The 57,254-nt window shown below is 71.2% G+C and carries 48 protein-coding genes, 1 tRNA gene and 1 pseudogene (2 of these 50 cut by a window edge); 24 read left to right on the top strand and 26 right to left on the bottom strand.

The features are described 5' to 3' along the window. The 4 genes from BRM1_RS10305 to BRM1_RS10290 form a co-directional block, all read right to left on the bottom strand. Positions 1–1,126, bottom strand: partial view of a CoA transferase gene (locus tag BRM1_RS10305; RefSeq protein ID WP_160952039.1) — the 5' portion only. The gene continues 77 nt to the left of window position 1, outside the view; the window shows 1,126 of its 1,203 coding nt (coding positions 1–1,126); it begins with the start codon at positions 1,124–1,126; the stop codon falls past the left edge of the window. 1 nt (position 1,127) lies between these two features. After that, positions 1,128–1,685, bottom strand: coding sequence for a ribonuclease E activity regulator RraA (gene rraA, locus BRM1_RS10300; RefSeq protein ID WP_160952038.1), 558 nt, complete (start codon positions 1,683–1,685; stop codon positions 1,128–1,130). Positions 1,686–1,778: 93 nt separating this feature from the next. Further along, positions 1,779–2,522: a hypothetical protein gene (locus tag BRM1_RS10295; RefSeq protein ID WP_160952037.1), complete on the bottom strand. Its 744-nt coding sequence runs from the start codon at positions 2,520–2,522 to the stop codon at positions 1,779–1,781. A 163-nt stretch (positions 2,523–2,685) separates the two neighbouring features. Then, a complete protein-coding gene (locus BRM1_RS10290; protein ID WP_160952036.1) occupies positions 2,686–3,729 on the bottom strand; it encodes an NAD(P)-dependent alcohol dehydrogenase in 1,044 nt (347 codons plus the stop codon). Positions 3,730–3,898: 169 nt separating this feature from the next. Here BRM1_RS10290 and BRM1_RS10285 point away from each other — a divergent pair, with 169 nt between their 5' ends. Together BRM1_RS10285 and BRM1_RS10280 are read left to right on the top strand one after the other, a co-directional pair. Further along, the gene (locus BRM1_RS10285; RefSeq protein WP_160952035.1) at positions 3,899–4,798 is read left to right on the top strand and encodes an SMP-30/gluconolactonase/LRE family protein; all 900 of its coding nucleotides are present in this window, start codon (positions 3,899–3,901) and stop codon (positions 4,796–4,798) included. A 143-nt stretch (positions 4,799–4,941) separates the two neighbouring features. After that, a complete protein-coding gene (locus BRM1_RS10280; RefSeq protein WP_268525644.1) occupies positions 4,942–5,718 on the top strand; it encodes an SDR family oxidoreductase in 777 nt (258 codons plus the stop codon). A 20-nt stretch (positions 5,719–5,738) separates the two neighbouring features. Here the strand turns inward: BRM1_RS10280 and BRM1_RS10275 are convergent, their stop codons facing one another. The 3 genes from BRM1_RS10275 to BRM1_RS10265 all read right to left on the bottom strand — a co-directional run bounded on the left by BRM1_RS10275 (position 5,739) and on the right by BRM1_RS10265 (position 8,733). Next, positions 5,739–6,659: a GDSL-type esterase/lipase family protein gene (locus tag BRM1_RS10275; RefSeq protein ID WP_160952033.1), complete on the bottom strand. Its 921-nt coding sequence runs from the start codon at positions 6,657–6,659 to the stop codon at positions 5,739–5,741. A gap of 25 nt (positions 6,660–6,684) precedes the next feature. After that, entirely contained in the window at positions 6,685–6,999 is a 315-nt protein-coding gene (locus BRM1_RS10270) for a hypothetical protein (protein ID WP_160952032.1), read from the bottom strand. A gap of 198 nt (positions 7,000–7,197) precedes the next feature. Further along, positions 7,198–8,733 (bottom strand): class I adenylate-forming enzyme family protein, encoded by a 1,536-nt coding sequence (locus BRM1_RS10265; RefSeq protein ID WP_268525643.1) that lies wholly within the window; start codon positions 8,731–8,733, stop codon positions 7,198–7,200. Between the two features lie 135 nt (positions 8,734–8,868). Between BRM1_RS10265 and BRM1_RS10260 the strand changes: the two genes are divergently transcribed. From BRM1_RS10260 to BRM1_RS10250, 3 genes are all read left to right on the top strand, one after another. Then, positions 8,869–10,578, top strand: coding sequence for an acyl-CoA dehydrogenase family protein (locus BRM1_RS10260; protein ID WP_268525642.1), 1,710 nt, complete (start codon positions 8,869–8,871; stop codon positions 10,576–10,578). 156 nt (positions 10,579–10,734) lie between these two features. Beyond that, positions 10,735–11,160, top strand: coding sequence for a DUF485 domain-containing protein (locus tag BRM1_RS10255; protein WP_160952029.1), 426 nt, complete (start codon positions 10,735–10,737; stop codon positions 11,158–11,160). After that, positions 11,157–12,791, top strand: a complete 1,635-nt coding sequence (locus BRM1_RS10250; RefSeq protein WP_160952028.1) for a solute symporter family protein — start codon at positions 11,157–11,159, stop codon at positions 12,789–12,791. The genes BRM1_RS10255 and BRM1_RS10250 overlap by 4 nt, the downstream gene beginning before the upstream one ends. Positions 12,792–12,796: 5 nt before the next feature. On the opposite strand, the gene BRM1_RS14075 is transcribed toward BRM1_RS10250, so the two are convergent. Continuing rightward, a complete protein-coding gene (locus BRM1_RS14075; protein WP_442864244.1) occupies positions 12,797–13,048 on the bottom strand; it encodes a helix-turn-helix domain-containing protein in 252 nt (83 codons plus the stop codon). Between the two features lie 298 nt (positions 13,049–13,346). Here BRM1_RS14075 and BRM1_RS10245 point away from each other — a divergent pair, with 298 nt between their 5' ends. The 5 genes from BRM1_RS10245 (at position 13,347) to BRM1_RS10225 (ending at position 18,340) form a co-directional block, all read left to right on the top strand. Further along, the gene (locus BRM1_RS10245) at positions 13,347–14,252 is read left to right on the top strand and encodes an ABC transporter permease (protein ID WP_268525640.1); all 906 of its coding nucleotides are present in this window, start codon (positions 13,347–13,349) and stop codon (positions 14,250–14,252) included. Between the two features lie 78 nt (positions 14,253–14,330). Beyond that, positions 14,331–15,143 (top strand): ABC transporter permease, encoded by an 813-nt coding sequence (locus BRM1_RS10240; RefSeq protein WP_268525638.1) that lies wholly within the window; start codon positions 14,331–14,333, stop codon positions 15,141–15,143. A gap of 4 nt (positions 15,144–15,147) precedes the next feature. Continuing rightward, positions 15,148–15,978 carry an ABC transporter ATP-binding protein gene (locus BRM1_RS10235; RefSeq protein WP_268525636.1) on the top strand — a complete coding sequence of 277 codons (831 nt, stop codon included), beginning with the start codon at positions 15,148–15,150 and terminating at the stop codon, positions 15,976–15,978. Then, complete coding sequence (locus tag BRM1_RS10230) at positions 15,975–16,799, top strand: ABC transporter ATP-binding protein (RefSeq protein WP_268525634.1); 825 nt, start codon at positions 15,975–15,977, stop codon at positions 16,797–16,799. The genes BRM1_RS10235 and BRM1_RS10230 overlap by 4 nt, the downstream gene beginning before the upstream one ends. Beyond that, positions 16,796–18,340: an ABC transporter substrate-binding protein gene (locus tag BRM1_RS10225; RefSeq protein WP_268525632.1), complete on the top strand. Its 1,545-nt coding sequence runs from the start codon at positions 16,796–16,798 to the stop codon at positions 18,338–18,340. The genes BRM1_RS10230 and BRM1_RS10225 overlap by 4 nt, the downstream gene beginning before the upstream one ends. Positions 18,341–18,381: 41 nt before the next feature. On the opposite strand, the gene BRM1_RS10220 is transcribed toward BRM1_RS10225, so the two are convergent. Together BRM1_RS10220 and BRM1_RS10215 are read right to left on the bottom strand one after the other, a co-directional pair. Further along, positions 18,382–19,128, bottom strand: coding sequence for a cyclase family protein (locus tag BRM1_RS10220; RefSeq protein WP_160952025.1), 747 nt, complete (start codon positions 19,126–19,128; stop codon positions 18,382–18,384). Between the two features lie 234 nt (positions 19,129–19,362). Then, positions 19,363–20,829, bottom strand: coding sequence for an APC family permease (locus BRM1_RS10215; RefSeq protein ID WP_268525630.1), 1,467 nt, complete (start codon positions 20,827–20,829; stop codon positions 19,363–19,365). Between the two features lie 157 nt (positions 20,830–20,986). Between BRM1_RS10215 and BRM1_RS10210 the strand changes: the two genes are divergently transcribed. The 5 genes from BRM1_RS10210 (at position 20,987) to BRM1_RS10190 (ending at position 27,391) form a co-directional block, all read left to right on the top strand. Next, the gene (locus BRM1_RS10210; RefSeq protein WP_160952023.1) at positions 20,987–21,883 is read left to right on the top strand and encodes a TetR family transcriptional regulator C-terminal domain-containing protein; all 897 of its coding nucleotides are present in this window, start codon (positions 20,987–20,989) and stop codon (positions 21,881–21,883) included. Next, positions 21,870–23,327, top strand: coding sequence for a flavin monoamine oxidase family protein (locus BRM1_RS10205; RefSeq protein WP_268525628.1), 1,458 nt, complete (start codon positions 21,870–21,872; stop codon positions 23,325–23,327). The genes BRM1_RS10210 and BRM1_RS10205 overlap by 14 nt, the downstream gene beginning before the upstream one ends. 254 nt (positions 23,328–23,581) lie before the next feature. Next, a complete protein-coding gene (locus BRM1_RS10200; protein WP_160952021.1) occupies positions 23,582–24,862 on the top strand; it encodes a M24 family metallopeptidase in 1,281 nt (426 codons plus the stop codon). A gap of 4 nt (positions 24,863–24,866) precedes the next feature. Further along, entirely contained in the window at positions 24,867–26,165 is a 1,299-nt protein-coding gene (locus BRM1_RS10195; protein WP_268525625.1) for an aminotransferase-like domain-containing protein, read from the top strand. Next, positions 26,162–27,391 carry a M20 family metallopeptidase gene (locus tag BRM1_RS10190; RefSeq protein WP_268525624.1) on the top strand — a complete coding sequence of 410 codons (1,230 nt, stop codon included), beginning with the start codon at positions 26,162–26,164 and terminating at the stop codon, positions 27,389–27,391. The genes BRM1_RS10195 and BRM1_RS10190 overlap by 4 nt, the downstream gene beginning before the upstream one ends. Before the next feature lie 267 nt (positions 27,392–27,658). Here BRM1_RS10190 and BRM1_RS10185 read toward each other — a convergent pair whose 3' ends face one another. Then, positions 27,659–29,059 carry an MFS transporter gene (locus BRM1_RS10185; RefSeq protein ID WP_268525622.1) on the bottom strand — a complete coding sequence of 467 codons (1,401 nt, stop codon included), beginning with the start codon at positions 29,057–29,059 and terminating at the stop codon, positions 27,659–27,661. 294 nt (positions 29,060–29,353) lie between these two features. On the opposite strand from BRM1_RS10185, the gene BRM1_RS10180 reads away from it, so the two are divergent. After that, positions 29,354–30,181 (top strand): serine hydrolase, encoded by an 828-nt coding sequence (locus tag BRM1_RS10180; RefSeq protein ID WP_160952018.1) that lies wholly within the window; start codon positions 29,354–29,356, stop codon positions 30,179–30,181. Between the two features lie 127 nt (positions 30,182–30,308). Here the strand turns inward: BRM1_RS10180 and BRM1_RS10175 are convergent, their stop codons facing one another. The 8 genes from BRM1_RS10175 to BRM1_RS10140 form a co-directional block, all read right to left on the bottom strand. Then, complete coding sequence (locus BRM1_RS10175; RefSeq protein WP_160952017.1) at positions 30,309–30,740, bottom strand: hypothetical protein; 432 nt, start codon at positions 30,738–30,740, stop codon at positions 30,309–30,311. A 75-nt stretch (positions 30,741–30,815) separates the two neighbouring features. Next, positions 30,816–31,337, bottom strand: a complete 522-nt coding sequence (locus BRM1_RS10170; RefSeq protein WP_268525618.1) for a hypothetical protein — start codon at positions 31,335–31,337, stop codon at positions 30,816–30,818. 68 nt (positions 31,338–31,405) lie between these two features. Beyond that, positions 31,406–32,272, bottom strand: a complete 867-nt coding sequence (locus BRM1_RS10165; RefSeq protein WP_268525616.1) for an amidohydrolase family protein — start codon at positions 32,270–32,272, stop codon at positions 31,406–31,408. Between the two features lie 102 nt (positions 32,273–32,374). Continuing rightward, positions 32,375–33,609, bottom strand: a protein-coding gene (locus BRM1_RS10160; protein WP_268525614.1) for an IS3 family transposase whose coding sequence is annotated in 2 segments (ribosomal slippage) — positions 32,375–33,327 and positions 33,327–33,609 — 1,236 coding nt in all. Because the reading frame shifts where the segments join, the coding sequence is not laid out codon by codon here. After that, complete coding sequence (locus BRM1_RS10155) at positions 33,578–34,006, bottom strand: hypothetical protein (RefSeq protein WP_268525612.1); 429 nt, start codon at positions 34,004–34,006, stop codon at positions 33,578–33,580. The genes BRM1_RS10160 and BRM1_RS10155 overlap by 32 nt, the downstream gene beginning before the upstream one ends. A 36-nt stretch (positions 34,007–34,042) precedes the next feature. After that, positions 34,043–37,498: a DEAD/DEAH box helicase gene (locus BRM1_RS10150; RefSeq protein WP_268525610.1), complete on the bottom strand. Its 3,456-nt coding sequence runs from the start codon at positions 37,496–37,498 to the stop codon at positions 34,043–34,045. 88 nt (positions 37,499–37,586) lie between these two features. Continuing rightward, positions 37,587–38,318, bottom strand: coding sequence for a hypothetical protein (locus BRM1_RS10145; protein WP_268525609.1), 732 nt, complete (start codon positions 38,316–38,318; stop codon positions 37,587–37,589). Then, positions 38,315–39,022, bottom strand: coding sequence for a hypothetical protein (locus BRM1_RS10140; RefSeq protein ID WP_268525607.1), 708 nt, complete (start codon positions 39,020–39,022; stop codon positions 38,315–38,317). Before BRM1_RS10140 ends, BRM1_RS10145 begins: the two co-directional genes overlap by 4 nt. A 422-nt stretch (positions 39,023–39,444) precedes the next feature. On the opposite strand from BRM1_RS10140, the pseudogene fdh reads away from it, so the two are divergent. The 3 genes and pseudogenes from fdh to nrfD all read left to right on the top strand — a co-directional run. Further along, positions 39,445–42,747: pseudogene (fdh, locus tag BRM1_RS10135) on the top strand (formate dehydrogenase); the annotation flags it as partial. Positions 42,748–42,974: 227 nt separating this feature from the next. Next, the gene (locus BRM1_RS10130) at positions 42,975–44,201 is read left to right on the top strand and encodes a 4Fe-4S dicluster domain-containing protein (RefSeq protein WP_160952009.1); all 1,227 of its coding nucleotides are present in this window, start codon (positions 42,975–42,977) and stop codon (positions 44,199–44,201) included. After that, complete coding sequence (nrfD, locus tag BRM1_RS10125) at positions 44,198–45,319, top strand: NrfD/PsrC family molybdoenzyme membrane anchor subunit (protein ID WP_160952008.1); 1,122 nt, start codon at positions 44,198–44,200, stop codon at positions 45,317–45,319. Before BRM1_RS10130 ends, nrfD begins: the two co-directional genes overlap by 4 nt. A gap of 100 nt (positions 45,320–45,419) precedes the next feature. On the opposite strand, the gene codB is transcribed toward nrfD, so the two are convergent. The 4 genes from codB to selD all read right to left on the bottom strand — a co-directional run bounded on the left by codB (position 45,420) and on the right by selD (position 48,566). Continuing rightward, positions 45,420–46,790 carry a cytosine permease gene (codB, locus tag BRM1_RS10120; protein WP_160952007.1) on the bottom strand — a complete coding sequence of 457 codons (1,371 nt, stop codon included), beginning with the start codon at positions 46,788–46,790 and terminating at the stop codon, positions 45,420–45,422. After that, positions 46,790–47,284 carry a nucleoside deaminase gene (locus BRM1_RS10115; protein ID WP_160952006.1) on the bottom strand — a complete coding sequence of 165 codons (495 nt, stop codon included), beginning with the start codon at positions 47,282–47,284 and terminating at the stop codon, positions 46,790–46,792. The genes codB and BRM1_RS10115 overlap by 1 nt, the downstream gene beginning before the upstream one ends. 125 nt (positions 47,285–47,409) lie before the next feature. Continuing rightward, on the bottom strand, positions 47,410–47,610 hold the full coding sequence (locus BRM1_RS10110; RefSeq protein WP_268525602.1) for a hypothetical protein: 201 nt from the start codon (positions 47,608–47,610) through the stop codon (positions 47,410–47,412). Beyond that, positions 47,610–48,566: a selenide, water dikinase SelD gene (gene selD / locus BRM1_RS10105; RefSeq protein ID WP_268529815.1), complete on the bottom strand. Its 957-nt coding sequence runs from the start codon at positions 48,564–48,566 to the stop codon at positions 47,610–47,612. Before selD ends, BRM1_RS10110 begins: the two co-directional genes overlap by 1 nt. A gap of 349 nt (positions 48,567–48,915) precedes the next feature. On the opposite strand from selD, the gene BRM1_RS10100 reads away from it, so the two are divergent. From BRM1_RS10100 to selB, 3 genes are all read left to right on the top strand, one after another. Then, a tRNA-Sec gene (locus BRM1_RS10100) sits at positions 48,916–49,010 on the top strand. 62 nt (positions 49,011–49,072) lie between these two features. After that, positions 49,073–50,443 (top strand): L-seryl-tRNA(Sec) selenium transferase, encoded by a 1,371-nt coding sequence (selA, locus tag BRM1_RS10095; protein WP_268525600.1) that lies wholly within the window; start codon positions 49,073–49,075, stop codon positions 50,441–50,443. Beyond that, positions 50,440–52,233, top strand: coding sequence for a selenocysteine-specific translation elongation factor (selB, locus tag BRM1_RS10090; protein WP_268525598.1), 1,794 nt, complete (start codon positions 50,440–50,442; stop codon positions 52,231–52,233). Before selA ends, selB begins: the two co-directional genes overlap by 4 nt. 49 nt (positions 52,234–52,282) lie before the next feature. Here the strand turns inward: selB and BRM1_RS10085 are convergent, their stop codons facing one another. The 3 genes from BRM1_RS10085 to BRM1_RS10075 all read right to left on the bottom strand — a co-directional run bounded on the left by BRM1_RS10085 (position 52,283) and on the right by BRM1_RS10075 (position 56,025). Further along, a complete protein-coding gene (locus BRM1_RS10085; RefSeq protein WP_268525596.1) occupies positions 52,283–54,022 on the bottom strand; it encodes an ABC-ATPase domain-containing protein in 1,740 nt (579 codons plus the stop codon). A 177-nt stretch (positions 54,023–54,199) separates the two neighbouring features. Beyond that, a complete protein-coding gene (locus BRM1_RS10080; RefSeq protein WP_160952000.1) occupies positions 54,200–54,598 on the bottom strand; it encodes a DoxX family protein in 399 nt (132 codons plus the stop codon). Positions 54,599–54,606: 8 nt separating this feature from the next. Further along, positions 54,607–56,025: a dicarboxylate/amino acid:cation symporter gene (locus BRM1_RS10075; RefSeq protein ID WP_160951999.1), complete on the bottom strand. Its 1,419-nt coding sequence runs from the start codon at positions 56,023–56,025 to the stop codon at positions 54,607–54,609. A 178-nt stretch (positions 56,026–56,203) separates the two neighbouring features. Here BRM1_RS10075 and BRM1_RS10070 point away from each other — a divergent pair, with 178 nt between their 5' ends. Together BRM1_RS10070 and BRM1_RS10065 are read left to right on the top strand one after the other, a co-directional pair. After that, positions 56,204–56,596: a universal stress protein gene (locus tag BRM1_RS10070; protein ID WP_160951998.1), complete on the top strand. Its 393-nt coding sequence runs from the start codon at positions 56,204–56,206 to the stop codon at positions 56,594–56,596. 160 nt (positions 56,597–56,756) lie between these two features. Then, positions 56,757–57,254, top strand: the beginning of a protein-coding gene (locus BRM1_RS10065) for a fatty acid desaturase family protein (protein WP_268529813.1). It continues 603 nt past the right edge of the window; 498 of the gene's 1,101 nt are visible here — the first part of the coding sequence; the start codon lies at positions 56,757–56,759; its stop codon lies beyond the right edge, outside the window.

The raw sequence follows: 57,254 nt of genomic DNA, 5'->3' as shown, positions 1-57,254 counted from the left end.
GGGTATCGGCGCCCAGGCGGACGGGGGCATCGGCGCGCAGGTAGGCGCCGTCCACCCGGATGGGCGAGGCGCCGGTGATGAGCGGTCCGGCTGCGGAGTGCTCGACCCGGTCGAGGACCGGGGTCGACGGCCAGGCCGCGGCCGCCTCGGCGGCGGTGGCGTACGGCGCGAAGAGCGCGCCCGTCTCCCCCAGCGCGGCACATGCCTGCGCGCAGGTGCGCTGCGCGAACCACGGGGCGAAGACCGCCTCGAGGACGGCGCGGTGGGCATAGCGCTGGTCCTCGGCCTCGAAGTCCGCCTCCAGCGCCTGCGCCAGCGCGGTGACGACGTCCCCGCGGCCGGTGGCCTCGACGAGCCCGCGCCACTGGCGCACGGTGATCGCGGTGACCATGATGTGCCGGCCGTCGGCGGTGGCGAAGTCCGTGCCGAAGGTGCCGAACAGGTGGTTCCCGTGGCGGGGGCGGTCGGCGGCCAGGGCCTCGGTGTACCAGCCCAGATCCGCAACAGCGGAGAGCGCGACGTCTTCGAGCGCGATCGTCTCGAAGCTGCCCCTTCCCGTGGTGGCGCGCCGCAGGAGGCCCAGCAGCACGGCGGAGACGACTGCCTGGCCGCAGAGCAGATCCCAGGCGGGCAGCACGTGGTTGACGGGCCGCTCCGAGTCCGCCGGGCCGGTGAGACCGGGCACGCCGGTGGCCGCGTTCACGGTGTAGTCGACCGCCGGGGCGCCGTCGGCCCTGCCAGTGACGCCCACGTGGATGAGGTCGGCGCGGCGTTCGCGCAGCAGGGCGTCGTCGAGGTGCCTGCGGGCGGCGCCGTTCTCCACGAGGATGCCCCCACCTGTGCCCGGTGCGGTGATGAGGTCCATCGCGAGCCGGCGCCCGGTGTCGCTGCGCAGGTCAAGGGCCACCGACCGCTTGCCGCGGTTGAGCGTGTGCCAGTAGATCGAGGTGCCGCAGGGGTCCACCGGCCAGCGGTCGCTGTCGGGGCCGCCGCCGAGCGGGTCGATCCGGATGACCTGGGCACCCAGTTTCGCAAGGCCCAGGCAGGCGCTGGGGCCCGCGATGAACGACGCGTTCTCGATGATCGTCGTGCCCGCGAGCGGGCCGGCCGAGTGCGCGTCGGCCATGTCAGCCGCGCGTCGGGGCGCCGGGCGCGGTGACGCCGTCTGCTCTCGCGGTGCTGCTGTGCGCGCTCGCGGTGCTCGCCGGCTCGACGAGGATGCCGTCCTCGTCGGCCCACAGCCGGCCACCGGGCTCGAAAGTCACGCCGCCGAAGCTGACGGGCACGTCGATCTCGCCGGCCCCGTCCTTCGCCGACTTGCGCGGATTGGAGCCCAGCGCCTTGACGCCCAGGCGCAGCTCGGCGATGGCGGCGCGGTCCCGGATGGCGCCGTTGATGATGACGCCCGCCCAGCCGTTGGCCACGGCCGATTCCGCGATCATGTCGCCCATAAGGGCGGACTCGAGGCTGCGGGCACCGTCGACCACGAGGACTGCGCCCTCCCCCGGCGTGTTGAGCAGCTGCTTGACCAGCGCGTTGTCCCGGTGGCAGCGAATCGTGCGGATGGGGCCGGCGAAGCGGGTAGCCCCGCCCAGGTCCTGGAACTGCAGCGAGACGGAGTCCAGCGCGTCACCGCGCTCGTCGTAGAGGTCGGCGGTGGGCTGCGGCTGTGTGTGCTCGGTCATAGTCCAAGGATGCCACTGCGGGCGGGCTGTCTCACTGCCAGGCCCTGGGATGGACGCAATGGCAGTCAGCTGCCCGCCAGCCGGCGGTGTGGGTCAGCGCGTAAAGGTGCGCGTCGCCGCGCCCGTTGCCCAGCTGACCCGGGGGTAGGCGACACGGTAGGCCCGCTTGCCCCGCTGCTTGACCGAGAAGTGGGCGCGACCATGTGAAAAGTTGCGCGTCTGCACTGTCTTCCAGCCCCGGCCGGACTTGACCTGCAGCTGGGCGCGCTTGGGACTGTAGGCCACGTAGCGCGGGTGCTGCCAATCGACGTTGAAGCGCTTGGCCTGCGCGCTCACGCGCACGGTCGAACCCGAGCGGCGAGAGCTCGCCGTCAGGGACGACTTCGCGCGGATGTAGAAGTAGCCCTTCACCTTCGAGCGCTTCTCAATCCACTTCGAACCGACTTTGAGGAATGCATGTCCCGGACCAATCGTGATCTTGCCGAGGATTTTGTTGTAGGGACAGAGTCCAATTCGCGCTGTCCGCGGATGATCACGACTGTCGAAATCCGCGTAAGGATATGAGAACGGGTACGTGTCGGCGATTCGCAGGACAGTCCTTCCCTTCGTCATTCGCGTGTGAAAGTCCCACGTGCGCACGTTCGTTCTCGACTTCAGGTGCACATACGAATACGGACATCCCGAGTTCCTTGAAACGACCATGTCTTTCATGGACAGCGACACCACATCGAAGCGCGGCGCAGATTTCGCGGCGGCGGGGCCCGCGGGGACGGTCAGGCCCAGCACGGCGAGGACGGCGGCGAGGACGGCGGCGCAGGCGCGCACGAGCGAAGGCATAGGAGTCCTAGGGCGGAGGGCCGATCGCTCGGCAAGTGGGAGAGACGCGGAACTGGGTCCGCAGCGACCCGCTCCACGCTCAGAATAGGCGAGATTCGCAGGGGTGCGAATCCGCGCCTCTCCTCCCCTTGCCACCGTGCGGAGACCGCACCTCCGCCGCGTCCTATGCGTTGGGTGTGACGACGGCTCGGCCGCTGATCTTCCCGGCCTCCAGGCTTCGGTAGGCCTCAAGGGCATCGTCCATCGCGAAAGTCTGGATCGTCGGCGTGATCTGCCCCCGGCGATACATCGCCGCCACATCGTAGAGGTCGCCCAGCGAACCCCAGTAGGTGCCGTTGAGCGTGGACTCATAGGGCGTGCCGAAGAAGCTCCAGTCCGCCGTGCCGTCGGCGATCCCCACCACGACAACGCGCGAGCCAATGCCCGCGGCCGCGCGTGCTGTGGCGATGGTCGCCTTCGCTCCCACGAAGTCGAAGGCCGCGTCGACTCCGCGACCGCCCGTCAGGTCGCGGATCCGCTCGACCTGGCCATCGCCGGCGGGGACCGTTTCCACCCCGTCGCCGGCCACGGCGTCCATCGCCTCCTGCTTCGCATCGGTCGCAATGATCTGCGCACCGGTGAGCGCGCGAAGGATCTGGACCGCAACCTGGCCCAGACCGCCCAGGCCCACGACGAGCGCGGACTTCCCACCGCCGGCCAGATTCGGCAGTGCCTGCTTGATCGCGTGGTAGGGCGTGAGGCCCGCGTCGGCGAGCGGGGCCGCGGCCACCGGGTCGGCATCGCCCAGCGGCACCAGGTTGCGGGCCGGCACAGCAACGTATTCCGCCATCCCGCCGTCGCGCCCGAGCCCGATCGCCAGGGCCGGGTTCGTCGCCGCGTTGTCGCAGTAGTTCTCCGCGCCCTGCACGCACATACGGCACCGACCGCAGCCGGTCGGCCCGTACACCAGATACGCATCGCCGATCTCCACACCGGTCACACCCGGGCCCAGCTTCTCCACCCACCCGGCGGACTCGTGCCCCAGGACGAACGACGGCTTGAGCGCACCGGGGTGCTCGGCGGTGAAGTCGCGGTAGACGGAGACGTCGGAGTGGCACGCGCCCGCGCCAGCCACCTTGAGCAGCACCTCGCCCGCACCGGGCTCCGGCACCTCGACATCGGTCAGCGAAGGAAAGGTCTGGTAGTTCTCGAACACGACTGCGCGCATGGGGGCGCCTCCTCGAACGCGGGACTACCCGGCGCGCCCCTCGCGCCGGTGCGATCCGCTCGCCGTCCACGCTACTCGTGAAACGTCTCACATGCACGGGCGGTGATGCGTGCACCGTCAACTCCGGCGGGGGTAGAGAGGCGGCGGCGGCCTGGACTAGGTTGGCGGCATGAGCGAACGCGACGTCCAGACCATCGCCACCGGCTTCACCTTCACCGAGTGCCCGCGCTGGCACGACGAGCGCTGGTGGTTCGTCGACTTCTACACGCACCGGATCCTGTCGATGCGCGCCGACGGCTCGGACCTGCGCACCGAGGTCGAGGTCCCCCAGCGGCCCTCGGGGCTCGGCTGGCTGCCGGACGGCACCCTGTTGTTCGTCTCGATGCGCGACCGGCGGGTCATGCGCAAGGACTCCGACGGGTCGGTCTCCGTCCACGCGGACCTCTCCCGCCTCGCGGCCGGCTACCTCAACGACATGATCGTCGACGCGCAGGGCCGCGCCTACGTCGGCAACTTCGGCTTCGACCTCACCTCGGGCGCCGACATCGACCTCGCCGCCCTCATCCGCGTCGACACGGACGGCACCGCGACCGCGGTCGCACACGACCTGTGGTTCCCCAACGGCATGGCGATCACCGACGACGGTTCCACGCTGCTCGTCAACGAGACGTTCGGCGGCCGTGTCAGCGCCTTCGACATCGGCGCGGGCGGCGCGCTGGGCGAGCGCCGGGACTGGGCGAAGTTCTCCGAGCTGCCCCAGACCCGCTCCTTCGAGGCGGCCCGTTCCCAGCTGGTGGTCGAGCCCGACGGATGCGGACTCGACGCGCAGGGCAGGCTCTGGGTCGCCGATGCCATGGGCGGCCGGGCACTGCTCGTGGCCGAGGGCGGCGACGTCGAAGACGAGATCCCCGCCGGCACCGGCGTCTTCGCGTGCATGCTGGGCGGCCCGGACGGCCACGACCTGTTCCTCTCCTGCGCGCCGGACTACGACGAGCACAAGCGCTCCGCCGCCCGCGAGGCGACCGTCAAGATCGTCCGGGCCGAGGTGCCCCACGGCGGGCGCCCATAGCCCGCCCGCACCGCGCGCACCCGCAGTGCACCCGCAGGTGTGCGCTCGAGCGCACACACGTCGCCGTGCGCGCATCGCATTTCACGTACCGCTGCCACCGCTGGCCAGCCGCACCGGAACCGGCACCCGGGTAGGCTCGGCGCATGAGCGACGAACTGTTCTCCGTAACCGGCAAAACCGTCCTGGTGACCGGCGGCTCCCGCGGCATCGGCTACATGATCGCCCAGGGCATGGCCGCCCGCGGCGCCCGGGTCATCATCTCCTCGCGCAAGGCGGATGCCTGCGCTCAGGCGCAGCGAGCGCTGGCGGAGTTCGGCGACGTCACCGCGATCCCCGCCGACGTCGCAGACCCCGATGCCGCCACCGGCCTCATCGCCCAGGTGGAGGAGCGGTTCGGCGAACTCCACGTGCTCATCAACAACGCGGGCGCCGCCTGGGGCGCCCCGTTCGACGAGTTCCCCCTCCACGGCTGGTCGAAGGTCCTGGGTGTCAACGTCGTCGCCCCGTTCGTCCTCGTCCAGCGCGCCCGCGCACTGCTCGAGGCTTCCGGCAGCCAGGACGACCCGGCGCGCGTCATCAACATCGGCTCGATCGACGGCCTGCGGGTGCCGGAGTTCGACAACTTCTCCTACAGCGCCTCGAAGGCCGGCATCCACATGCTCACCCGGCACATGGCACACGAGCTCGCGCCGCGCATCCTCGTGAATGCGATCGCTCCCGGGCCCTTCCCCACACAGATGCTGGGCGGCGCGATCGCGGAGAACGGCGGCGAGGAGGCCGCCAGGGAGCGCAATCCGCTGGGCCGGTTCGGCACCCCGGACGATGCGACGGGCATGACCGTGTTCCTCGCCTCCCGCGCCTCGAGCTATATCACCGGGGCGATCATCCCGCTGGACGGCGGTGCGTCGACGATCGCCTGAGCACCAGTCCTCCGCGGGCGCTACAGCGCGCGCTCGGCGAGCGCCTCCCAGAGCAGACGGTGGCCCTCCGGTGTGGGGTGCAGCCCATCGGCCAGCAGGTCCGAGCGCGCCTCGAGCACGGGGTAGAGGTCGATCACGTCGCGGTGCGTACCCGCGCCCCAGTCCAGCAGCTCCGCCCGCAGCGCCGAGGTGCGGGCGGGGTCGAGCTCGGCGCCGAACTCCGTGCGGGCGCGCTCGCGGTCGTGCCACAGGGGGCAGAGGACTACCGGGCGCACCCCGCCGGCCTCGAGCGCCTCGCAGGCGGCAGCGAGCGCAGCGCAGACCTCGGCAGGGCCGGCGCCTGCGGTGAGATCGTTGACACCGGCGGTGACGATGACGGTGTCGCAGCGCCGGTGCAGCGCCTCGTCGAGCGCGAACTCCTGAAGTTGCGCGGCCATGAGTCCGGGCACCGCCAGGCTGAACACGCGGTTGACCGTTTCGTCGGCGCCGATGTGGGCGCGGGCCAAGCGGTGCACCCACCCTCCCGCGGGATCGGCGCGGCCGTAGGCGATCGAGTCGCCCACGATTCCGATGCGCTGGGCAACGGCCAGGGGGCGAGCGTCCACGTAGGCCCAGGCCGCGCCGTTGTCCGCGGTGCGCACGCGTCGGCGCGCATAGGCCGCGACCTCGTAGGCATCGGCCTGCGCGAGCTGAGATGCCGTGAGCGCAAGGAGCGCTCCCGCAACCGAACCGTCGTCAGCGCGGGCGAGGCCGCGGTGGACGGCCAGGCCGCTGGCGGCCACCACCTCGGGATCGGAGATGGCCACCTCCGTGAGGCGGTGGCCCAGCAGCCGGTCGGCCGTGGGCTCGATCTCACACCCGAACACGTGACGCTGGACCGCGGGATCAAGCAGCGTGCCGAAGGAGAATACGCGGTGAGGGGGCAAAGCGCTGCTGGTCACGAAGCCAGCGTAGCCCGGCCGGGGCTCAGCCCAGGGCCACCGTCGCTCGGATCATCTGGTGATCCGAGGGCGTGGAGGCGAGGACACCGGCCGTGGCCGTGCGCGACTTGACGTCGACGACGGTCTCCCACTGCTTGACCGCGACGCCGCTGCTGCCCACCATCCAGTCGATCGTGGAGCCCAGGCCGTTCTTCGGCGCGAGCTTCACCTGCGTGGAATAGCCATTGAACGTCGGGAAATCGGCGTTGATGCGATCGCTGGGGGTCGCGGCCGTCGGCGCCCAGTGGCCGAACGAGTGGGCCAGGAAGTCGTCGTACCCGGCACCAGCGAACGTGTGCACGGCCGCGTCCCCTGGATCCGGCGCTGCGCGTGGAGTTGTTCCAGGGCCTCGCGGTGTGGGCGGTGCTCTGGGCCGTCTACGGCATTCGCAAGCTCGCAGCCAAGCGGGTAGACCGCAGGACAGGGGTCGCCAGCGCACCGGGGACGCGGGCGGGGCCGGCGCAGCGCCCCGATCCCGCGGCTGCAGGGGGAGGTGGCCTCAGCCGCCCGACGCCGAGTCGGCGGGCTCCGAAGCGGCCTCGGCCCTCAGCTGGTGCTTGAGCAGCTTGCCGGACGGGTTGCGCGGCAGCTCGGCGCTCATGACCACCTGGCGCGGAATCTTGTAGCGCGCCAGGCGTGGGGCGAGGTAGTCCTGCAGCTCGTCCACCGTCAGGTCAGCGCCCTCGGATGTCGTGATGTGGGCGACGAGCTGCTGACCCCACTCGGGATCCGGGCGCCCGACCACCGCGACGTCCGCCACGCGGGGATGGGTGGCGATGGCCTCCTCCACCTCGAGGGAGAAGACGTTCTCACCGCCCACGATGATCACGTCTTTGAGGCGGTCGACGATGTAGTAGAAGCCGTCGTCGTCCATGCGGGCGATGTCGCCAGTGCGGTACCAGGGGCCCTCGAACGCCGCTGCGGTGGCCTCGGGGTTGTCCAGGTAGCCGTCCATGACGGTATCGGTGAGGAACCAGACCTCACCGGTCTGCCCCGGGCGGATGTCGTGTCCATCGGCGTCGACGACGCGCATCCGCGCGCCGAGCATCGCCGCCGCACCGATGCTGCCGGGCTTGACCTGCTGCTCGTGGGGCAGCAGGACGGCACCGCTGGGGCCGGTCTCCGTCATCCCGAAGAGCTGGTAGTGCCCACCGGGGCGGTACGTCTGCACGATCCGCTCGACGGCGGCGGCGTCGATGGGAGCACCGCCGAACAGCCAACGGCGCATCGTGGAGAAGTCGAAGTCCGCGACCTCGCGGCCGGACCCGGCGAGCGCCCGGAACGGGGCGAGGAAGGCGACGGTGGGGCCGAAGAACGTCGTGATCCTCTCGGCAGCGATGAGCTCGAACGTCTCGACGGGGTGGTATTCCCTTTGGAGGACCACGGTGCCGCCCATGAAGAGCGTGGGCAGCACACACACGTTGATGGGCGCGGAGTGCCAGATGGGCATGGCCACGAGCATGCGCTCATCCCGGCGCGCATCGAGGTTGAGGCTGAGCAGGACGGCGAGCTGAGTGAGGGCGCGGTGGCTCAGCACGCAGCCCTTGGGGGCAGACGTCGTCCCGGACGTGTAGAGGATCTCGGCGGGCGCAGCGTCGTCGGCGTGAGCTTCCCCGAACGGCGGGGCCACCGTCAGGCGCTCGGCAAAGCCCTCCGCTCCCGAGGTGCCCAGCCATTCGATTTCCGGCGCACCCGCGCGCACCGTGGGCAGCAGCTCCGGCGAGGCGATGCCGAGCGCCGCGCCGCAGTGCCCCACCGTGTAAGCGACCTCCGGCGGCTTCATCTTGTGATTCACCGGTACCAGCACCGCACCCAGCTCCCACGCTCCGAAGGCGGCGAGAATGAACTCCGGCTCATTGAACGTCATGACAGCAACACGGTCGCCCTGGCCGATGCCCAGCTGGGCGAGCGCGCCCGCCGCACGGTCGACATCGGCGACGAGCTGGGCGTAGGTCCACCTGCGGGCGCCGGCGACCAGCGCCTCGGCGCCGGGGGCGCGGTCCGCGGCGGCCCGGAGCATGGCAGTGAGCTTCATCGTTGCCTTCCTGTGGGCACCGCCGTTGGGTCCCACCCACTGCGGCGGACCGTGATTGGTGCCACAATGGCGTCATTCAACCACAGCCCGAGCCATGGCCGGGTCCGCCCGCATCCGCCCTGGGAGGCATGCCCCGTGCCCACTCACACCGTGCTCAACCAGTCCCCACCGCGCACCGGCGTGGATGAGTTCGGCCTCAACACCGCGCTCGTCGAGGCTCTCGCGCACTATGCGCCCGCGGCGGATGTGACTGAGCTGCACCGAATCGGACGGCTAGTGGGCAGCGTCGAATTCCAGCGCGACGCCCGCGCCGCGGAGCGCAATCCCCCGGTGCTGAGCACCCACGACCGGTGGGGCAACCGGGTAGACGACGTGGACTTCCATCCGGGATATCACCGGGTGATCGCCGAGGCGTTGCACGCCGGGGCGCACTCGCTGGCCTGGACGCAGCCGCGGGCGAATGCCGAGCGCGCCGCCAGGTTCATGCTGTTCGCGCAGGTGGAACCCGGTCACGGCTGCCCGGTGTCCATGACACACGCTGCCTATGCGGCACTGCGGGGCACCGAGCACGAAGCGTACTGGGGACCGCGCCTGACCGCGGCCGCCTATGACCCGCGGCTCGTCGACACGGCTCAGAAGTCAGCCGTGACGTTCGGCATGGCCATGACGGAGAAGCAGGGCGGTTCCGATGTCCGCGCCAACACCACGCGCGCGGTGCCGGTTGCGCACTCCGGCTCCGCACCGCCGGCCGGCCTTCCGGGCTCTGGTGACGGGCTGCCGGGCCGGCCCTTCGAGCTCACCGGTCACAAATGGTTCTGCTCTGCCCCGCAGTCGGATGCATTCCTCATGCTCGCCCAGCTCGACGAAGGCCTCAGCTGCTTCGTCGTGCCGCGCGTCCTGCCGGGGGGCGAGCGCAACGGCGTACGCATCCAGCGGCTCAAGGACAAGCTGGGCAACAAGTCCAACGCATCCTCGGAGATCGAACTCGAGGGCGCCGCGGGGTGGCTGGTGGGGGACCCCGGCCGGGGCGTGCGCACGATCATCGAGATGGTGAATCGAACGCGCCTCGACTGCATTCTCGGCTCAGCTGCCGGAATGCGGCAGGGGGTCGCCGAGGCCGCGTGGCACACTCAGCACCGCTTCGCATTCGGCGCCCGCCTCAGCGAGCAGCCCCTTATGCGCGCGGTGCTCGCAGATCTCCAGCTCGAGGCCGAGGCGGCCACATGGACAGCCCTGCATCTGGCCTCGGCACACGATGCGGAGAGCGGAGACGACGCGGACTTCCGCCGGATCGCCACGGCGATCGCGAAGTACTGGATCTGCAAGCGCGGTCCCGAGCACGCCTACGAATGCCTCGAGTGCCTCGGCGGCAACGGCTATACCGAGTCGTTCCCCCTCGCCATGCGATATCGGGAGCAGCCGGTCATGGCCGTGTGGGAGGGGTCAGGCAACGTCATCGTGCTCGATGTCCTGCGCGCGCTGGCGAAGGACCCCCGCAGCGCCAAGGCCCTGCTCGCCCAATTGGAGGGCGCGCTGGGATACATGCCGGACTACGACAGGGCATTCGACGTCGCCGCGCGCGAACTCGCACGTGCGTCCACCGCGGCGGCGGACGGCGAGCCGGCGGCCCTCGCTGAGTTCGCGGCGGCCGGCCGGGTGCTCGTGGAACGCCTCGCCCTGCTGCTGCAGGCTTCCGTGCTGCTGACCCGCGCACCCGGGGAAGTCGCCCGGTCCTTCGTGCTCGCACGGCTCGGGCCCGATCGCGGTCGCGAATACGGGGCGCTCCCCGGCGGGGTCGACATCGACGGCCTCGTCGCACGGGCGATGGGATGCGAGGAGGGCTGACGCGATATGCGTCCATCCGCCGCCCCTACCCCAGGCAAACGCGGGCAATCGTTACACCGGTGTGACCGCCGGCGGTGCTAGGGTCGCCAAAAGTGATCCAGCTCACCTGTATCGATGCGACGGTGCGGGTGCGCTCCCCGACACAACGGAGTGTCCATGTCACATCCCACCGAACCCCCGCCCCACGACGCACCCGAGGCCGGTCAGTCCCGCGTGGACTTCGAGCAGGTGGAAGGGTCCGAGGACTTCCGGCGACTGCGCTCCACCCACCGCCGGATCATCGTGCCGCTGACCATCGTCTTCCTCCTCTGGTACTTCGTCTACGTGCTGCTGGGCGCCTACGCCCACTCCTTCATGGCAACGCCCGTCATCGGCAACATCAACGTGGGCCTGCTGCTGGGCCTCGGCCAGTTCGTCACGACGTTCGCCATCACGATGATCTACGTGGCGCTGGCCAATCGGCGCCTCGACCCCCAGGCCGCGGCCCTGCGCGAGCAGCTCGAGGCAGTCGACCATCCGGACGGCGCACTGGGCGACGAGCCCCGCGCGGACGGCCCCACTCCGGCAGGAGGCCCTGCATGAGCACGCTCGCCCTGGCAGACGGCGCTGCGGTGATCGCCGCAGCGAAGGTGGAGAACAACCCCGTCCTCAACATCTCGATCTTCGCGGGATTCGTCGTCGTCACGATGGCGATCGTGCTGCGCGCCTCGAAGAACAACGCGACGGCCGCGGACTTCTACGCCGGCGGCCGGCAGTTCTCCGGCCCCCAGAACGGCTTCGCCATCGCCGGCGACTACCTCTCGGCCGCCTCGTTCCTGGGCATCTGCGGGGCGATCGCCGTCAACGGCTACGACGGATTCCTCTACTCGATCGGCTTCCTCGTCGCCTGGCTCGTCGCCCTGCTGCTCGTCGCGGAGCTCATGCGCAACACCGGCAAGTTCACGATGGCCGACGTGCTCTCCTTCCGCCTCCGCCAGCGCCCCGTGCGGCTCGCGGCGGCCACCACCACGCTGGCGGTGTGCTTCTTCTACCTGCTCGCCCAGATGGCCGGTGCCGGCGGGCTCGTCTCCCTACTGCTCGGCATCGAGGGCAAGGTGGGGCAGTCCCTCGTCATCGCGGTGGTGGGCGTCATCATGATCGGCTACGTCTTGGTGGGCGGCATGAAGGGCACCACCTGGGTCCAGATCGTCAAGTGCTTCCTGCTCGTCGCCGCGGCCGCGGTCATGACCCTCTGGGTCCTCGCCCTCAACGGTTTCAACCTCTCCACCCTGCTGGGCGCCGCGGTGGAGGCCTCCGCCTCGGACCCGAAGGCCGCCATCCTGGCCCCGGGCCTGCAGTACGGCAAGCTGCCGCTCGACTTCATCTCCCTGGCCCTCGCGCTCGTGCTCGGCACCGCGGGCCTGCCGCATGTCCTCATGCGGTTCTACACGGTGCCCACCGCCAAGGAGGCCCGCCGCTCCGTCGTCTGGGCCATCTGGCTGATCGGCATCTTCTACCTCTTCACCCTCGTCATCGGCTACGGGGCCGCGGCCATGGTGGGCTCGAAGGAGATCGCGGGTGCGCCCGGCGGAGTGAATTCGGCGGCCCCGCTCCTGGCGCTCCAGCTGGGCGGGCCCATCCTGCTGGGGCTCGTCTCCGCTGTCGCGTTCGCCACGATCCTCGCGGTGGTCGCGGGCCTCACCATCACGGCGGCTACCTCGTTCGCCCACGACGTCTACACCTCCGTCATCAAGAAGGGCCAGGCGTCAACGAGGGCCGAGCTGCGCGTCGCGAAGATCACGGTCGTCGTCATCGGCGCCGTGGCGATCATCGGCGGGATCGGCGTGCAGGGCCAGAACGTGGCATTCCTCGTGGCCCTCGCCTTTGCGGTGGCCGCCAGCGCCAACCTGCCCACCATCCTCTATTCGCTGTTCTGGCGCGGCTTCACCACCCGCGGTGCCGTGTGGTCGATGTACGGGGGCCTGCTCACGGCCATCGTCCTCATCGTGGCCTCCCCCGTCTTCTCCGGGGCGAAGACGTCGATGCTCGGGCCCGATGTGGACTTCGCGATCTTCCCGCTGAGCAACCCCGGCATCGTCTCCATCCCCGTGGGCTTCCTCCTGGGCTGGCTGGGCTCCGTCCTCGACCGCCACGGGGAGAGCGCCCGCCTGGCTGCGGAGATGGAGGTCCGCTCGCTGACCGGCTACGGCGCGGAGAAGGCCGTCGAGCACTGAGGCCCTTAGATCTCCCCCTTCGGGTTCACCACCGCGCGCTGGCGCGGGTCTGCGAGGTCGACGGTCAGTAGGCGCTCGAGGCGCTCCCGCAGGGGACGCAGCGTGTTGCGGTGGACCCTGAGTGAGTGCGCGGCCCGCGCATTGGACCGGCCGTCGCAATGACTCCCAGGGCCTCGCGCAGCGCGTACAAGGAGGAGCTCGCGCGACTCCGGGTTCGAAGGAACACAGGTGGGGCGGCCGCGCGTCGACCGGCCCACCGCGGGGTGCTGCGGCCGCGGGGACCGTCGCCCTGACGCCGTGGCCGGAGGGGTGTAGCGCCTGGAAGAGTCCGGAGCCCGTCACGCCGTACTTCATGGGGCCCGGAGGCCGATGAGGTCGGCCGCCTGACCGCACCCGCCGATGAGCAGCCACGCTCGCAGCCGGCATCGAAGCGACGCGCCTCCCGAGGTTTCCCCACCGTGGCACCGAAATCTGTAATATGCATCACAGTTTAGGTCGAGGCGCAGCGGAAGGGGTGGGCCCATGGGCTCCTACATTCTGCGCCGCGTACTTCTCATGATCCCAATTGTGCTGGGCGTCGCCACGCTTTCGTTCTTCCTCATGAAACTGGCGCCCGGCGACCCGGCCGCGGCCTATTTGGGCGACAAGGGAACACCGGAGGCCGTCGCCGCGCTACGGCACGCGTGGGGCCTCGATCAGCCAGTCATCGTGCAGTACTTCCGCTTCCTGGGTGGCCTTGTGACCGGCGACTTCGGTCAGTCGTTCGTCTTCCAAACCTCGGTGCTCGAGCTGCTCAAGCTCCGCCTGCCGGCCACGCTCATGCTCATGCTCGTGGCGCTCATCTTCGCCGTGCTCGTCTCCGTACCCCTCGCCATGTGGGTCTCGATGACCCGCAACGCGATCGCCGAGACTATCGTGCGCGTCTTCACCGCTACCGTTCAGGGCATGCCGACGTTCTTCGTGGGCACACTGCTGGTGCTCGTCCTCGCCCTCCACTGGGGTTGGTTCCCCGTGGGCGGATACGGCTCGACATTCGGCGAGCACCTGCGCTCCCTAGTCTTGCCCGGCTTCGCCGTTGCCCTGTCGATCAGCCCCATCCTCATCCGCAGCCTTATTGCCGCGCTCAACCAGTCCTTCGATGCCGAATACATGAACTTCGCATTGTCCAAGGGTCTGAGTCGACGCCGATCGTTCACCCACTACGCCTTCCGCAACGCGGGCATCGCGGGGGTCTCAATCCTCGGAATCCAGGTCGGCCACCTGGTGGGCGGCGCGCTTATCGTGGAAAACGTCTTCGCCATTCCCGGAGTGGGTTCGCTGCTCATGCAAACGGTCATCGCCCGCGATTACAACGTCGTGCAGGCGCTCACCGTGATTTTCGGCGTCATGGTCGTGGCCGTCTATCTGCTGACCGATATCGTCTACAGCGCCGTCGACCCGCGCGTCCGGCTGGGGAGGTGAGTGCCCTTGTCCAGCACTCCACTTGGCGCAGCTCCGCAGCCCGTGGCCCAGGTGCGCATCCGGCTCCCCCTGCCCGCTGTGCTGCGACACAGGAACCTCCAGCTCTGGCTGGGCACCGCAATTGTGGGAGCCATCGTCCTGCTGCTCCTCCTTGGCCCGCTGTTCGTCAGCGCCGACCCGGAGCGCCAGGACCTCCTCAACACGTTCGCGGGATCCACGCTCGCCCACCCCATGGGAACCGACCAGCTGGGCCGCGATGTGTTCGCCCGCTTCCTCTACGGCGGGCGGATGGACCTGCTCGTCGCGGTCATCGCCGTCATCGTCCCCTTCGTGTTAGGAACCGTCCTGGGAGCCCTCGCCGGTTACTTCGGGCGGTGGGTCGACACTGTCATCATGCGGACGGCGGACGTCGTCTCCGCCTTCCCGTTCTACGTGCTCGTCATCGCCCTGGTCTTCGTCATGGGCAATGGCATGACCAGCATCTTCGTGGCGATCTCCATCGTCTCCTGGGTCGCATACGCCCGCCTGGTCCGCGGCGAGGTCCTGGTGCTCCGCGAACAGGAGTTCATCGCCGCGGGGCGGACCTCGGGGCTGCCGGCCCTCCAGATCCTCGCCAAGCACGTTGTGCCGAACACGGTGGGCCAGGGCATCATCTACGCGATGAGCGACATCGTCCTCAACATCGGAGTGGTCGTCACGCTCAGCTTCTTCGGCATGGGCATCGTGCCGCCCACTCCTGACTGGGGGCAGATGATGAATGACGGCCAGCAGTACATGGGAGCGGGCCACTACGGCCTCATCCTGTGGCCGGGGTTTACGGTCGTGCTCATCTCCTTCGGTCTCGCCCTCGTGGGCGACGGCCTCACCTCCGTCCTGAAGCCCAGGAGGTGACACGATGTCCACGGAGCCGCTCCTCGAGGTGTCCCACCTGACCGTCGACATCACCAGCGCGCAGGGCCCACGTCGGATCCTTGACGACATCTCTCTCTCCATCGCCCCCGGTGAGCCCATGGGCCTCGTCGGGGAATCGGGATCCGGCAAATCGATGACCCTGCGGACTATCTTGGGAATGCTGCCCCACGGTGCGCGTGTGGTCTCCGGCGAGGTGCGCTACGCGGGCCACGACATCCTCACCGCCGGGGTCGGACGCGGGTACCGCAGCAGCGTGCGCGGGGCGGGCATCTCGATGGTCTTCCAGGAGCCGGCCATCGCACTCAACCCGGTGATGCGCGTGGGCCAGCAGATCACCGACGCGGTGGCGGAGCGCAAGCGACTCTCCCGCAGGGCCGCCGCAGATCTCGCCGTCGAACTCCTCGAGCGCGTCGGCATCCCGGACCCGGGGCGCCGCGCCCGGGCGTACCCCTTCGAGCTGTCCGGTGGGATGCGGCAGCGGGTAATGATTGCCGCGGCACTCGCGCAGGAGCCGAACGTCCTCCTGTGCGATGAGCCCACCACCGCCCTCGACGTCACTATCCAGGCGCAGGTCCTCGACCTCTTCCGCAGCATGCAGCAGGAACGGGGCCTCGGATTGCTCTACGTCACACACGATCTTGCCGTTGTCGCCCAGCTCTGCACGGCCCTCAGCGTGATGCAGGGTGGGCGCATCGTCGAGCAGGGCGGGCTGCAGGCAATCTTCGACGACCCCCAGCACGCCTACACGCAGCGTCTACTGCGTTCCACTCCGCGCCTGCCTGCCGGCCCCCTCGATGCGGTGGTGGCGCAATGAGCCCGGAGCGGGAGGCCCCGCAGCGGCCAGTGGGCCTGCGCGCGGAGGACATCGGGGTGGTGTTCGGCCGCGGCGATCGCGCCTTCACTGCCGTGGACGAGGCGAGCATCGACGTGGCCCCCGGAGAGATCGTCGGTCTCGTGGGCGAGTCCGGTTCGGGGAAGTCCACCGTATCCCGGGTCATCTGCGGGCTGCAGCGCGACTACACGGGCACGGTGTCCTTCGCCGGGCAGAAGCTGACGCCCAAGCGCACCGCCGCGCAGTGGCGCTTGGTCCAGATGGTCTTCCAGGATCCATTCGCGTCGCTGGACCCGCGCTACACAGTCGAGCAAACGCTGAGCGAAGTCATCCGCCACCATCGCCTCGTGAGCGGCAAGGAGGCCCTGCGCGCACGCTGCCGCGAGATCATGGATATGGTCCGCCTGCCGCACGGCTTCCTGGGACGCACGCCCGTGACCATGTCCGGTGGCCAGCGGCAGCGTGTGGCGATCGCCCGCGCGCTCGCCCTGGAGCCGCAACTGCTCGTCGCCGATGAGGCGGTCTCCGCCCTGGACGTGAGCGTCCAGGCGGAGATCATTGCGCTGTTCGCGCATCTGCGCGACGAACTGGGCCTGGGCATCCTCTTCATCAGCCATGACCTGGCCGTCGTGAAGGACCTGTGCGCGCGGGTCTACGTCATCCACAACGGCATCATCGTCGAGCACAGCGCCACCGCCGAACTGTTCCGGTCCCCGCAAGCGGAGTACACGCGCACGCTGCTCGCGGCCGTGCCCCGCTTCACCAGCCGGTTCCTAGACCGAGTCGAAGGAGATCCCCAATGAAGCGCCGCAGGCTCACGGCGGTCGCTGCGGGTGCCGCCTCCCTCGCCCTGCTCGTGAGCGCCTGCGGGCCCGGCCACGACATGGCGGATGCTGGTGGCGACCTCGCCATCGGCCGCTCCGCGGACGCCACGACGCTTCTGCCCTCCACTACGACGCAGAACGCGGACATCTGGACGCTGCAGCAGATGTACGAGACTCTCACCCTCAACCGGCCCGACGGCAAGGGAGTCGAGCCCGGACTGGCCACCAGCTGGCACGAGTCCAAGGACAAGCGGAGCTGGACGTTCAAGCTGCGCCGCGGTGTTGAGTTCCACAGCGGCAAGAAGCTGACGGCAGACGACGTCGTCTTCTCGCTCAACTACGCCCGCAACGCGAAAGATGAAAAGAACCAATGGGCCTCGGAGTTCGAACTCGTCAGCGACGTGAAGAAGATCGACGACGAGACGGTCCGCATCGACACCTCGAAGCCCTGGACCCCGTTGCCCAGTTACCTGGCTCTCTTTGCCGCCTCGATCTACCCCAAGGACTTCGGCGGCCATGACAAGGCGTACATGGAGACCCACGAGGACGGCACCGGTCCGTTCGAACTCGAGTCCTGGACCAAGGGCCAGAGCATGAAGCTCAAACGCAACCCCGCGTACTGGAAGCGCGGAGTCCCTTCGCTCAACACCGTCGCCTTCAACGTCGTCAGCGATGACAACACGCGCATGCTCCAGCTCCAGGGTGGCCAGATTGACATCGACGAGGGCCCGGCTGCGCTGTCGATGGCCACACTCGGGCGCTCCCAGGACATCACCGCTGCCGACTTCCCGTCGACCCGCGTGGACTACTTCAACATCAATACCAAGGCGAAGGGGCTCGACGACCCCAAGGTGCGCCGCGCGATGTCCTACGCCCTCAACAGGGATGCCATCGTCAAGGTCGTCTACGGGGGCTATGCCCAGGCGGCCAACTCCTACATCTCGCCCGGCCTCGCGGGCCACGACGACCGGGTCAACGGCGGCGAGTACAACATGGACAAGGCCCGGCAGCTCATGCGAGAGTCTTCCCACCCAAACGGTGTCGACGTGACGCTCCAGATCACCGCCGGCGACGAGGAGCGCGAGCTACAGGCCCAGATCGCTCAGCAGACGTGGGCCGACCTGGGGATCCGCATCAAGATCCAGAAGCTGGATTCGGCGACGATGACAACGAACCGCAGCACGGGCAAGTTCGACATCGCGGCGAGCTATGCCACCTCCGATGTCGCCGACACCTCGCAGATGATCGCGTTCATGGGCATCACCGACGGCAGCGGGATCCGCTCCGGTTACGCCAATCCGGACGTGAAGAGGTGGTACGGCGAATCGCTTGTGGAGTCCGATACGAAGAAGCGCAATGCCCTCTTCGGCAAGATCCAGCAGCGGGTAGCCGATGATGCGCCGCTCATCCCCATCGTCTTCCGCCCGGCCATGTACGGCGTGAGCAAGCAGGTGCAGGGCTTCCGCCCGGCTGTCCTCGGCACCTACGGGCTCAAGGAGACGCGGCTCGAGCGCGACTGACACCGCCTCACCGCCTCTCACCCGCCGTGACGCCCGGGCACTCAGCCGAACATCGCCGCACGGATGGGCGAGCCGGAGCCGCCGTCGATCTTGAGCGGCATCGCGAAGAACGCGCCCTCGACAGGCGGCGCGCCCAGGTTCACGAGCCCCTCGATGATGAGGATACGGTTGGGCAGGAAGTGCACGGCGTGGCCGGGAGCGTCGGTGAGCTTGCCGTCCTTGATGACGATGTCCACGGCCGCGGAGTCCGCGCCGATGGCCCGGATCTTCCTGTCTGCGAAGTGCTTGCACGCCTCGTCGGTGAGGCCCGGCTCGTTGGCGCCCCACCAGCCGCGCTCCTCCGGATCGTGGCTGTCCGGCTTGAGGTACTGATCCCACCCGAACTGCAGGATCGCGATGTCGCCCTCCCGCAGCTCGATGCCGTCCTCGCGCTCCACCTGCTCGATCTGCTCGAGCGTGACGGGGACACCCGCCTCCAGCTCGAAGCGCGTGAGGTCGTACTTCTTGTAGGGCGCGAAGAGGACATCGGGGCCGAAGTCCTCGATCGTCTCCGACCCGGGGTGGATGTGGCGCGGCGCGTCGACGTGGGAGCCCGTGTGCTCGGAGATGAGCAGGGTCTGGGCGAAGTAGCCGTGCTGGTCGAAGTTCCGGCCGTCGCGCACGATCCCCATGGTGGGGTGGGTGAACCAGCCGGGAAGGTTGGTGTCCAGCGTGGGCGAGACATCGTACGAGGTCAGCGAGTGCAGCGCGGAGAACAGCTCCGTCACCGCAGCGGTGTTGTCGGCCATGGGATTCCTTTCGCACGTCATCGGGCGGGTCCGTCTTCATCGTAGGCCGAACGAGCGGTAGGTCAAGATTCAAAACCGCGCGGGCTCCCCCGCGCGGCGCCTGCGCCACCGGGCGTCCGAGGCGCAGCCCACCCGGGCCACCGGGGCGAGGCACCTGCGCCAGCGGGCGCACGAGGCGCGGCTCGCCTGCGCTGCCGGCCCGCACCTCGGGCGCGGGCCGGCAGCGCTGGTGACTCAGTCGATCTCCATGGAGGGCACCGGCCGGCGGAAGCCGCGGGTGAACCACAGGAGGTAGAGCAGGCCGATGGCAATCCAGGCCAGGCCGACGAGGAGCGTGATCCCGGTCAGCGAGGTCCACAGCCAGACCGTGAACCCGAACCCGATGGCCGGGAAGAGCCCGTGGCGCAGCAGCGAGGGCGCACCGCGGCCCGGGGAGCGGCGCACGAGGAAGACCATGATGACGGCCAGGTTGACGACGGTGAAGGCGGTGAGCGCGCCGAAGCTGACGATCGACGCAACGAAGTCGACGTCGGCGAACGCGGCGGAGACGCTGATGACCGCGACCACGAGGATCGCCCCCACCGGGGTGCGGAAGCGCCGCGAGAGGAAGCCGAACACCCGCTTGGGGATGACTCCGTCGCGGCCCATGCTGAAGAGGATGCGCGACACGGAGGCCTGCGAGGCGAGCGCGGAGCCCATGGCACCCGTGACGTATGCGGCGAGGAACAGCGCGGTCAGCAGGTTGCCGCCCACGTGCGCGAGCATCGTCAGCGCCGCGGAGTCCGCGCCATCGCCGGTGATGACCTGCGGGAAGACCATGTAGCAGACCCAGGCGACCATGACGAAGAAGACGCCGGCGAGCACGGTCGTGAGGATGATGGCCCGCGGCACGGTGCGCTGCGGGTCCTTCGCCTCCTCGGCCATCGTGGAGATCGCGTCGAAGCCCAGGAACGACAGGCACAGCACCGCGGAGCCCGCGACCACCGGCCCCAGGGCGAAGTCGCCGCGGAAGAACGGGTCCAGCAGCGAGACCGAGGGGTCGAACGAGCGCGCCGCGAAGAAGAAGAACACGACGAAGAAGACCACCTGCAGGGCCACGATGACGACGTTGGCGCCCTTGACCGCGGAGATGCCCACGATGTTGAGGGCCGTGACGAGGACCAGCCCGGCCATCGCGAACACCCACCCCGGCACCGCCGGGAACTGCTCGTGGAGGTACACGCCGATGAGCAGGTAGTTGAGCATGGGCAGCAGGACGTAGTCCATGAGCACGGCCCAGCCGGTGAGGAAGCCGATCCGGCTCCCGAAGCCCGCCCGAGCATACGCGTAGGCGGAGCCCGCGGAGGCGACCTCGCGGCTCATGGTCGCGTAGCTCAGCGCGGTGAAGAGCACGGCGATGAGGGTGATGACGTAGGCGGCCGCCAGGTACCCGTTCGTCGTCTCGTTCACGATCCCGTAGGTGGTGAAGACGGTCATGGGCACCAGATAGGCGAGCCCGAACACCACGAGGGTGGGGATGCCCAGCGTGCGCTTGAGCGACGTGTGCTGGCGCTCGTCGCGCCGCTCCGCGCGGGAGGAGTGCGGAGGGGCGCCGAGGTGCTGGCCGGCTGCGCTGCCGGTTCGGGCGGCGCTGCTGGACCTGGCCGCGTTGGCGGCGCCGCTCGTGGCGCCCGGATCGGATTCCGGAGGGGTGTGCGACATGGGCTCGCTCCTTCTGCTGGGCGATGTCCGGGCGGCTGGCCGGGTCCGGAGTGTGGAAGGGGTGGCCCGTGGAGCTGCTGTGCTCCGGGGGGCTTGCCTCTTATTGACCATGTGGTCAATAATCGGTTTCATCGAGATTAGAGTGAAGGGGGTCACAGTGTCAACGCCTTCGGCCAACCCGCGGACGGACGTCCGCGACCGCACCGGCGGTGCGGCTCGGCCGGCCGCAGCCGCACCTCGGACCCCCAGCGGCGGACCTCGCCGCACCCGGCTGAGCAGGGCCCAGCGGGCGGAGCAGATCCGGGCCGCCGCGCTCGAGCTCGCGCTGGCCGAGGGGCTGCCGAACCTCACGCACCGCAGCCTCGCCGCCCACCTCGCCGTCACGCACGGACTCATAGCGCACTACGAGCCGGACATCGATGCGCTGCGCGCACACGCCTACACCGCGCTCATCGACGCGGAGTTCGAGGCGGCCGCCGCCCCCGCGCTCGCTGCCCCCACGGCGACCGCGGGCCTGGCCATCCTCATCGACCGGATGAGCGTGAGCGGCCGCGAGGCCCACGCCGCGCTCTGGCTCGACGGCTGGACCATGGGGCGCGCCGACGCCACCATGGCCGCCAGCGTGCGCACCGCCATGGACGCCTGGCAGGACATGGTCGAATCCCTCCTCACGCGCGGCCGCGACGCGGGCGAATTCGCAGTCGTCGATCCCGCCGGCGCCGCCTGGGAATTCATCGCGCTCCTCGACGGCCTCAACGCCCACCTGCTCGTCGCCTATCCCGGCCCGGGCACGTACCGCGAGCGCATCGCCACGGCCTTCGAACACCGGCTGCACCTGGCCCCCGGCACGCTGGGCTCACCACCACCGGAACAAGCGCGAGCACGGCCGGCGCCCGCAGCCCCGCAGCCCGCAGGCGCACCGGAGACCGGTCAGGCATCGGACACCAGCCGCGCACCGAAATCCACCGGTGCCCCGGGATGCGCAGCCCCGAGCCCAGCAGCCCCCACCCCCAGCCGCACCGCCACCGAAGGAGACGCCGATGACCGCGCCTGACCACCACGCCACCACCGCATCCCCGCAACCCGGCGCCGGCGACCCCACGGCTCCCGGAACCGACGCGGACGAGCGCGCGGCGAGTACCGCCTCGGCGGTGGACTACGACGCGATCGTCGTCGGCGCCGGCATTGCGGGGCTCAGTGCCGCCGAGGCACTCGAGCGGGCCGGGCTGCGCGTCCTCGTCCTCGAGGCCCGCGAGCGGGTGGGCGGGCGCACGGACGGCCGGCAGTTCGCCTCGGGCACGTGGATCGAGATGGGCGGCCAGTGGCTGGGCCCCACCCAGGACGAGGCTCTGGCGCTCGCGGAGCGGCTCGGTCTCGAGACCTTCACCGTCTACGACGAGGGTCAGTCCCTCCTGTTCGCCCGGGGCGAGCGCACCACCAGCGACGACGACACCTTCGGCCTTGGCCCCGAATCCGGACGCGCCTGGGCCCACCTCGTCGAGGACATCGACAGCCTCGCCGCACGGATCGACCTGGCGCACCCGTGGGCCTCACCGGAGGCCGCAGCCCTCGATGCGATCACCGCGGCACAGTGGCTGGCGGACAACTGCCCGGACGAGCGGGCGCGCGCCTTCGCCCACGTCATGCTCGGCTCCATCTTCGCCGCGGACGCGGAGACCTACTCCGCCCTCCACATGCTCTTCTACCTGGGCTCCGGCGGCGGGCTGCACCGCATGATGCTCACGATCGGCGGCGCCCAGGAATCGCGCGTGCGCGGGGGCACCCACCAGCTCTCCGAGCGGCTCGCGGCACGGCTCGCGGGACCCATCCGCCTAGGCGAGCCCGTGCGCGCGGTCGAGGGCTGGGACGGAGACGGCCCCGTGCGCGTGCGTACGGACCGCGGCAACTACACCGCCCGCGACGTCGTCATCGCCCTGCCGCCCATGCTGGCCAATCGGCTGGAGTACGCACCGAGGCTGCCGGCCAACCGCGACATCCTCGCCTCCCAGGTCATCCCGGGCAACGTCATCAAATTCCAGGTCGAATACGAGCGCCCCTTCTGGCGCGAGGAGGGCCTGTCGGGCACCGTGCTCAGCCTCGACCACCGCGTCTCACTCGTCTACGACAACGTCGTGCCGGACTCAGACGCCGGGATCCTCGTGGCCTTCGTCGAGGGCCACCGCGCCCGCGAGCTCAACGAGCTGCCGGAGGGCGAGCGCGCCCGCCTCGTCGTGGGCGACCTCGCCGCCTTCTTCGGCCCACAGTCCGCGGCGCCCCGGGAGGTGCTCCAGCGCAACTGGAGCGAGGAGCCCTTCACCCGCGGCTGCTACGGCGGCCGCCTGGGCACCGGGCTGTGGACGAGCGTGGGCGCGCACCTCGCGCAGCCGTGCGACCGCATCCGCTGGGCGGGTGCGGAGACGGCGCAGGTGTGGAACGGCTACATCGACGGCGCCATCCGCTCGGGTCAGCGCGCCGCCGCCGAGGTGCTGGGCGGCTGACGAGCAGACGGCCGGCCGGGGCGGGGCCGGCGAGGTGACGGGACGGCGGGCCGACCCGCCGGGCGGGGGTTCGCCGAGCACAGGGCCGGTTGCTCCCAGGCGCGCACGGGGAAGGCGGGCCGGACGCGCTCCCCCCGCGCACACCCCGCCGCCCCGCGCGCCTCGTTGACACCGTCAGAGTCCAGGCGACACGATGACGAGACGCACACCTATGGTGTGGCTCACGCACGGATGTGATGCTCGCGAGGGGACCCATGACTGACACTGCTCGACCGGACGCATCCCCCACGGCCGCCGGGACGGGCAGCGCCGCGGCCTCGCCCTCACTGCGTGCGCCGGCCCCGGACACCGATGTGCGCGCGGCCCTGTTCTCCGACCAGGAGTATGCGAGCCGCCTGGCCAAGGTCCGCGAGCGGATGCGCTTCCAGGGCCTGCAGGCGCTCATCGTCACGGACCCGGCCAACATCTTCTACCTCACCGGTTATGACGCCTGGTCGTTCTACACCCCGCAGATGCTCTTCGTCGGCCCGGACGGCGATCCGCTGCTCTTCATGCGGGAGATGGACGCCAACGGCGCCTGGCGCACCGCGTGCATCGACCGCGAGCTCATCATCGGCTACCCCGAGCGCTACGTGCACCGGCCCCACATCCACCCCTTCGACTGGGTGGCCTTCCGCCTGCGCCAGCTGGGCTGGGTGGCGCGGACCCACGGAGTGGTCGGGCTCGAGATGGACTCGCACTTCTTCAGCCCCAAGGCCTACCGGGCACTCGTCAACGCCGTGCCGGAGTGGACGCTCGTGGAGAGCTTCGAGCTGGTCAACTGGGTGCGCGCCGTGAAATCGGATGCGGAGATCCAGTACATGCGCCACGCCGCGCGCGTGGCCACGGGGGCCATGCAGGCCGCCGTCGACGCGATCGAGCCCGGTGCCCCGCAGAACGAGATCGCCGCGGCGATCGCCCACGCCCAGGCGCTGGGCGCCGGTGAGAGCTTCGGGGACTACCCCGCGATCATGCCGCTGCTGCCCACCGGCGCCAGCGCGGACACTCCCCACCTCACCTGGTCGAACCGTGTGCTGCAGGACGGCGAGGCCGTGGTCGTGGAGATCGCCGGCGCCCACCGCCGGTACCACGTGCCGATCGCCCGCACCATCAGCCTGGGCGAGCCGGGAGACGACCTCAAGCGCCTCGAGGAGGCGGTGGCCGAGGGCCTGCAGGCGGTGCTCGACGCGGCGGCGCCCGGGGTGCCGGTGCGCGAGCTGGCCCTGGCCTGGAACTGGAAGCTCGCCCAGTACGGTCTGGCCAAGGAGAGCCGCCTGGGCTATTCGATCGGAATCGGCTACCCGCCGGACTGGGGCGAGCGCACCATGAGCATCCGCTCGGAGGACGAATCGATCCTCGAGCGGAACATGACCTTCCACATCATCTGCGGCATGTGGATGGAGGGCCATGGCTACGAGGTATCCGAATCGGTGAGGATCTCCGACACCGGAGTCGAGGCCTTCACCGCCTTCCCCCGACGCATCATCAGGAAGTGAGAGCATGAGCAGCGCCACCCACCCCCTCATCACCACCGTCAAGAGCCTCGTCGATGCGGCCACCGCGCCCACGGCGGGGCTCAGCGGCGCGGCGGCCCACGGCAAGTTCCCCCTGGCCGGAGGCCCGGACGGGTTCGTGGGCTCCGTCATCGACTCCTCCACGAGCCTCATCGCCGCCCAGCGCCACGACATCGTGCGCTTCGGGATGGGCGCGCCCGCGGCAGAGGTCATCCCCACCGAGGAGCTCAAGGCCCTGGCCGGTGAGGCGCTGACCGTCGAGTCCTTCGGCTACGGCGCCACGGAGGGAGAGCCGGACCTCATCGAGGCGATCCTGGGCCTCGCGGACTCCGATGGCGCCCCCACCTCGGCGGAGCGCATCAGCGTGACCGCGGGCGGCATGCAGGGCCTGGACCTCGCCTTCAAGCTCTTCGTCTCCCCCGGCGACCTCGTGGCCGTCGAGTCGCCCACCTACACGAACGGCTCGGCCACCGCGTTCGCCTACGGGGCGGACCTCCTCGAGATCCCCATGGACCAGCACGGCATGGACGTCGACGCGTTCGAGGCCATCGTCGGCGAACTCGACCGCGTGCCCAAGGCCATCTACGTCATCCCGAACTTCCAGAACCCCTCCGGGACCACGCTGTCCGAGGAGCGCCGGCGCAAGCTGCTCGACCTCGCCCACCGCTGGGGCTCCGTCATCATCGACGACGACCCCTACGGCGATCTGCGCTTCTCCGGCGAGCACGTGCCCTCGTTCTCCGCGCTCAGCCCCCAGGACCCCCAGGTCTTCTCCGTGCGCACGTTCTCCAAGGTCATCGCGCCAGGGCTGCGCGTGGGGTGGGTGGACGCGGACGCGCGCCTGCGCACGCTCATCGGCAATGCGAAGCAGACCATGGACTCCTGCACGAACGTGCCCGCCCAGCACATGGTCTCCCGCTTCGTCACCGGCGGCGGCTACGCGGACCACCTGGCGCGGCTGCGCCGCGAATACCACGCGCGCAAGGACGCCATGGTCGCAGCGATCGGCCGGGTGCTCGGCGAGCGCGCACGCACCACGGACCCGGAGGGCGGCTTCTTCCTGTGGCTGACGCTCCAGGGCGAGGACGCGGGGGTGGACACGGAGGCGCTGTTCGAGACGGCGCTGGCCCGGGGCGTCGCGTTCATCCCGGGCGCCGCGCTGAGCCCCTCGCGCCAGTTCCGCAATGCCGCGCGCCTGTGCTTCGCCTCATCGAGCCCCGAGCGGATCGAGGAGGGCGTCGTGCGCCTGGCCGGTGCCCTCGACGCGGTCGGACAGCGCCCGTGACCGGGCCGTCCGCCGCGCCCGGGGCACCCATCACCGCGGCCGAGGCGCGGGTGCTCGAGCGCATAGACCCCGCTGCGCTCACCGCCCTCACGGTCCAGTTCGTCAACGCCGGCGGCGAGAATCCGCCCGGTGACGAGCAGGGCAGCGTCGACGCGCTCACCATCGCCGCGGCCGCCGCCGGCCTCGCATCCAAGACCGAGGAGGTGGCCCCCGGCCGGCCCAATCTCACCGTCGACCTGCCGGGCGGCAAGGGGCCAGGCCTCATGTTCCTCGGCCACTCCGATGTGGTCCCGGCGGGCACCGGCTGGACCGGCGACCCGTTCGCGGCCACCGTGGCCGGCGGCCGGATCACCGGGCGCGGCGCCTGCGATATGAAGGGCGGTCTCGCCGCGGTCCTCGCCGCCATGTCCGCCCTGCGTGAGGAGGGGGTCGCGCTGTCGGGCCCCGTGTCCCTCGTGTGCACGGTGGACGAGGAGGACCTGGATCTGGGCATCCGCGCCTACGTCGCGCAGGAGAGCGCGCTGCCGGCCGGCCGGCGCCGGCGGTGGGCCGGCTGCGTCGTCGCGGAGCCCACGAACCTCGAGACGGTCATCGCCTGCCGCGGGGATGCGTACTTCCGCATCCGCGTGCGCGGCGTTCCGGCCCACTCCGGCCGGCCCGAGGACGGCCGCAACGCCATCGACGCCGCCGCGCGGATCGTCGACCTCATCCGCGCCGACCATGCGGCCCTGGCAGCGGCTCCCGAGGATCTCATCGGCGCCGGCACGTGGAACGTCGGCACGATCGAGGGCGGCCAGGCCACCACCACCGTGCCCGCGCACTGCAACCTCACCGCCGATCGGCGCCTGCTGCCCGGTGAGGACCCGGAGGCCATCCGCGTCGAGCTCGTGCGCCGCATCGAGGCGGCGGGGATCACCGGCGACGGGATCGCCGTGGAGGTGGAGGAGGCCATGTTCATGCCCGGCTTCCGCACCGCCGCGGACCATCCGCTCACGGCTGCGGCCGGTGCGGCGCTGCGGGCGGTGGGCCGCGAACCGCGGCTGAGCGGGTGGACCGCCGCCTGCGACGGTGGCTTCATCGATCGCGACCTGGGGGTGCCCACGGTGGTCCTGGGGCCCGGCGACCTCAACGCGCAGGCGCACCAGGTCGACGAGCGCGTCGAGGTCGACGACCTCCTCGCGGCCGCGCGCGCCTATGCGCTCCTCGCGCTGCGCACTCTCGCCTGACCCCGCATCCGGGGCCGGCGGGCATCGGCGACCAGACGCTGCCACAGTGTGGCGGCCGCTTCGGGCCGCCGCGCGTGGCCGGCGCACGGCGGACATGACCGTGGCCCAGCGCCCACTGACCTGACCGCGCGCGTTCGGGCACGGGCGGCGCCGTGCCCGCCCGCGCCTCGGCGGCGGAGGAGCGCCCGAGGTGCGGGCCGAGCGCGGCCGGCCGGCGCCTCGGGTGCGATGACTACTCCGGAAGACGTGCCGGGGCGGGCTGCCGCGTCAGCGGGCGACGGGCTCGCCGTCGACGGTGGGCGCCACCCCGGTCTCCGGCACCTGGGTGCCGCGCAGCGAGGCCGCCTTCGTCTCCTTCATGAAGAAGGTGGCCACGAGGCCGATCACGCACGCCGCCATCATGTAGAACGCCGGCACGAGCGGGCTGCCCGTCTTGTCGATGAGGAAGTCGTTGGCCGCCGGGGCGGTGCCGCCGAACGCCGCCGTTGCCACGTTGTACGTGATGGCGAAGCCCGCGAACCGCACGTGGGTGGGGAACATCGCCGGGAACGTGGCGGAGATCGACGACAGCTGCGGGATGTAGAGCAGCCCCAGGACCGCGAAGCCCAGCAGCGCCCAGACGAAGCCGTTGGCCATGAGCATGTACATGGGGACGGAGAACACGATGAGCCCGATGAGGGAGAAGAACCACATGGGCTTGCGGCCCACCCTGTCCGAGAGCGCGCCGCCGAACGGCATGACGACCATCATGGCGAACTGCGCGATGAACATGATGGTCAGCGTCGTGGTCTGGTCGAGGCCCACCTCGGCGCCCAGGTACGTGGGCATGTAGGACAGCAGCGTGTAGTTCACGACGTTGACGGCGATGACGAGGCCCGCCATGACGAGCACCTGCTTGAGGTGGTGGGTGATCAGCTCCCGGTACACCCCGCCCACGGTCTGCGCTTCGCGGTCCTGCTCCTCGAGCTCGGCGAAGACCGGCGACTCCCCCAGGCGCATGCGCAGGTAGAGGCCGATGAGGCCCATGGGCCCGGCGAGCAGGAACGGCACGCGCCAGCCCCACGCCATCATGGCGTCCGAGCCGATCGTCAGCTCGCCCAGCAGCACGATGAGCGAGCCCAGGGCGAAGCCGGCCATGGTGCCGAACTCCAGGAAGCTGCCGTAGAACCCGCGCCGCTTGTCCGGGGCGTGCTCGGCCATGAACGTGGCGGCGCCGCCGTACTCACCGCCCGAGGAGAAGCCCTGGACGATGCGCAGGAGGATGAGGATGATGGGCGCGCCCACGCCGATCGTCGCGACGCTGGGGGTGAGGCCGATGAGGAACGTCGCACCCGCCATGAGCAGGATCGTCATGGCGAGGATGCTCTTGCGCCCGATCCGGTCGCCCAGCGGCCCCCAGACCATGCCGCCCAGGGGACGGCAGACGAACGACACGGCGAACGTGAGCAGGGTGGCGAGCTGGCCGTGCTCACCGGGGAAGAAGTGCGCCGTGATGTAGGCGGTCGACACGGCGAACATGCCGTAGTCGAACCACTCGGTCGCATTGCCGATCGCCGAGGCGGCCACCGCCTTGCGCACCGTGCGCAGGTCAGGCTCCTTCCCGGCGGCGCTGTGCGCTGGCCCCGAACCGGGCGATGGGGAGTGGGGCTGGGCGGCTGGACTGCTCACGAAGACCTCCGGGAAGTCGTGCCGCCCGCTGGTCGCCGACGGCGCTGAAAATGTGTCGTCCGTCTCACGACGCTACGGATTCGAGTTCCGCGGGTCAACAACGCCCCCTGCCGCCAGCCGCGCCTGCCAACCTCACCGGTGAGCGCAAATGACCCGCTCACCTGGGGCTTTACCCGTCATCTCGACTTCCAGTCGTACTTCGAAATTCGCAGTCCGGCGCGCGGCGCGGCGGGCCCCGTCGGTTCCCCGACGCCCGGGCTGGCAGGATGGTGCACCCACGACGACGGAGGCGCCATGATCGAACTCGACCTGCCCACTCGCGGCATCCGGTGGTCCGTGCGGATCGACGAGGCAGGCGGTCCCGTGCTTGCCGAGCACGAACCCCAGCGCGTGCTCAACACCGCGAGCGTCGGCAAGATCTTCCTCTTGGCGGAGGTCGCGCGGCGCTTCGAGGAGGGCGCCCTCGATCCCGCGGAGGTGCTGGCCCCCACGCCGGGGGATCGGATCGCCGATTCGGGGATCCTCTACCTGTTCGGCCAGCAGGAGCAGAGCGCTGCCGACCTCGCGGTGCTGGTGGGCGCCTTCAGCGACAACATGGCCACGAACATGCTGCTGCGCCGGGTGGGTGTGCCGGCCGTGGCGGCGCTGACCCGTCGGCTGGGGTTCGAAAAGTCCGGGCTGCACGACTTCGTCCGCGATGACCGCGGGCCTGAGCATCCTCCCGCCCTGTCGACGGGAACGGCAGCGGAACTCGCCGCCGCCTGCGCCCGCATCGAGACCGGTGAGCTCGTCAGCCCTGCAGTCTCGGCACGCCTGCGGGGCTGGCTGAGCGCCGATGCGGACCTGTCCATGACCGCGGGGGCCTTCGGCCTCGATCCGCTGGCACACGGCTTCGCCGACCGCGGGGTCGCCCTGTGGAACAAGACTGGAACCATCGAGACGGCGCGGATCGATGTGGGGTGCGTGCGCGCGGGTGAGCGCGCTCTCGCGTACGCGGTCCTCGCCAATTGGGATGACCCGGGCACGGCGGCCGGTGCGGGTGCCCACGGCGACCCCCGGGATGAGGTCCTCGCGGCCATGCGGCGCATCGGCGAGCAGGTGCGCCAACACCTCCAGGAATGAACGCGCGCAGCGCGAAGGTGCCCGCACGAATGAAGAGGGACCCGACCTGGAGGTCGGGCCCCTCTTCTCGGTGTCAGCACGGACCGCTCACCCTGGACGGGGTGCGGCCGGCACTGCGTCCGCGTTCTCAGCTGTAGAACGAATCCCGCGAGATGACATCGCCGGTGGCCTCGCCGCTGTCCCCCAGGCCGATGGCGATGAAGGAGTACTCGGTGTCCTCATAGGCCGTCTCCAGGCTCCAGCACTGCTGGTCCCATGCCGCGATATGGGCGTCGACACTCGGCCCCACCCCGTTTTGCGGCTTCAGGACAACGTGGTAGTTCCATCCGCCGGCCTGCGCGCAGAAGGCGTCGTCGGCGTCGTTGTAGGTGAACGTCGGGCTGTATTTCGACGGCAGCTGATCGGTATCCGAAAAGCTGTTCGCCGAGGCGGGGCCACCGCCCATCATCGCGCCGGTGATGCCCAGGGCTGCGGCGGCGCCGATGCCTGCCAGTGCGGTCTTCCAGGTGCGTGCCATGATGTCCTCCAAAGTCCGGTGGTGCCGGAATTTCTCTGACACCCTCAGACTCTCGAAGACCGCTCCGCACCGGGTTGCAGGCTTGTTCCAGGCTCGCAACAACCGCGCGGGGCGCCCTCAGTGCTTGCGGCCCGGCTTCTGGCTGCGCGCCCGGTGCTCCGCGCCCGCCTGCGGCGGGGCCGCTGCGCCGTCCTGACCAGTGCGGGCCTGTCCATCGCGCACCTGACCGCCACGGGCGTGATCACCCGCAGGACGCTGGCCGCGGCCCCGCGGGCGCGCGTCACCGCGGCGCCAGGTGAGGAATGCCCAGACGGTCAGGCCGATGCCCACCGCGCCCAGCAGCAGCGCGAAGATGACGATGACGCGGGTGCGCCCCTCGCCGTCGTCGCTGTCCGTGCTCTGCTCCTGTGTGGGCGCTTCACCGGGGCCGCCTCCCAGCCCGGGCTGGGTCTTCTTCGCCAGCGGCTCGGCGCTGGGCAGGCCCGCCGCCTGCGCTGCGTGCTCGGCAACCGCCGCCGAGGCAGGCTGGGCGGCCGCTGCCGGTTCCGCGGTGCTCGCCAGGGCAGAACCGCCTGCGGCGAGGAGCAGTGCGCACAGCGCAGTGGTGAGGCGCGGGGCGCGCACAGTCAGCAGCTTCACGGTGTCCCTCCAACGGCCCGGGCGGCCATGTCATCGACTGAGGCAAGCCTACTGGTTCGGGATGCGGATCAGCGGAGCCGGCGGCCCCCGGCGATCACCGCCGCGCGATCGGGCGTGCGCACCAGCGCATCCATGGGATTGACCGCGTCGACGAGGACAATGTCGGCGCGGGCACCGACCACCAGGTCGTGGGCCCCGGGGCCGCGCCCGACGGCCCACGCACCGTCGGTCGTGGCCAGGCGCACCGCCTCGAACAGCGCCTCGTCCTCGTTGAGCGCCGAGGCGCGCGCGAACTGCCATGCGATCCCCAGTGTGTCCCCCGTGCCATAAGGGCTCCACAGGTCGCGGATCCCATCGGTGCCCAGGCCCAGCCGCACTCCGTGCTCCGCCAGCTCCCGGTACGGCAGCTGCGGCAGGCGCAGCGGGGCGACCGTCGTCACCGTCATGCCCAGGCCGCCCATTCGCTCGAGCAGCGCTGACCTGCGGGCCGAATCCACCTGGGCGAGCGCGAAGGCGTGGGCGAGATTCACCCGCCCCTGCAGGCCGCGCTGCTCCGTCAGGTCGCACAGCAGCTCGATCTGGAAGGCACCCAGCTCCCCCGGGTCGTGGAGGTGGATGTCGATGCCGGTGCCCGTGTCCGCCGCGAGGGCCGTGAGGAGGTCGAGCTGGCCCACTGGGTCCCGGTCGATGCCGGCCGGGTCGAGGCCCCCGATGCACTCGGCCCCCTGTTCCGCGGCGGTGCGCAGCAGCTGCGCGACACCGGGACGGCGCAGGATCCCGTCCTGGGGAAAGGCGACGATCTGCACGTCCAGCGCTCCCTCGTACGCGGCCGCGGCCGCGCGGACGACCTCGATGCCGCGCAGGCCGAGTCCCGTGTCGACGTCCACGTGCGTGCGGATCGCCGTCGTGCCCATCGACACCATCTGCTCGAGCACCCGCGCGGTCTGCTCCGCACCGGGGATGCCGAGGTCGTCGCGCAGCGCGCGCTCGTGGGCAATTCGCCCCTCGGTTGAAGCGCCCTGGGTTTCGTTCCGCGCTTATGTGGTGACGAGGGCTCTCGCCTGGGATTGATCGTAGGCCGCTTCGACCTCGGCGGGCGTGCGGTAGTCGAGAGCTTCGTGCAGGCGTTGACGGTTCCACCAGCTGACCCACTCCAGCGTCGCCAATTCGACCGCCGATGTCGACGGCCACGTCGTGCGTGAGTAGATCAGCTCGGCCTTGTACAAGCCGTTGACCGTCTCAGCCAAGGCGTTGTCATACGAATCGCCTACTGTCCCAACCGAAGGCGCGACGCCGTGCTCGGCCAACGTGTCGGTGTACGCCAGCGAAACGTACTGGACTCCGCGGTCGCTGTGATGCACGAGCCGTCCGCTCTGACGCGCCGCCGGGGTCGTGGTGATCGCCTGCTGCAACGCGATCATCGGCAACGCCTGCGTCGTCAGCGACGACGCGACCGACCAGCCGACGATCTTCCTTGTGCACGCATCGGTGATGAACGCCGTGTACGCGAACCCACCGACGGTGCGCACGTACGTGATGTCCGCCACCCACAGCTCGTTCGGCGCCAACGCGTGGAAGTCACGCTCGACCAGGTCCGGGCGGTGATCGGGCAGCTTCGACGCGACGGTCGTGAACGGGTGACGCCCGCGCCGAACACCGTGCAGCCCAGCGACTTTCATGAGCCGGGCGGTCTGGTCGCGTCCGATCATCCAGCCCTGGCGGCGCATCGCGTGCCACATCTTGCGGTGGCCATACACGCCGTAATTCTGCTGGTGGACGCGCCGGATCTCGTCGATGAGGACCTCGTCACGGATCGCTCGCGCGCAGCGCGGGCGGGCTTTCGCTGCCCGGTAGCCACGCGACGTGATGAACCCACACTCCGTCGCGCCCAGCACGCGACAGATGGACTCGACCCCGAACTGACCCTTGTGTTCGTCGATGAACCGGATCATCTCGTCGTGGGGCGGTCGAGTTCCGCTGCGAAAAAAGCCGATGCTTTCTTCAAGATCTCGTTCGCGCGCCGTGTCTCTGCGAGTTCGCGGCGAAGGCGCCGGTTCTCTTCCTCGAGCGACTCACGCGGCGCTGCCGCGCCCGCCATGGCTAGTTGTTCGCCGGCACGGGGCATCCAGTTACGGATGGTCGCCGGCGCGATACCGAGCGAGGCTCCGACGGCGTCCATCGCGACGCGCTGTGAGCATGCTTCGGCGGCGCGCTTGTCGAGCACCATCCTGACGGCGTGCTCACGCAACTGCTGGTCGTACTTCTTGGGCATGATCCGATTCTCCTTCAGATGAGTCGGAACCAAACCCGGGGCGCTTCACGGTGGTCGGTTCGCCCGCATAGGACTGCCACGGCAGCCCCCACCACGACTTGTCCACGTGTGCGTGGGCGTTGACGATGCCGGGCAGCGCGAGCAGGCCGTGCCCATCGACCACCGCCTCGGCGACTGCAGAACCGGGATCACCGGGGCCGCTGTGCCGCGAGAGCGCACCCTGGGCGCCGGCGGGTGGCGCCCCGGCCGCGGGAGTCTGCGCGGTGCCCGGCGCATGCGGACGGATGTCGACGATGCGGTCGCCGGAGATGGCGATGTCGCAGGGCGCACCGCCCCAGGGCCGCACGTTGCGGACGACGGAAACGGGCTCGGGGCGGCGCACCGGGGGGATGGTCATGGCCCCATTCTCACCGTTCGCACCCGCGGCCGTGCCTCAGCCCCCGAACAGCTCGCGCAGGTCATCGGCGGTGAAGCCGGAGCTGAAGCCCTCGCCGCCGCTCATGAGGTCGTCGAAGAGCTTGGCCTTGCGTGCCTGGAGGGCGAGCACCTTCTCCTCGATCGTGTCCTCCGCGACCAGGCGGTAGACCATGACGTTCTTGTCCTGGCCGATGCGGTGGGTGCGGTCGATCGCCTGTGCCTCTGTGGCCGGGTTCCACCAGGGGTCCATGAGGAAGACGTAGTCGGCCTCGGTCAGGGTCAGCCCGGCCCCGCCGGCCTTCAGGCTGATGAGGAACACGGGGGCGCTGCCGACCTTGAACTCGTCGATGACCGCGGCCCGGCGCCGCATCGTCACGGACCCGTCCAGGTAGGCGTACTCGATGCGCTGGTCGTCGAGCTCATCGCGCACATGCCGCAGGAACGAGGTGAACTGGCTGAACACGATGACCCGGTGGCCCTCCTCGATGGCCTCCTCGAGCCGGATGAGCAGCGCCTCCAGCTTGGACGAGGGCACCCCGTCGGCGTCGATGCCGTCGATGACTGTGGGGTCGAGCGCGAGCATGCGCAGCAGTGTCAGCGAGCGGAAGACGATCATCCGGTTGGAGTCATCGTCCATGTCCGTGAGCAGTCCGAGGACCTTCTTGCGCTCGCGCTGCAGGATCTGGTCGTAGAGCCGCCGGTGGCGCGGGGCCAGCGGAACAGTCTCGATGAGCTCCTGCTTCTCCGGCAGGTCGGCCGCCACTGCGTCCTTCGTGCGGCGCAGCATGAAGGGGCGCAGCCGCTTGCGCAGCCGGGTGATGCGCAGCGGATCGATGCCCTCCTCGATGGGGCGGATGTAGTCGTCCTTGAACTTCGCTGCACTGGGGAACAGCCCGGCGGCGGTCAGCGACAGGAGCGACCAGAGGTCCGCCAGCGAGTTCTCCATGGGCGTGCCGGTGATCGCCAGCCGGAAGGGCGCGCGGATCTTCTTCGCGGCGCGGTAGACCTTCGAATTGCGATTCTTCACCGCCTGCGCCTCATCGAGGATGAGACCGTCCCACTCCACCTGGGCGAATTCCGCTTCGTCCGTGCGCAGGAGGGTGTACGAGGTGACGACGAGGTCCGCCCCGGCCGCTGCCTGGGCGACCGAGGTGCCGCGTTTGCGCGCGGTGGTGTCGAGTACCCGCACGTCGAGGTCGGGCACGAAGCGCCGTGCCTCTGCCCGCCACACACCGACAACCGAGGCGGGGGCGACCACGAGGAACGGGGGTGCGGAGACCACTCCTTCCTCGTCGACGACGATGAGCTCGTCATCACCGCGGCCCTCGAGGCGCGCAGCGGCGATGAGGGCGAGTGCCTGCAGCGTCTTGCCCAGGCCCATGTCATCGGCGAGGATGCCGCCCAGCCGGTGGCGGTAGAGGAAGGCCAGCCAGCGCAGCCCGTCGCGCTGGTAGTCGCGCAGCTCGGCGCGCACCGTACCCGGCACCTCGGCGGCGGGGATGTCGTCGAGGCTGCGCAGTGCCGCCACCGAGGACTGCCAGGCGTGCGCTTCGGTCGATTCGTCTGCCAGCTGGACGAGGTCGTCCCAGAGGCTGAGCTGGTAGCGGCTGATTCCGGGGTTCTCCGGCTTCCACTCGCCCTGGGCCTCCGCCTCCTGGATGAGCTGGCGCAGCTGCTGCAGATTGGGGTGGTCGAGGCGGAAATAGGTCTTATCCGGCAGCATGAGGCGGTCGTGGCCGAGGGCGAGCGCCTTGAACAGGGCCCCGAAGGGGATGTTCACCCCGCCGAGGGTCACGACGATGCCCAGGCCGAACCAGTCCGTGTGCTCCGTGCCGGTGGTCTCCACGGTGATGACCGGCGTGCCCTCGAGTTCGCGGTAGGAGGGCCGCTCGCCCTCGACCGTCACCTCGACGTCGTCGCGGGACTGCAGGCGCGGCAGCACGTGGACCGTGAATTCCGCGGTGGCGATGCCCGTGAGGTACTCGCGGTCGCTCAGCGCGGCCTCGGGGAAGTCCGCGCGCACCGCGCTCAGGACGCGGTCTTCGAACGCGAGGTCCCGGCGGTGGTCGCCCGCCCGGCGCACCGGCACCTGGCGCGGCGGATCGGAGTAGTGCCAGGACCACGCGAGCATCAGGACGTCGTTCGCCCCGTAATCCGCGCGCAGCTGCAGCACCGGATCGGCGATGACGGGCAGTTCGACGAGGTCGGAGCTGGATGTGACGGTGACCGCGGACTGCAGGCCGGGGTAGAGACCGGTGAAGAAGTCCTCGCGGTCTGCGGCGGGCACGCGCACCGGCCCGTGAGCGAAGAGAGCGGCCAGGCGCGGATTGAGGGGCTCCACCGCGGGAGCGAGCAGCAGGTCCGCGCGCTTCCTTCGCCCCTGCCCCGCCTGCGTGAGGGCGGCCATGCCCCCGGTGCCGATGGGCAGTGGATGGGCCAGTTCGACACCGTCGATCTCTGCCCAGGGGGTGAGGAGGAGGTCCTCACCGTCCGGGTCCGCGCGCAGGCCTGCGGTCGCGGCGGCGCCCATCTCAACCCCGTCGATGAAGCCTGCGCCGACGAACGCGACGCCCTTGTCCGACGCCTGCTCGAACAGGTTCCACAGGAGCGAATCGCGGAAGTCGTCGAGGTTGAGCAGATTCCCGTCCCCCGGATAGCCCTGGTAGTCCGCGAGGTAGAGGCGGTAGATCTGTCCCAGGAGCGCAGCCTGCTCCCGGTCGTACGCACGCAGCCCGGAGGCGTGCATGAAGGTGCGCCAGCTGAGGTCGCCCCGAATCCAGTTCTCCCGCTTGCCGCGCTGCAGCGGCCGCATGGCGACGTGGACGGGGGTGCCCGCAGCCAGGTCCTCAAACGACGCCGAGCGGGCGGCAGTGCGGTCGAACCAGCTGGCGCGGGGCTTGACGATGAGGTCGAAGCCCAGCGCAAGGGGTTCGGCGCGGGTCGCGGTCGCAGCACCGGCGACCACCGGGCTGAGCAGTTGCCTCCATTCCGGTACGGCCGCCCGTTCGGGGCCGCGCGGCACGTGCGAATCGGCCAGCGTGCCCTGGGCCGCCTCGGCGGGGAGAGGCGGCGGCCCGGCCTGACCGGGGCCGGCATCCGGGGCCGAGGTGCCCGGGCCGGGCAGGGCCGAGGTCAGCTGGGCGCGCATGGCGTCGAGGCTGACCCGGTAGAGCACTGCGGCAGCGTGCTTGCAGTTGACCTTGACCGGGCACGTGCAGATCGCCCGCACGGGGTCGTAGCGGGTCACGCTGCCGCCGGCGGCGGTGCCGACGGCCTGCAGGTGCACGGTGGTGACATACGGGTGCGGGCCGGTTCCGGCCACGTCGCCCACGAGTGTTCCGGTGGGGGTCTGCCATTCGACGTCGCCCACCGAGCCATCACCGGCGTACTCGCGTCCCCGTTGGGCCACCGTGCCTCCCACCAGGCGCGCGATCGCCTGCTCGGTGACGTAGGGCAGCGGGTCCGGGGACATGGCGCCATGCTCTCACGCGGCACGGACACGGGCCCCGTGGCATCCACAGGGCCCGTGCGAGGTCGTTCGGGGGTGCTGAGCGGGCGGCTCAGCCGCGCACGGCGCGCGAGGTGGCACCCGTCGCCCAGCTGGTGCGGCCGAAAGTCACGCGGTAGGTGTGCGCGGGCTGCACCGTGACCGTGGCCCGGCCGCCGCGCAGGCGGGTGGTGCGCACCGTCTTCCAGCCCCCGCCCGTCTTCGCCTGCACCCGAGCCCGGGGGCTGTACGCCGTGTACCGGGCGGACTTCGGGTCGAAGCGCTGCGCGCGCACGCTCAGGCGAGTCGAGCGGCCGTGACGGGCCGGGCTCAGCTGGGTGCGCGCCTTCGCGCGCAGGTAGAACGCGCCCTTCGTGCGGTCCGTGCGCGTCCGGCCTAGCGAATCCCAATCGGCCATGACCACGCGGGCGGGTCCGAGCTCGTAGCGGCCCAACCCGGTGCGCTTGGCACACACGCGCACGACCACGGTGCCCTGAGCGCCCTCGTAGTTGTAGAACGCGGACGCAACCGTGCGCTTGCCCTTGCGGACCCGCGCGTCCACGGCCCACACCTCGGCGGCGGCCGACTTCCGCTTGACCATGTGCACGCGGACCTTGGAACAGCCGCTGGCGGAGACGACCCGGTCCTTGGCCGACAGGCGGGTCACGTCGAGGGACAGGCGCCCGGCGGCCGCCGCCGGCGCAGCGGGCACGATCGCGGCGCCGACGAGGGCGAGCGCGCCCAACAGCGCGGCGAATCCGAGCCACATGCGCGCACCGGCCGGTGTAACCGTGCCGCCGCTCATCGGCGAACGCTGCGCGAGGTTGCGCCGGTGGCCCAGCTGACCTGCCCGAACGTCACGCGGTACGTGCGCTTGGCCTTCGACTTCACGGTCACCGCCGCACGGCCGCCGTGCAGCCGGACCGTCCTGAGGTTCTTCCAGTGGCGCCCGGACTTCACCTGAAGGCGGGCCGTCGGGTTATAGGCGGTGTAGCCGAACTTGTCCGGGTTGTAGCGCTGAGCGCGCGCCGTCAGCCGCACCGAGCGCCCGTGGCGGGCGGCACCGAGCTGGGTCCGAGCCTTGGCGCGAACGTAGAAGGAACCGCGCGTGTAGTCGGTGAAGCTCTTGTAGCCGCTGAAATCGTACGTATTCACGGACACGCGGCTCGGGCCGATCGTGTACTTGCCGAATCCTGAATAGATACACACCTGAACGCGTGTCTTCGAACGGTCTCCATCGGTACCGAAGTCTGCGTAGCTCGTGACGGCGCCGTTGCGGCTGACTTCGGCCATGACCGACCATTCGTCGGCGTTGGTTCCACGATGTGTCATCCGCACGTCGGTGTTCTTGCACTCGTAATCACTCATCACGAGGTTGCCGGCCGACAGCCTCGTGACGTCGTAGGACACGTACGTGTCTGCCGAGGCGGTGCCGACCGGGACGAGGCCGCCCAGGATGAGGGCACCGGAGGCGAGGATGGACGCTGCGATCGCGCGGATGCGCTTCATGGGAACTCCAACAGGGTGATCGAGACGAGAAGGACACAGGGATGCCAGGAGTATCGACCAGAGGAGTGTTACCGGCAGCAATCGGTGAGCGCGCACATCGGCGGCGCGGCCCCGATGGAAAGTTCGACGCTCATATAAGCACATGTCGACGCTTACTGGCAATTCGCTGAGTAAGAACCGGATGGAGGCTCCACCCCTTCCAGCCGCGGTGGAGGAGCCAACCGCCTCGCGTCTTTTCGCAAACCCGGCATGCCGAAAACCCGCACCGCCGGCTCACGTCTCCGACTGCTCCGAAATACGCACTGCTGCGGAGCCCGCAGATCCCCGCCAACCCGCGGCGCGCCTCGGCGGCGGGCCAGGGCGACAGCACCCCGCGCCGCGGCGCGGAGCCCGTGTCCGGACCCGGGTGTAGCATCCGCACCATGGCGCGTTTGAGCTTCCTCGAGTGGCCTGTCATCCGGCAGTTCACCTCAGGCGACGTGACCGGCCGCGGGCCGGCTGTCACGTCGGGCAAGACGCGCGCCGTCGAACCCCGCACCACCACCGCGGACCGGGTGATCCAGAGCGTGTGCCCCTACTGCGCCGTGGGCTGCGGCCAGCGCGTCTTCGTCAAGGACGAGAAGGTCGTCCAGATCGAGGGCGACCCGGACTCCCCCGTCTCGCGCGGACGGCTGTGCCCCAAGGGCGCCGCCAGCGAGCAGCTGGTGAATTCGCCGCGTCGCGTGAAGAAGGTCCTCTACCGCCGCCCCAAGGGCACGGACTGGGAGGAGCTCGACCTCGACACGGCCGTCGAGATGATCGCGGACCGCTTCCTCGAGGCCCGCCGCAACCACTGGCAGGACGCGGATCCCCAGGGCCGGCCCCTGCGCCGGACCATGGGCATCGCTAGCCTGGGCGGCGCCACCATCGACAACGAAGAGAACTACCTGGCCAAGAAGCTCTTCACCGCCGCGGGCGCCATCCAGATGGAGAATCAGGCGCGCATTTGACACTCCGCCACGGTTCCCAGTCTGGGAGCCTCGTTCGGACGCGGCGGAGCCACGCAGTCCCTCCAGGACATGGCGAACTCCGACTGCATCGTCATCCAGGGCTCGAACATGGCCGAATGCCATCCCGTCGGGTTCCAGTGGGTCAGTGAGGCCAAGGCGCGCGGCGCCAAGGTCATCCACATCGACCCGCGCTTCACGCGCACCACAGCGGTGGCGGACAAGCACGTGCCCATTCGCGCGGGCACGGACATCGTGCTGCTCGGCGCGCTCATCAACTACGCCATCACGAACGAGCTGTGGTTCAAGGAGTACGTGAGCGCGTATACGAACGCGCCCATGATCATCAACGAGAAGTTCAAGGACACCGAGGACCTCGAGGGCCTGTTCTCCGGCTTCGACTCGGAGACCGGTGCATACGACATGGCCACCTGGGCCTATGAGATGGAGGACGACGGGACCTCCCAGGCCGGCGGCGAGCGCGGCCAGGGCGACGGGTCGGCGGACGAGGGCGATGCGGAGGGCCACGGCGCCTCCTCCGGCGAATCCCACGGCAGCGGCGGCCCACCCATCGGCTCCGGGCGGCCCAAGCGCGATGAGACCCTGCAGCATCCGCGTAGCGTCTTCCAGATCCTCAAGCGCCACTACGCCCGCTACACCCCCCAGCTGGTCGAGGAGACCTGCGGCATCTCGCCCGCGGACTTCGAGTACCTGGCGAAGACGATCACGGAGAACTCCAACCGCGACCGCACGACGTGCTTCGCTTATGCGGTGGGCTGGACCCAGCACTCGCAGGGCGCGCAGTTCATCCGCACCGCGGCGATCCTCCAGCTGCTGCTGGGCAACATGGGCAGGCCCGGCGGCGGCATCATGGCGCTGCGCGGCCACGCGACGATCCAGGGCTCCACGGACATCCCCACGCTGTTCAACCTGCTGCCCGGCTACCTGCCCATGCCCAAGGTGGGCACGCACGACACGTTCCAGCAGTGGGTGGACGCGGTCGGCACCAAGGAGCAGAAGGGCTTCTGGGCCGACGCGGACGTCTACGCGGTCAACCTGCTCAAGGCCTGGTGGGGCGACGCGGCAACGAAGGACAACGACTGGGCCTTCGACTACCTGCCCCGCCTGTCCGGGGCCCACGGCACCTACCAGACGGCCATGGGCATGCTACGCGACGAGGTGGACGGCTACTTCCTGCTCGGCCAGAACCCGGCGGTGGGCTCCGCGAACGGGCGCATGCAGCGCATGGCGATGTCCCACCTCAAGTGGCTCGTCGTGCGCGACTTCAGCCTCATCGAATCCGCCACCTGGTGGAAGGACGGCCCCGAGATCGAGACCGGTGAGCTCGTCACGGAGGACATCGACACCGAGGTCTTCTTCCTGCCCGCCGCCAACCACACGGAGAAGGCCGGTTCGTTCACCCAGACCCAGCGCATGGTCCAGTGGCGCCACCAGGCAGTGAAGCCGCCGGAGGATGCGCGCAGCGAGCTGCAGTTCATGTTCGAACTGGGCGTGAAGATCCGTGAGAAGCTGGCCGGCTCCACCGACTGGCGCGACCGCCCGCTGCTCGACCTCACCTGGGACTACCCCGTGGACGAGGAGGGCGACCCGGACCCCGTCTCCGTGCTCGCGGAGATCAACGGGCGTTTCGAGTCCGGCCCGGACGCCGGCAAGCCCCTGTCCAGCTACACGCAGATGAAGGCCGACGGCTCCACCTCCGGGGGGTGCTGGATCTACACCGGTGTGTACGCCGACGGGGTCAACCAGGCCGCCCGCCGCGTGCCCGGCAAGGACCAGGACGAGATCGCCTCGCAGTGGGCGTGGGCCTGGCCTGCCAACCGCCGCATCCTCTACAACCGCGCCTCCGCGGACCCGGAGGGCAGGCCCTGGAGCGAGCGCAAGAAGCTCATCTGGTGGGATGCCGAAGCCGGCAAGTGGACCGGCCCGGACGTCCCGGACTTCCCAGCCGACCGCGCCCCCGGTGCGCAGCCGGAGCCCGGTGCCGGCGGCCCCGCAGCCCTGGCCGGCGATGACCCCTTCATCATGCAGGCCGACGGCAAGGGCTGGCTCTTCGCGCCCAACGGCATGGTCGACGGCCCCCTGCCCACCCACTACGAACCGCCGGAATCGCACGTGGGCAACCCGCTCTACGCGCAGCAGAACAGCCCGTCGCGCGTCATGTTCGCCCGCGAGGACAACCTCTACGCCCCGGGTGCCGGCGAGCCCGGCGGGGACGTCTACCCGTACGTCTTCACGACCTACCGCCTCACGGAGCACCACACCGCCGGCGGCATGAGCCGCACCCTGCCCTACCTCTCCGAACTGCAGCCGGAGATGTTCTGCGAGATCTCCCCCGAGCTCGCCGAGCTCACCGGCGTGGAGCCCTACGGCTGGGCGACCATCGTCTCGCCGCGCGCTGCGATCGAGGTCCGCGCGCTGGTCACCGAGCGGATGAAGCCGCTCAAGGTGCGCGGGCGCACGGTCCACCAGATCGGCCTGCCCTACCACTGGGGCGTGGGCTCCGAGGCCGTGGTCAGCGGTGATTCCGCCAACGACCTGCTGGGCCTCGTCCTCGATCCGAACACGCAGATCCAGGAGGCGAAGTCCAACGCTTGCGCCATGGTGCCCGGGCGCCGCCCGCGCGGTCCTGAGCTGCTCGACATGATCGACAAATACCGTTCGGAGGCCGGCATCACCCTCGCCACGGGCCACACCCGCATCACCGTTCCCGACGAGCAGTCCGGCACCCTGCCGCCCGGGGTCGACCCCAGCGCCGGGGAGTCCTTCCACTGGCCCTCGGCCGGCGCCGCCGAGGCGGAGGAGGAAGAGGCCGCCGTCGAACACGAGGCCCAGGCGGCCCAGGATGCGCGCACCGGCGCGTCCGGCGCCCAACCGGACGGCGGCCCGAACGGGAAGAGCCCGCACGGCACCGGCACCGCAGGCCACGAGACGAGCGAGGAGGACTGATGCGCGGCAGCCTCACGCACGAATTCTCCGGCCCCACGGACCCCATCGCGGACGTCCACTGGGACCACGAGCACGCGCACAGCCGCAAGGGCTTCTTCACGGACACGTCGATCTGCATCGGCTGCAAGGCCTGCGAGGTGGCGTGCAAGGAGTGGAACCGCAACCCCCAGGACGGCGACCTCCAGCTGCTCGACTCGTCCTACGACAACACCGGGTCGCTCGGCGCCAACACGTGGCGCCACGTGGCGTTCATCGAGCAGAGCCAGGACCGGATCGAACAGGCCCGCGAATCCGGTCGCGCCCTCGTCAGCCTGGGCATGCCGCAGGTCGGGCCCCCCGCCGCCCGCGCAGGCGCGCCGGTGACGAGCGCGCCAGGGACCAGCGCACCCGGGGCCGGCTCGGGCGGCGGGTGCGGGGGCAGCTGCGGGTGCGCCTCGGGCGCGGATCCCGCAGCCGAGGCGCACGCCGGCTCCCAGTCCGGCTGCGGTTCCTGCGGCACGGGCTCCGGCCGCGTCACCGAGGCGCAGGCGATGTCCGCCATCGACGCCGCCATGGCGGGCCAGTCCGACCTCGACGTCGCCCCGCCGGACACTCCGGAGTTCCGCTGGCTCATGTCCTCGGACGTGTGCAAGCACTGCACCCACGCCGGATGCCTGGACGTGTGCCCCACGGGGGCGCTCTTCCGCACCGAGTTCGGCACCGTGGTCGTCCAGGCCGATGTGTGCAATGGCTGCGGCACGTGCGTGGCCGGCTGCCCGTTCGGCGTCATCGAGCGCCGCGACGACGGCACGATCAGCCCGCCGGACGGCCACGCGGAGAAGCCCAAGGTCGACCAGGAGATCCCCAACCCGCGCACCGCGAACAAGTGCACGCTCTGCTACGACCGCCTCGTCGAGGGCCAGACGCCCGCGTGCGCGCAGACCTGTCCCACGACGTCGATCAAATTCGGCGACCACGACGACATGGTCTCCAAGGCCCACGCGCGCGTCGAGCAGCTCCACGCGCAGGGCATGAGCGAGGCCCGGCTCTACGGGGCCAACGACAACGACGGCGTGGGCGGCACCGGCTCCGTGTTCCTCCTGCTCGACGAGCCGGAGGTCTACGGGCTGCCGCCGGATCCGCACGTGCCCACCCGTGACCTGCCCACCATGTTCAAGCGAGCCGGAATCGCCGCCGCGGGCATGCTCGCCGCCTCCGCCGTGGCCTTCCTGGGAGGACGTCGATGACGTCGGAGTACGACAGCTACCGCCCGCCGGACACCGGCAAGAAGAAGCGCCGCGGCGGCCGCGGCGGCGGTCCCGGAGGCCGCGGCAAGCGCGGGGGCATGTTCGCCGGGCGGCGGGGCGGCGGCGACGGCTCGCGTGAGATGCCGATGGTCGAGGACGTCGAGTTCACCTCGTACTACGGCCGCCCCATCGTCAAGCACGCCCCCTGGGGCTCCCCCATCGCCCTCTACCTGTTCCTGGGGGGCATGGCCGGCGGCTGCGGGCTGCTGGCGCTGGGCGCCCAGCTCACCGGGCGGGCCACGCTGCGGCGCAACACGCGCCTGACCGCGCTGGGTGCGATCGGCGTGGGCGCGGCGGCGCTCGTGGCGGATCTGGGCCGGCCCGAGCGGTTCCTCAACATGATGCGCACGCTCAAGGTCACCTCGCCCATGAGCCTGGGCTCGTGGATCCTCTCCGGCTATTCGGCGGGGGCCGGTGTCACCGCCGTCAACGAGATCGACCGGCTGCTGGGGGAGCGGCTGCCGCTGGGTCCCCTGCGCCGGCTGCTGCGGTTCGCCGAGGCGCCGGCCGGGTTCGAGGCCGCCCTCTTCGCCACGCCGCTGGCCGCCTACACCGCCGTGCTGCTGGCCGACACGGCCACGCCCACGTGGAACGCCGCGCGCAATGAGCTGCCGTTCGTCTTCGTGTCCTCGGCCAGCCTGGCAGCGGCCGGCTCGGCCATGGTGACGACACCGGTAGCGGAGACGATGCCCGCGCGCATCCTCGCCGCGCTGGGCGTGACCGGCGACGTCGTCGCGATGCGCGCGCTCAAGGAGAACATGCACCCGGTCGAGGCCGAGCCGCTCGAGGAGGGCCCCTCGGGGGCCAAGCTCGAATGGGCCGAGCGGCTGGCCATCGCCGGCGGGATCGGCGCCGTGGTGGGCGGCGGCAACCGGATCGTTGCCGCGGCGAGCGGGCTGAGCCTCATGGCCGCCTCGGCGCTCACCCGCTTCGGGTTCCTCGAGGCCGGGATCGAATCGACGAAGGATCCCAAGTACGTCGTCGAGCCGCAGAAGGCGCGCCTGGCCGAGCGCCGCGCCCGCGGCGTCACCGACGACTCCATCACGACGGGGGCGTAGGCGCCGGTCGGCACGCCACGCGCGGGGCAGCGCTCAGCGGCCTCGCTCGGCGGCCAGCGCCGACGAAGGACGTCCGCGCCCACCCCGCCCGAGGTGCGGCTCAGGCGGCAGCCTGCTCGCGCCTCGGCGCCGTGAAGCGGCTGAGCGCCCACGCGAGCACGAGCGCGACCACGATGCCGTTGAGCGGCGCGATGCCCAGCGCGAACGTGTTCGACACCCACGCGGCAAGGGAGCCGAGCGCGTAGGGCACGAGGCCCTGCCAGCGGATCCGCTCCGTCAGCGATTCGACGGGCGGCTGGCCGCGGCGCCACCGGGCCAGCCAGTCGCCGATGAGCACTCCGCCCAGCGGCGGGATGAAGACGCCCAGCAGGCTCAGGTAGCCCGTGATGTGGCCCTCGATGCCGGTGAGCGCCAGGATCGTGCCGATGATCACCCCGCCGATGATGTAGGGGCCCTTGCGGCGATCGCCGGTGATCTCCGCGCCGGCCACGCCGAACGCGTACGCGGCGTCGGCGTTGGACTTCCACAGGTTGCCGAAGAGGAAGAACAGGCCCCAGCCGATCATCCCCATGCTGATGAGGAGCGTGGTGAAGTCGCCCTCGCCGAATGCCAGCGCCGCGACGGCCCCGAAGAAGACCATGAGGCCGTTGCCCACGATGAAGCCGATCCCGCACGCCACGACGGCGTTGCGCCCGCTGCGGGCGAAGCGCGTCCAGTTGGCCGCCTGCGTACCGGCCGAGGCGAAGGTGCCGACGATCGCCGTGACCGCCGCGGCCCATGTCATCGAGCTCGAGGGCTCGATGGCGAGCATGCCGGACAGGCCGCCCACCTCGGCGAAACCCTTGAACGTCAGCCAGAAGGCGAGGATGAGGATGAGCGGCGTGGAGACGAGGGAGACCCAGTACATGCCCTCGTAGCCGAACAGGGCCGTGAGCATCATGAGCGCGGAGACGACGATCATGATGAGCGCCGGACCCCACCAGCCGGTCCAGCCGAATGCGAGCCCCGTCATCTGCCCGATCGTGCCGACGGCCACGCCGTACCAGCCCACCTGGGTGCCGCCCAGCAGCAGCGAGGCCAGTTTGGAGCCCACCGTGCCGAAGCTGTAGCGGGCCATGACCACGGTGGTCAGACCGGTGCGAGCGCCGAGGAAGCCGACGGCGGCCACGTACGTGCCGAGCACGAGCGAGCCCACGACGAGCACACCCAGGAACTCGGAGAAGCGGAACGCCGCCCCCACGGATGCGCCGGCCATGAGGGTGGGCGCGAAGATCGTGAAGCCCACGAGGACCACAGTGATCGAGAACGCCGAGCGCCGGGCCGAGCGCGGAACCGGGGTCAGGGGGTAGTCGCGATCGACGGGCTCGGCCGCCCGTTCTTCCGCCGGCGCTGCGCCTGCTGCCGCGGGGGCCGCTCCGGTGTCGACGGCGCCGTCGCCCTGTGCCGGGCGCCGAGGTTCGGGCGCGCCCATCAGCGCGCGCCCTTGGTGCTCGCGCCCTCGTCAACGCCGATGTCCTCGCTCCACAGCGCGGGGCGCTCGGCGAGCATGCGCTCCATGAGCGCGATGCACGCGGGGTCGTCGAGCACGTCGACCTGCACGCCGCGCTCGGCCAGGAGGGCCTCGGACATCTCGAAGCTGCGGTTCTCGCCCACGACGATCCGCGGGATCTCGTAGAGCAGGGCCGTTCCGGCGCACATGATGCACGGCGAGAGCGTCGTGTAGAGGACGCTCTCGCGGTAGACCGCGGCCGGCAGGCGGCCGGCCTTCTCGATCGTGTCCGTCTCGCCGTGGAGGATCGCGCTGTCCTGCTGGAACCGCTGATTGTGGCCGGCGGCGAGCACCCGGCCCTCGTGGACGAGCACGGCGCCGATCGGCACCCCGCCCTCGTCCCAGCTCGTGCGCGCCTGCTCGATGGCGAGGTCCATGAAGCGGCGGTCGTCGTCCGGCGTGGCGGTCCAGGGCATGCGGGCTCCTCGGCGTGTGCGGATGGGTCCGGCGGGGCGGGAGGCGCGTGTCCGCCGGTCGTGCTCAGGATAAGCCCCGCGCACCCCCGCCGAGGCGCGGGCCGGGTCAGCGCCGCCGGGCGCCGCTATCGCCGTCGCAGCCAGGCGACCGCGGCCAGCGTGGTCGCGGCGCAGCAGGCGAGGATCGTCACGAAGAAGCAGGGCACGGCAAGGCCGTCGCCGATGCGCCCGGTGGCCCGCATGCCACCCACCACGAAGAAGAGCACCAGGCTGGCGGCGGCTATCCCTGAGAACACGGGGGCGGGCCAGTGCAGCACCCGGCGCATCAGCGCACCTCGATGCCGGCGCCCTCGACGAGCTCGCCGATCACCGGGTAGCCCGGCACTTCGCCGGCCACGAGGAGCCCGCCGGAGGTCTGGGCGTCGGCGAGCAGCAGGAGCTCCGCCTCGCCGATGCCCTCGCCCGCGCGCACGTGCGGGCGCACCCAGTCGAGGTTGCGCCGCGTGCCACCGGAGACGAATCCGTCCCGCAGCGCCTCGCCGGCGCCGTCGACCAGGGGCACGGCGGCGCTGTCGAGCACCGCGCCCACCCCGGACGCGCGGCACATCTTGTGCAGGTGGCCCAGCAGCCCGAAGCCGGTGACGTCCGTGGCGGCCTGCACCCCGGCGGCCAGCGCCGCCGCCGCGGCGTCCCGGTTGAGCATGGTCATCGTGGCGATGGCCGCCTCGAAGACCTCGCCGGTGGTCTTGTGGCGGTTGTTGAGCAGTCCCACGCCGATCGGCTTCGTCAGCGTCAGGGGCAGGCCCGCGCGGGCGGCGTCGTTGCGCAGCAGGCGGGCGGGATCCGCCGTGCCCGTGACGGCCATGCCGTACTTGGGCTCCGGGTCGTCCACGGAGTGGCCGCCGATCACCGGGCAGCCGGCCTCCTCGCCCACCGCGAGGCCGCCGCGCAGCACCTCGGTGAGCATGTCCATGGGCAGCAGGTCGCGCGGCCAGCCCACGAGGTTGATCGCCACGATCGGGCTGCCGCCCATCGCGTAGATGTCGGAGAGCGCGTTCGCGGCGGCGATCCGGCCCCAGTCGTAGGGGTCGTCGACGACGGGGGTGAAGAAGTCCGCCGTGGACAGCACCGCAAGGTCCCCGCGCACCCGGACGGCCGCGGCGTCGTCACCGTCGTCGAGGCCCACGAGGACACTGTCCCAGCGCTGGCCGGTGAGCCCCGCGACGGCATCCTCGAGCTCGCCCGGCGGGATCTTGCACGCACAGCCCCCGCCGTGGGCCATGGTCGTCAGGCGCACCGGGGAGTCCCGCCGCGCGGAGTTCGGCCCCGCGCTGCGGTCACCGGGGCCCGCTCCCGTCGCCGCACTGCCTGCTGCGCTGTCTGCCGGCACCGTCGCATCGCTCATGGCGCCAGTCTAGGAGCGGCCCCCCTGCCCCGCCCAGGGCGCACTCGCCGCCAGACCCCTCTGGCCAGCCCGCGCGCCTCGGGCGCACCTCGGGTGCGCTTCGGGCGAACGGTGCCGCACCTCGGGCGCGGTGAAATGCACTGAGCGCGATGAGATGCGCTGGACCAAGGTGAGGCGCGCGCGGGGCCGCGGCGGCCGACGGCCCAGCGCTGGTAGCCTGACCGGCGGAGGCGTCTGAGTCCTGGTGGGCTCCCCGGTCTTCAAAACCGGTGAGGCCGAGCATCTCGGCCTGGCGGGTTCGATTCCCGTCCGCCTCCGCCACGGGCGCGGCCGCGGCGCAGCCCCGCCGCGCACAGAGCCGGCGGCCAGGAAGGTGGGAGCGCATGGACGAGCACGACCCCCGCCGCCGCATCCCGCGCACCGACGCCCTGCTCCGGCTCCCCCGGGTCGCGGCGGCCGCCCAGGCCCTCAGCGACGGCGTGGTGCGCACGATCGTGCGGGGCGTGCAGGAGCGCGCCCGGGCCGGCGAGCTCGCCCCGGAGGACGTCGAGGCCGCCGTCATCACCGCGGTCGAGGGGCGGCGCACCTCCTCGCTGCGGCCGGTCATCAACGCCACCGGCGTCATCATCCACACGAACCTGGGCCGTGCTCCCCTCTCCCCCGCCGCCCGCACGGCGCTGGCCGATGCCGCCGGCTACGTCGACGTCGAGCTCGACATGGGCTCCGGGCAGCGCTCCCGGCGGGGCGCGGCCGCCCGGGCGGCCCTCCTGGCCGCATGCCCCGCTGCCGAGGACGCACTCATCGTCAACAACGGCGCCGCAGCCCTGGTGCTTGCGACCACCGCGTTCGCCGCGGGACGCGAGGTGCTCATCAGCCGCGGCGAGTTCGTCGAGATCGGGGCGGGCTTCCGGCTCTCCGATCTCATCGAGTCCACCGGCGCCCGGCTGCGCGAGGTGGGCACCACGAACCGCACCCGGTGCGAGGACTACGCCGCGGCCATGGGCGAGGCCACCGGGTGCATCCTCAAGGTCCACCCGAGCAACTTCCGCGTCTCCGGGTTCACGGCGGAGGCCACACTGCCCGAACTCGCCCGGCTGGCCGGCGCGCGGGCGGTGCCGCTGATCGCGGACCTGGGCAGCGGCCTGCTCAGCGCCGACCCGGCCCTGCCCGCGGAACCGGACCTCGATTCCGCGCTGCGCTCAGGGGCGGACCTCGTCATCGCCAGCGGCGACAAGCTGCTCGGCGGCCCCCAGGCCGGCCTCCTGCTGGGCCGCGCCGACCTCATCGCCCGGCTCTCGCGCCACCCCCTGGCCCGGGCCGTGCGCGCCGACAAGCTGGCGCTCGCCGCCCTCGAGGCCACGCTGAACGGGCCCGAGGCGCCCGTCGCCCGGGCACTGCACACGGACCCCGAGGCGCTGCGGGCGCGCACGGAGGCCTTCGCCGAGGACCTGCGCGCCCGCCTGTCCGCGCAGCCGCATCCCCGGCAGGGACCGGGACCGGATTCCGCGGCGCTCGCCGTCGTCCCGCACGACGGCCGCACGGGCGGCGGGGGCGGGGCCGAGGTCCCGTTGCCGGGCTGGGCGCTGCGCCTGCCGGAGGCGGCGGCGCGGGCCCTGCGCACCGGCGAGCCCGCGGTGCTGCCGCGCGTCCACGACGGGACCTGTCTCATCGACCTGCGCTGCGTGCCCGACGAGGCGCAGCCTGCCCTCCTCACCGCGGTCGCGGTGGCGCTGACGGCGACCGGAGCGCCATGAGCCGGTTCGTCGTCGCCACCGCCGGCCACGTCGACCACGGCAAGTCCACGCTGGTCAAGGCGCTGACCGGGCTCGAGACGGACCGGTGGGAGGAGGAGCGGCGGCGGGGCCTGACGATCGACCTGGGGTTCGCGTGGACGCAGCTGCCCTCCGGCCGCGAGGTCGCCTTCGTCGACGTGCCCGGCCACGAGCGCTTCCTCGGCAACATGCTGGCCGGGCTGGGCCCCGCCCCGGTCGTCTGCTTCGTCGTGGCCGTGGACGAGGGGTGGCGGGCGCAGTCGACGGACCACCGCGATGCCCTGGCCGCCCTCAGCATCGAGCACGGCATCATCGCCCTCACCCGCGCCGACCGCGCCCCGGACCGGGTGGAGGAGGTCGAGGCCGAGGTCCGCGCCCACCTCGCGGGCACGGGACTGGCCGCGGCGCCCGCCGTCGCCGTGGCCGCGCCCACGGGCGCCGGACTCGCCGACTTCACGGCCGCGCTCGACACCGTGCTGGCCCGCGCCCCGCAGCCGGATCCGCGGGCCCGCCTGCGGCTGTGGATCGACCGCTCCTTCCCCATCTCCGGCGCCGGGACGGTGGTCACGGGCACGCTTGCCGCGGGTTCGCTCGCCGTGGGCGAGCGCCTCGAGATCGCCGCGGCCGGCGACCTCCTCACAGCGGAGGTCCGCGGGCTGCAGAGCGAGGACCGCCCCGCCCAGCGCCTCGAGCCGGTGGTCCGCGCCGCGGTCAACATGCGCGGGATCACCGCGGGGGCGCTCTCGCGCGGCGACGCGCTGCTCACGCCCGGTGCCTGGCCCCTCGTCGAGGTGGTCGATGTGCGCCGGCGCACCGGCGAGGATCTGGGCAGCGCCCCGCGCGAGCTGACCGCGCACGTCGGCACCGCCTCGGCGGCGGTGCACGTGCGCCCCTTCGACTCCGAGCACGCCCGGCTCGCCTTCGCCCACCCGCTGCCGCTGCAGGTGGGCGACCGGATCGTGCTGCGCGGCAGCGGCGAGCACATGGTGTTCGGCGGTGCGGAGATCCTCGACATCGATCCGCCAGCGCTGAACCGGCGCGGGGCCGGCACGCGGCGGGCCCGCGAGGTCGCCGCCTACCCGTGGGGCGGCAGCGCGCTGGTGGAGGTCGCCCGGCGCGGGGCGATGGAGGGGGCAGCCCTGGCCCGCGCCGGAATCACCGTGCCCTCGCCCCTGCCCCACGGGCTGCGGCGCGAGGGCGCGTGGCTGGTGAGCCAGGAGCGCTTCGAGGCCTGGGCCGCGGATGTGCGCGAGCGGGCAGCGCGCGAGCACCGCGATGATCCGCTGTCCGCCGGGCTGCCCGCCGGCGCCGCGGTCAGCGCGCTCGGCCTGCCTGCCGCCGACCTGTTGAATCCGGTGCTGCGCGCGGCGGGCCTCGCGCAGGCGGGCGGGCGCATCGTGGACCCCGGGCGCGCGGCGGGACTGGGGGCCGCCGAGGCGGGTCTGGCCCGGTTGGAGCGGCACCTGGCCGCGCAGCCGTTCCGCGCCCCGGAGGCCGAGGACCTCGCAGCCTGGGGGCTGGGCCCGCGCGAGCTCGCCGCCGCCGCGCGGGTGGGGCGCATCCTCCGCCTGCCCGATGGGGTCGTCCTGCTGCCGCCTGCGCCGGCGCAGGCGATGCGGGTGCTCAGCCGGCTCGGCCAGCCATTCACCGCCAGCCAGGCGCGCCAGGCCCTGGAGACCACCCGACGCGTGGCGATTCCCCTGCTCGAGCACCTCGACGCGAAGGGCTGGACGCGGCGCGTGGACGGCAGTCGTCGCGAGGTGGTGCGCTGACGCGCTCCGGGTGCTGCTGCGACCCGGCGCCGGTGGCTGCGCGGGTGCCTCAGCCCTCCTCGAGGACCTTCGCGATGCGCAGCAGCCGGTAGCGGTTGACCGCCGCGCAGATGTCGATGGTCCTGGGACGGGCGTAGGTGCCCGGGTTGCCCGCATGCGGCGAGAGGGCGTCGAGGCCCTCGGCGTCGACGAGTCGGTCGAGTTCGGCGACCCCGTCGACCAGGCTGAGCCCGCCGTCGAAGCGCTCGGCCAGGCGGTCGAGCGCGTGGGCGATCGCCTGGGTCTGGGCCGCGTCGGCGATCTGCGAGACCGCGGCCAGGTCGATGTCCTCGCGGCCGAAGCGGATCTCACCGCGGCCGGCGGCCTTGGCGGGCTTGCGCTTGTCCGCTGGGCGCAGGGTCCCGTCGGCCGGCACGCGGCGGCGTACGGCGAAGTCAACCGCCCCGGCGCCGGCGTCCGTCTCGCCGCCGGGGTCGCCCGCCTCCGCCGCGATGCGCTTGGCCTTGTCCGTGACATCGTGGGGCACGTAGGCATCCATCGCGATGACGTGGTCGGCCACGTCGAAGAACGCCCCGGACCCGCCGGCCACCAGGACCGTGGAGACCCCGCGCTGCTCGTAGAGCGGGCGAATGCGGTCGACGAACGGCGTGATGGGCTCGCGATCGGCGGGGATGAGCCGGCGCATCCGCTCGTCGCGGATCATGAAGTTCGTGGCCGACGTGTCCTCGTCGATGATGAGCGCGGTGGTGCCGGCTTCGACCGCCTCGGCCAGGTTCGCCGCCTGCGAGGTGGAGCCCGAGGCGTTCGACGTCGAGAAGTGGACGGTGTCCGCACCGGAGGGAAGATCGGAGATGAACGGGGCGATGTCGACATCGGCCACGCTGCGCCCGTCCTCGGCGCGGATGGCCGCGGCGTCCGGGCGGGTGATGACCCATTCGCGGCCGTCGCCGGCGATGTGGGGGTAGACGCCGCGCTCGATGGCCCGCAGCAGCGTCGACTTGCCGTGGTAGCCGCCGCCGGCGATCACGGTGATGCCCACGGGCACGCCCATGCCCCGCACCGTGCGCCCGCTGCGCAGCTCGAAGCCCACCTCCAGGGACGCAGGACTGGCGAACGGCACGGCGCCCTGTTCCAGGGGAGCGTCGGAGTCGCCGGAGCGCCGCGGGAGGATGGCGCCGTCTCCCACGAAGGCCACGAGACCGCGGTCCGGCAGCTGCGAGCACAGGTCCACCTGGTCGCGCAGCAGCGCCACGTGATCGGCCAGGGCGGTACTGTCGGCCGGTGAGAGGCTCTCCGCCATGAGCGCGTGCCGGGCGAGGTCCGGAATGGTCTGCGTGAGCAGCGTCGCGGCCTGGCGGCCCAGCGCGCGCCGCCCGGCCGCGGGCAGCTCGGCGGAGAAGCGGGCCTCGATCGTGTCCGCGCTGATGAGGATCGAGGTGCGCTCGAGGACCTCCTGGCCGGGGCGCCCGATGCTGATCCGCGGGGCGCGCGCGTCCTTGCCCTGGCTGCGCTGCGGGGCGCGGGCCGCGGCTGCGAAGCGGCGGGTGAGGAAGTCGCCCACCGCGGTCTGCCCAGCCGCGTCGTCCATGAGCGCGGCATCGAAGCCCGCGTCGGCGCGGTCGACGATGATGCGCATGAGCGAGGGCGGCGCGTACGGATCCGTCTGCACCCGGTCGATCGCCAGGTCGAAGGGCCCCAGGTCATAGCGGCCGCGCAGCTGCTTATAGCCGCCGTAGCCGCGCCCGTCGATGGAGTGGAGCATGCGCTCGAGGTCCGCCGTCGTCTGCATTCCCCCACCCTACGCGCGCGTCCCGGTGTGCGGGGCGCGGCGAAGTGCCCCGGGAGCGCTGCGTGCCGTGCGGCGTGCCGCGCCGCTGATCCTGCTGTGCCGTGCCGTGCTGTGCGCCGCGCCGCGCGACGAGGGGGAATCGCACGGGCACCCGGTGCCCGGTGCCCGGGTCCGGGTTCAGGCGCGGGCGCGCGCCGCGCTCAGCGCCCAGGCCACGAGCACGGGCTGCAGGGGCAGCCGGCCGTAGGCGATCGCCCTGCGGCCCGCCGAGGCGCGGCGCCAGTCCCAGGCCATCTGCACATTGGCCGGGAAGACGGCGACGAACAGGGCGGCTGCAGCGCGGGCGCCCAGGCGCCTCGTCCGCGGCACGGCGACGAGCGCGCCCGCGGCCAGCTCGGCGACCCCGGAGGCCAGGGTGTAGAACCGGCGCGTGCCCGGGAGGACGGGTGGCACGATGCGGTCGAAGTGCTCGGCGGCCGCGAAGTGGAGGGCGCCCGCGCTCAGCAGCGTGCCGGCCAGGAGGGCGGTGGAGGCGGTGCGCGCGCGGCTCGTCGCGCGACTCGCTGCTCGGTTCATTGCTCGGTTCATTGCTGGGCCTTTCGGTTCGCGGTCGCCCCGCCGGTCGCACCGGCGGGGTCTTCGGGTGCGGGTGTGCCGACGGGAGCCGTGGGGACGGCGGCTTCTGCCGGCGCCTCTGGCCCTGCGGTGCCTGCGGGTGCCTCGAGCCCGGTGGCAGCGTTGGCCCGGCGCGCCTCGGCGAGGCCCTTGTCGCGCCAGCCGCGGCCGTCGACGATGCGCGCCACCAGCATGGAGCTGACGTTGTCGCCCACGGCGTTGACGGTGGTCGCCGGCGGGTCGATGACGGTGCCGATCACGGAGATGACCGGCAGCGCCGCCGGCGGGAAGCCGTACATCGTCACGATCATGAGCTCGCCGATGAACCCGCCGCCGGGGATCCCGCTCATCGCCATGCCGGACAGCAGCGCGATGCCCACCGCGGTGAGCATGGTGAGCGGGTCGAAGAGGTCGCGGTCGAAGATCGCGAAGAGGAACGCGATCTTGAGGATCGCGCTGAGGACCGAGCCCTCCATGTGGATCGTGGCGCCGATGGGGATGATCGTCTCCCGGATATCGGCGGGCACGCCGAACCGGCGCGCGGCCTGCAGGTTGGCGGGGATCGCCGCGACGCTGCTCGAGGTGCCCAGGGACACGGCCGCGGGCTCGGCGATGTTCTTCCAGAACGCGCCGATCGCGCGCGGCCCGCCGGCCAGGAAGGCGTAGAGGGTGAAGGCGGCGAAGAAGTAGACGATGGCGACCGGGTAGAACAGCAGGACCGCGTGCACGTAGCCGCCCACGATCTGGGGGCCCAGCTCGCCGATGAGCGCCGCGAAATAGGCGCCCAGGCCGATGGGCGCGTAGTACATGATGAGCGAGGTGAACGACATGAACACCTCGTTCGCGGAGTTGAGCAGCCCGCGCACCGGGGCGCCGCGCTCGCCGAGCCTGCTCGTCGCGAGGCCGACGAGGACCGCGAAGACGATGAGCGCGAGCATGTGCTTGGTCGAGATGATGTCCGCGAAGTCCTCGACGGTGAAGGCCTGGACGATCTGGTCGCCGATCGAACCCGGATCGTCCTGGTCCTGGGGCGCCTCGAGCGCGATGTCGAGACCGCCGCCGGGGCCGAAGATCCGCAGTGCGACGAGCATGACGATCGCCGCGACGATGCCCGTCCCCACGAAGACGCCCAGCATGGAGCCCAGGATGCTGCCCAGGCGCTTGGCGCTGTCCATCCCGGCCACGGCCGAGGAGATGGAGAAGAAGACCAGCGGCACCACCAGGGTGAACATCATGTTGATGAAGATGCTGCCGAACGGCTTGACCACCGCGGCCCGCTCACCGAAGACCAGCCCCACCACGGCGCCCAGCGCGACCCCCAGCAGAATGAGCAGGGGGAAGCGATAGTTGCGCAGGATATTCACGGCCGTCTCCGTCCAGGGGTCCATTCGGGCTGGTAACGGGCCACGCTACACACGCGGAGCAGCAAGGGCCACGCATCCGCCCGCGCGGCTATGCTTGCCTCACTGCCATATCCTGCCCGGCGCCGGTCCGGGCGGCTGCTCCCCCATCCAGCCAGGTTCACTCAGGCGCGAACGGACCCGCCTGCGTCACAAGGAGAACAGCATGACCGTCCTCGTCGGCTTCACCCCCAAGCCCGAAGGCTACGCGGCCCTCGATTTCGCGATCGAGCAGGCGCGCGCATTCGACGAACCGCTCATCGTCATCAACACCGGCATCGGCGAGCAGGCCGAGGAGAAGGGCGTCGCCACGCCGAGCCAGCTCGAAGAGGCCGATCGCCGCCTGCGCGCCTCCGGCGTCGGCTACGAGCTCAAGCAGTTCATCCGCGGCAACGACCCGGTCGACGAGCTGCTCGCCCTCGCCGAGTCCGATCCGCAGATCCGCCTCATCGCGATCGGCGGGCGCCGCCGCTCCGCCGTGGGCAAGCGCATCATGGGCTCCAAGGCCCAGCGGATCATCCTCGAGTCCGCGATCCCCGTGGTCTCCGTCAAGGCATAGGGCGGGGCGGTCCCCGTGGGGCGGCCCGGCGGCGCGGCGCCCGCCCGCTGAGGCGCGGTGCGCTGAGGGGCGGCGCGTCCTGTAGACTCGCCGCAGACGCCGGTGTCTGCTGGGGTCGACGACGACCTCGTACCCGCGGTCATGATGGAAACGGTGAGTCATCTCTTCTTCACCCCAGGTCCCGGCCCCCTTCGTCCACCGCTACGCCGATGCGGGTGATTTCCCCCCGCACCAGCGCGCCTTCGCAGAGGTCTCCCAGCGGGTCCGCTCCGAGGGGCTGCTGGACCGGGCGCCCCGCTTCTACTGGCCCCTCATCGCGGGCCTCGGGGCCGGGCTGCTGGCCTGTGCGGCCGCCTCCCTCCTGCTGCGCGACAGCTGGTTCCAGCTCATCGTCGCGGGTGCGCTGGCCATCGTCCTCACCCAGCTCGCGCTCATCGGCCACGAGGCCGGCCACCGGCAGGTCCTGCGCAGCGGCCGTGCGAACCTGCGGCTTGCCCGGGTCCTGGCGGGGATCGTGGGGCTGAGCTTCGAGTGGTGGGACAAGAAGCACACCCGCCACCACGGCAACCCCAACCGCATCGGCAAGGACCCGGACATCGCACCCGGGGCGATCTCCTTCACGTCCGAGGATGCCGCACAGGCGCGCGGGGTGCCCCGC

This window comes from Brevibacterium sp. BRM-1 (assembly GCF_026802075.1).
In the GTDB taxonomy this organism is placed as follows: Bacteria; Actinomycetota; Actinomycetes; order Actinomycetales; family Brevibacteriaceae; genus Brevibacterium; species Brevibacterium rongguiense.
The sequence above is the reverse complement of the archived record's forward strand: the minus strand, read 5'-3'. Positions and strand labels throughout refer to the sequence as shown.

What these genes read in the sequence shown, in the direction of transcription:
- rraA (WP_160952038.1), bottom strand. Translation starts at nt 1,685, where the DNA reads ATGACCGAGCACACACAGCCGCAGCCCACCGCCGACCTCTACGACGAG.
- BRM1_RS10295 (WP_160952037.1), bottom strand. Translation starts at nt 2,522, where the DNA reads ATGCCTTCGCTCGTGCGCGCCTGCGCCGCCGTCCTCGCCGCCGTCCTC.
- BRM1_RS10290 (WP_160952036.1), bottom strand. Translation starts at nt 3,729, where the DNA reads ATGCGCGCAGTCGTGTTCGAGAACTACCAGACCTTTCCTTCGCTGACC.
- BRM1_RS10285 (WP_160952035.1), top strand. Translation starts at nt 3,899, where the DNA reads ATGAGCGAACGCGACGTCCAGACCATCGCCACCGGCTTCACCTTCACC.
- BRM1_RS10280 (WP_268525644.1), top strand. Translation starts at nt 4,942, where the DNA reads ATGAGCGACGAACTGTTCTCCGTAACCGGCAAAACCGTCCTGGTGACC.
- BRM1_RS10265 (WP_268525643.1), bottom strand. Translation starts at nt 8,733, where the DNA reads ATGAAGCTCACTGCCATGCTCCGGGCCGCCGCGGACCGCGCCCCCGGC.
- BRM1_RS10255 (WP_160952029.1), top strand. Translation starts at nt 10,735, where the DNA reads ATGTCACATCCCACCGAACCCCCGCCCCACGACGCACCCGAGGCCGGT.
- BRM1_RS10250 (WP_160952028.1), top strand. Translation starts at nt 11,157, where the DNA reads ATGAGCACGCTCGCCCTGGCAGACGGCGCTGCGGTGATCGCCGCAGCG.
- BRM1_RS10245 (WP_268525640.1), top strand. Translation starts at nt 13,347, where the DNA reads ATGATCCCAATTGTGCTGGGCGTCGCCACGCTTTCGTTCTTCCTCATG.
- BRM1_RS10235 (WP_268525636.1), top strand. Translation starts at nt 15,148, where the DNA reads ATGTCCACGGAGCCGCTCCTCGAGGTGTCCCACCTGACCGTCGACATC.
- BRM1_RS10230 (WP_268525634.1), top strand. Translation starts at nt 15,975, where the DNA reads ATGAGCCCGGAGCGGGAGGCCCCGCAGCGGCCAGTGGGCCTGCGCGCG.
- BRM1_RS10225 (WP_268525632.1), top strand. Translation starts at nt 16,796, where the DNA reads ATGAAGCGCCGCAGGCTCACGGCGGTCGCTGCGGGTGCCGCCTCCCTC.
- BRM1_RS10220 (WP_160952025.1), bottom strand. Translation starts at nt 19,128, where the DNA reads ATGGCCGACAACACCGCTGCGGTGACGGAGCTGTTCTCCGCGCTGCAC.
- BRM1_RS10215 (WP_268525630.1), bottom strand. Translation starts at nt 20,829, where the DNA reads ATGTCGCACACCCCTCCGGAATCCGATCCGGGCGCCACGAGCGGCGCC.
- BRM1_RS10205 (WP_268525628.1), top strand. Translation starts at nt 21,870, where the DNA reads ATGACCGCGCCTGACCACCACGCCACCACCGCATCCCCGCAACCCGGC.
- BRM1_RS10200 (WP_160952021.1), top strand. Translation starts at nt 23,582, where the DNA reads ATGACTGACACTGCTCGACCGGACGCATCCCCCACGGCCGCCGGGACG.
- BRM1_RS10195 (WP_268525625.1), top strand. Translation starts at nt 24,867, where the DNA reads ATGAGCAGCGCCACCCACCCCCTCATCACCACCGTCAAGAGCCTCGTC.
- BRM1_RS10180 (WP_160952018.1), top strand. Translation starts at nt 29,354, where the DNA reads ATGATCGAACTCGACCTGCCCACTCGCGGCATCCGGTGGTCCGTGCGG.
- BRM1_RS10155 (WP_268525612.1), bottom strand. Translation starts at nt 34,006, where the DNA reads ATGACCATCCCCCCGGTGCGCCGCCCCGAGCCCGTTTCCGTCGTCCGC.
- BRM1_RS10150 (WP_268525610.1), bottom strand. Translation starts at nt 37,498, where the DNA reads ATGTCCCCGGACCCGCTGCCCTACGTCACCGAGCAGGCGATCGCGCGC.
- BRM1_RS10145 (WP_268525609.1), bottom strand. Translation starts at nt 38,318, where the DNA reads ATGAGCGGCGGCACGGTTACACCGGCCGGTGCGCGCATGTGGCTCGGA.
- BRM1_RS10140 (WP_268525607.1), bottom strand. Translation starts at nt 39,022, where the DNA reads ATGAAGCGCATCCGCGCGATCGCAGCGTCCATCCTCGCCTCCGGTGCC.
- BRM1_RS10130 (WP_160952009.1), top strand. Translation starts at nt 42,975, where the DNA reads ATGCGCGGCAGCCTCACGCACGAATTCTCCGGCCCCACGGACCCCATC.
- nrfD (WP_160952008.1), top strand. Translation starts at nt 44,198, where the DNA reads ATGACGTCGGAGTACGACAGCTACCGCCCGCCGGACACCGGCAAGAAG.
- codB (WP_160952007.1), bottom strand. Translation starts at nt 46,790, where the DNA reads ATGGGCGCGCCCGAACCTCGGCGCCCGGCACAGGGCGACGGCGCCGTC.
- BRM1_RS10115 (WP_160952006.1), bottom strand. Translation starts at nt 47,284, where the DNA reads ATGCCCTGGACCGCCACGCCGGACGACGACCGCCGCTTCATGGACCTC.
- BRM1_RS10110 (WP_268525602.1), bottom strand. Translation starts at nt 47,610, where the DNA reads ATGCGCCGGGTGCTGCACTGGCCCGCCCCCGTGTTCTCAGGGATAGCC.
- selD (WP_268529815.1), bottom strand. Translation starts at nt 48,566, where the DNA reads ATGGCCCACGGCGGGGGCTGTGCGTGCAAGATCCCGCCGGGCGAGCTC.
- selA (WP_268525600.1), top strand. Translation starts at nt 49,073, where the DNA reads ATGGACGAGCACGACCCCCGCCGCCGCATCCCGCGCACCGACGCCCTG.
- selB (WP_268525598.1), top strand. Translation starts at nt 50,440, where the DNA reads ATGAGCCGGTTCGTCGTCGCCACCGCCGGCCACGTCGACCACGGCAAG.
- BRM1_RS10085 (WP_268525596.1), bottom strand. Translation starts at nt 54,022, where the DNA reads ATGCAGACGACGGCGGACCTCGAGCGCATGCTCCACTCCATCGACGGG.
- BRM1_RS10080 (WP_160952000.1), bottom strand. Translation starts at nt 54,598, where the DNA reads ATGAACCGAGCAGCGAGTCGCGCGACGAGCCGCGCGCGCACCGCCTCC.
- BRM1_RS10075 (WP_160951999.1), bottom strand. Translation starts at nt 56,025, where the DNA reads ATGGACCCCTGGACGGAGACGGCCGTGAATATCCTGCGCAACTATCGC.
- BRM1_RS10070 (WP_160951998.1), top strand. Translation starts at nt 56,204, where the DNA reads ATGACCGTCCTCGTCGGCTTCACCCCCAAGCCCGAAGGCTACGCGGCC.